The following is a 43313-nucleotide window of genomic DNA, read 5'->3' as shown; positions in this document are numbered from 1 at the left end:
AAAATGTTTTACGTTTCATAATACCCTCCAATGAAATGGTTTGGATAAAGGGTATTTTTTGTCACAATGTATAAACTTATTCATCTAATGAAAAGTTGTCTTCCCTTAGTCTTTGTCTTGTTCTTGTTTCGTTTGATTCATTAATTTTTCTACTTGTTCTTGTTCTTTTTTAGATAACTTCATAATAAATCGGAAAGCAAAGAAAGCTGCTATAGTAAAAATGATCATAGTAATGGCAGCAGGTATATATTCTGACTTATCCTCAGGAAAATATAAAAACAATCCAAAAATAGGAAGTAATTGATTCATGTGTTCACTACCTTTCTTTCTCCTAACTATAGCAAGTTTTAGACAAATTCACTAGGTATTAAAAGTATAGTCAAGAAACAGTCACAAATGCGATTTTAAAGCCTTCATGGTACTATAAAAGATATAAAATCAAATTTCTGAGGGTGAGATTAATGGAAGAAATGAAAATCGGAGATATTGTAGCAGGAATTTATAAAACAGGTAAATACATTGGTGTTATTACTGACATTAAGCCTATGCATTATTTAGTAAAAGTTAAAGCTGTCCTAAAGCACCCACAACAAGGTGATCTACATAATCCCAAACAAGTGGATGTCCAATTTTTTCACGAGAGAAGGGCATTGGCTTTCAATGAACAAACAAATGTTCCAAAACAGATGGTTAAACGATTCGAAGACGAAGTTCCAGAATATCAGCAGTCGCTAAGAAAGGCACTGGATGTTATGAAGAAAGAACTTGAAGAAATCAATACAGATTGGGCTAAAGAATCCCTTACAAGGGTTGAAGTTCTTGAGAAAGACTATTTCCCTTATTAATTGAAAGATGTTTACTCAATAACAATATTTAGCTTTTACTTTAAATATTGTTATTGAGCTTTTTTCATATACATTATTTCGGCTTTATGTTGCATATTTATTTAATACCTTTGACAGATCAATTCGATCACCTATTGTTGTTGGGGATGGCTTTTGTAAGTACCTTTTATCCTCTTCAACTAACTTAAATAAATTGTAAGTAGTTAGGGCATCATCTAATGCACGATGATGTTTACCGGTAGCCTTTTTCCCATATTCCTCAACAGCCTTCCATAAGCCGGTTTGATTACGATCACCAAAAAACTTTTTGTATTCCATTGATAAATCTCTAAATTTCCCTGTGAATGGAAACTCTTCTCCACTCATTTGGCAATTATGACGGAGCACCTTCATATCCATATTGCCCCAAGTAATAACAGTTGTAAATGATCCATTATTATAATCATTTAGTACGGCTAAAAGCTCTGAAAAAGTCATTCCTTGATCAATTTTATTTTGCGAAATTTGTAGAAAAGTTTTACATCGCTCAGTTAATAAGGGGAATTTGTTCGGTTTAACATATGAGGAGAATTGCTCTTCAATTTGTTGGTTCTTAACAGAAACAATACCCACTTCAATAATTTCTGGATAAAAGCCCTTTGGATTCGCTTTTCCTTCCGGCATGGTAAATTCAAAATCAATAAATAATAATTGCTCTTGTCCCTCCAATCTGTTTCGCTCCTCCTTTAGGTTATATTATTTAAAACGTTAAGAAAAAATCGCAGCATCGAAAAGTTTTTGTACGTAGGTAATCAAGATAGTAAGGGCAACAACGCATCACGCTTCGCCTTTCAGGCTCGCCAATCAACGAGTTTTCTTTATTATATCACCGATGCATTCAAAAGAACTTTAATTTTTCCAAAAATAATGAATTGTCCCTTGACTATTTTTAATTGATTGGATGATTATCTATACTCTATCTTACAATATATTCAGCAATGGTCATTATTAGGTATAATTTTAAATTGACAGTTGAAATTTATTGAATTTTTCCGATATATAACATATATATATTGTTTATTAGTTTTGTCTCTGTTGTGTCTTTACAGAGCAGAATATGTAGAAAGAAAGTGAATCAGTATGCGACATTTATTTGGTTGGACTTGTATCTTCACTATGGTACCAATCTTCATCATATGTGTTTTCGTGGCAGGTAAAGAATCTCAAGCTATTAAAGGGCTTAGTACGATATTGGATGAAAAAATCCCCATTGAATCTGTTGATTTAGCACAAAACAGTTATGTATATGATCAAGAGGGGAATCTTATTTCAGAGATAACATCAAATCAACAAAATCGGATTTATGTAAAATACGAAAACATCCCTGAAATCGTAAAGAAAACCTATCTCGTTTCAGAAGATCAGCGTTTCTTTGACCATATAGGCTTTGATGCTGCTGGTATGTTTCGGGCAATATTAATTAATGCAAAATCAGAATCCGTGGAGCAAGGCGGAAGCACCATTACTCAACAGCTGGCTAGGAATGTTTATTTAAATCACGAACAATCTTATAATCGAAAGCTGAGCGAACTCCTATACTCCTATCAGCTCGAAAAAGCCTTTACAAAAGATCAAATATTTGAATATTACTTGAATGCCATTTATTTTGGTAATGGTCAATATGGAATTGGAACGGCAGCAGATTATTATTTTAATAAACAAATTCATGAACTACATCTAGCTGAACTTATCTTTATTAGTGCCATACCAAATAATCCTACACAATACGATCCAGTTAAAAATTATAAAGCAACAAAAGAAAGACAAGAAAGATTACTACAAACTCTATATGAATTCGGAGCTATTACAGCAGAAGAGCAAGAGACAGCAATAAAATTTCCTATAAAACTATCAATAAAGAATAAAGTAGATGTTCAACCAGATTATGTAACATATGTTCACCATGAGTTAAAGCAGTTGGTTGCTGAAAAAGAAGGATTAAAGGATCACAACCAAATAAATACACGTGTAAATGACATTTTAAGTCAAGGTGTAATCATTTATACGGCGTTAGAAAGTGAACGTCAAAATAAACTTGTTCAATCGATGAACACTTACATTCAATCCGATGGTATTCAAGGCGCGGCTGCAGTCATTAACCATCACTCACATCAAATTGTCGCCCTTTCTGGAGGCACAAACTATAAAAAATTTGAATTTAACCGAGCTTTTCAAGCTTATAGGCAACCCGGCTCTTCTATTAAACCATTATTGGATTATGCACCTTATATAGATGTAACCGGAGCAACTACGAAATCCAGAATCAATGCAGGCAGATTTTGCAGTGGTGGCTATTGTCCCAAAAATTATAGCGGAAGAAATTATGGCATGGTTTCATTGGAAACGGCTTTAAAATACTCCTATAACACAGCTGCAGTTCGAATGCTTCATGAAATTGGAATTGAAAAAGGTTTTTCTTACTTAGCGCCATTTGATTTTGCGAAAATCACAAAACAAGATTATCACCTTCCAGCAGCCATTGGTGGGATGATGTATGGCATTTCTCCCCTTGAATTAACAAATGCGTACACTACTTTCGCGAATAACGGTTTATATTATGAAAATCATGCTATCGTTAAAGTAACCGATCAAACAGGCAAAACACTTTACGAATGGGGTGAGAATCCTATTCGCGTATGGAAGGAAACGACAAACAAACAGATGCGATCATTACTTGCTGCTGTTGTGTCAAGCGGCACAGGTAAAAAGGCTGCAATGAATAAAAGCTATGTAGGTGGTAAAACTGGAACTTCCAACGATTATCATGACTTATGGTTTGCTGGTTTAACAGATCAGTACACTGGTGTCGTTTGGGTTGGGAAAGATCAGCCAGCTAACATTAGGGGTGTTTATGAAAGAGGCTCACATCTTCTTATTTGGAAAGAAATGATGAAATAAGAAAATTACTTCAATAAGGGGGGAATAAATATGAATGCAAATAATCAGCCTGTTCTTCTCTTTGACGGAGTGTGTCATTTTTGTGATCAAGCTGTTCAATTTATTATTCGATACGATAAAAAAGCTACGTTTCAATTCGCTGCTCTGCAGTCAAACACAGGTCAAGAACTCTTAAAAAAATTTCAACTTCCAACTACTGACTTTAATAGTTTAGTCGTCATTAAGGGTAGTAGCTATTATACAAAATCATCAGCTGTTCTTGAAATCTGTAAAATTCTAGGTGGAAATTGGCAACTTTTATATCTATTCAAAATAGTCCCCAGACCAATTCGAGACCAAATATACAACTTTATAGCAAGAAATCGATATAAATGGTTTGGCAAAAAAGACCAATGTACAATCCCAAAACCTGAGGATAGAAAAAGGTTTTTGCCTTAAAAACTTTTTTGTTAGAAATTGTTGTATTTGTACTTTTTAAAAAAATGATAGTGAAATGGAGCGGAAGAAACTTGACTACTGCGGGAGGTAGAGGAAAGGCCAAGACCCCGCAGGCGAAGCCGAGGAGGCTTTGCTTCCTCCCCGCGGAAAGCAAGTTACTGGAGCGCAATGAAACGAACAAGTTATACAGACTTTAAATAAGACTATTTTAATAAAAAAAAGCTGAGATTGATATCAACCATCAATCTCAGCTTTTTTATTGTTACACAGGCAAGCTCGCCATCACACTATTATAAAGCCTAAAACATAAATACAATGTTCCAAGTAAAAAGATGAACCAAAATAGAACATGAAATAGCACTAATCCTATTAAAGATAACGAGGTTAATGACTGACTAAATTTATAAACGATAAAAACAAAATAAATCAATGTTGCTAAAAGAAATATACCGATAATCGCATACGGATACTGAACAGCTGCAAGAGAAAGTGCCCCACCTATTAAATAAATGGAAGAACCACCTCTAATTTTAGTCAAATTTTCACCGGCTACATCTTTTGAAAAAAACAAAAGCGAAAGCTCTGTAACGGTGTTTGCAATTAACTTTAATGCTGAAAACAGCATAAAAAAAAGAAGAGAAAAAACGATAAATAACGCCAGCTTAATCCCACTATTAGAGAAGAACTCAAGCATTCCGTCATAAATACCAAAAACCTGCAAATAGTCTATTACCATCATGACTGTAACGATCGATAACGAAGCACTAAATAATAAGATTGTAATTAGAGGAAAATAACTAGTAAAGTATGTATTTTTCATAAAATCAGTTTCCTTGCTAAATAATTCAGTTTCCATCCTATTATGAATTAGCGCATTCTCTTTGACAAGGCTTTATGTAAATAAATAGAAATTCATATTTCTATTTACTAAAAAACAGGATGCCTACTAATTCACACCCTGTTAACGAAGTACAACGCGCACATATTCACGCGGTCGAAACTTTTCAAATACATTTGCTTCCTCTGTTAACGATTCAATGGGTGTTTCAGTATTTGTTAATTGAATGGCTGAGTCTTCAAATGAAATCGTTTCGACATATTCTCTTTTTACTCTTTCATTTATATACCAAGCACTGCTAAACAAGGATGAAAACAAACACCCTGCGACAAAAATCTTTGTTTTGTGCATGGAATCACCTCAAACCTTAGGATGTTCTTAAGGTCTTTATAATATACAAGTCAGCAGAAATTTGTTATCATTTTTATGTTCATATGAACTTGAAATGAGCAATATTTGATATAATTTCATAGTGCTCCACAATCTGGAACATAATAATTCAGTAATACTGAGCCAGATTTGCTCTTACTACTATAAGGAGGTTAAAAGATGACATTATTACATGTGGCAATTTTATCACCATTTTTACTTGCCATACTTATTCCATTCCTGTATAAGTACTTTCGTAACATTCATACAGGCTGGTTTGTACTAGGATTACCGATCCTACTCTTTGTTTATTTTATACAATTTCTAGATTCAACGATGCACGGTGATATAATCAGTTACACCGCAAATTGGATACCTTCACTTGGTATTAACTTTACTGCATACATAGATGGTCTTGGACTGTTATTTGCGTTATTAATTTCTGGAATTGGTGCATTAGTTGTACTATATTCGATCTATTACCTATCAAAAGAGAAAGAACAATTAAACACCTTCTATGTGTATTTACTCATGTTTATGGGTGCCATGCTCGGGGTTGTTTTATCTGACAACCTGATCGTCCTATATACCTTTTGGGAATTTACATCCCTTTCATCTTTCTTGTTAATCGGTTATTGGTACCACCGAGAAAAATCACGTTACGGTGCACAGAAGTCTATGCTTATCACGATCTTTGGCGGACTCCTAATGCTTGGTGGTTTTATCATGCTCTATATGATGACCGGTACCTTCAGCATTCGAGAAATTGTTGGTCAAGTTCCGGATATAGCACAGCATGAACTTTTTGTACCTGCTCTTATTTTAATTTTGTTTGGAGCTTTTACAAAATCAGCGCAGTTTCCATTTTATATTTGGTTACCAGACGCAATGGAAGCACCAACACCAGTTAGTGCTTATCTCCATTCAGCAACAATGGTTAAAGCAGGGATTTATCTAGTAGCACGCTTCAGCCCTGTATTTTCCGGGACACCTGAATGGTTTTGGATTGTTTCATCATTCGGTATTTTCACGATGTTCTGGGGATCATTTAATGCAGTAAAACAGACTGACCTAAAAGGGATACTAGCATTCTCAACAGTCAGTCAATTAGGAATGATCATGTCAATGCTCGGTGTTGGTTCAGCTGCACTGGCTCTTGACTCTATTGATGATAGTTACTATACAGTTGCAACGCTTGCTGCTATTTTCCACCTAATAAACCATGCTACTTTTAAAGGAAGCTTGTTTATGGTGGTTGGAATTATTGACCATGAAACAGGAACACGTGATATCAGAAAGCTTGGCGGTCTTATGAGTTTGATGCCAATTACGTTTACGATATCAATTATCGGTGCTTTTTCAATGGCAGGATTGCCTCCTTTTAATGGTTTTCTCAGTAAGGAAATGTTCTTTACTAGTATGATCCGTGTAATGGAAATGAACGTTTTCAATATTGAAACAATTGGTCTATTATTCCCGATTATCGCCTGGGTTGGTAGTATATTCACCTTCATTTACAGCATGGTATTAGTATTTAAAACCTTCACAGGGAACTATCAACCTGAAAAGCTTAAGAAGAAGCCACATGAAGCACCAATCGGAATGCTCATTTCACCGATTATCTTGGCTTCACTTGTCGTAATTTTCTTCTTCTTCCCGAACATATTAGCTTACACGATCATTGAGCCTGCGATGGCTTCGATCATTCCGGGACTACTAGGTGATGAAGGACATTTTCATGTTCATATCTATCCTTGGCATGGGTTTACGGTTGAATTATTCATGACAATAGGTGTGATTGCATTAGGTATTATCGGGTACTTATCTCTTACAAAATGGAGATCTGTTTATCGTTTAGTTCCTGAAAAGCTAACGTTAAATAAAGGATATGATGCAGCATTACATCAACTTGATCAATCTTCATTCCGTTTAACTAGATTTTATATGACTGGATTTATCCGTGATTATCTAGCGTATATTTTTACCTTCTTTATTCTTATTCTCGGCACTGCATTGGTTGCAACCGGAGGATTTACATTCTCCATGGCAGGAACTGCTCCAATTGGTGTTTATGAGGCGGTTTTAGCTTTTGTAATGGTAGTTGGTACAGTGACAGTTTTATTTTCTAAATCCCGTTTGACTGCAATTATTGCTCTAGGATCAGTTGGATACTCATTATCACTCTTTTTCGTCCTATTCCGGGCGCCTGACCTAGCTTTAACGCAATTATGTGTGGAAACAGTATCAGTAGCTTTATTCCTACTTTGTTTCTACCATTTACCGGAATTTAAAAAGAAAGAAAAAAAGCTTCACTTTAAATTAACCAATCTGCTTATTTCTCTAGGTGTTGGTACAATCGTTACACTTATTGCTCTATCTGCTAATAGCCAACGTGTATCAGAAACAATTTCTACTTATTTCATTGAAAACAGCTATAAGCTAGCAGGTGGAAAAAATATGGTTAACGTCATTCTTGTAGACTTTAGAGGCTTTGATACATTATTTGAAATAGCTGTTTTAGGGATTGCGGCACTAGGAATTTTTAGTATGATTCGCTTAAAAGTCAGAAGGGAGGAAAAAGGGTGAAAAAAAATATAAAAACTAATGATATTATCTTTCAAACCGTTACTAAGATTGTTGTGTTTATTATCATTATCTATTCATTACACCTTTTCTTTTCTGGACACTATACACCAGGTGGAGGTTTTATTGGCGGACTGATGACTGCTGCGGCACTCGTCTTACTGTTATTAGCATTTGATATAAAAACAGTTGTCAATACACTACAGGTTGATTATCTGAAATTAACGGCAACTGGATTACTAATTGCTGTATTAACAGGAATAGGTTCATTTTTCTTCAATGTTCCGTTTCTAACACATACATTTAGCTATGTACAGCTACCTCTGCTAGGAAAAACCTCTTTAGCTACAGCGGTATTATTTGATTTAGGGGTTTATCTCGTTGTTATCGGTGTAACGATGACCATTATTCAAACGATTGGAGAGACGGAATAATGGAAATTTTAATGTCTATTGTTGTTGGTATCATTATTACGGCTGCGGTTTATTTAATGTTATCAAAAAGTTTATTACGAATTATTATTGGTACTGGTTTGCTTAGTCATGGTGCACATTTACTCATCTTAACGATGGGGGGCCTAAAAAAAGGTGCTGCTCCGTTGCTTGGTGAGCATGCAGAAGTCTACGTTGATCCACTTCCACAAGCTTTAATTTTAACTGCGATTGTTATTAGCTTTGGAGTCACATCCTTTTTCCTTGTTCTTGCCTACCGTTCATACCAAGAGCTCGGGACTGATGATATGGATCAACTAAGGGGAAATGATCAATATGAATAACTTAATTATCTTGCCAATTGTTATCCCATTTTTAATGGGAATATTCTTAATCTTTTTCAACAAACATATTACGGTTCAAAAATGGCTAAGTGCTGTTGCTTCATTCTTAAGTGTCATTGCTTCCATTGTGATCGTTCAGACCGTTCATACAAACGGAATTCAGACACTAGAGATCGGAAATTGGGCACCACCTTATGGAATTGTACTTGTTGCCGATATGTATGCCAGCTTATTAGTGTTAACAACAAGTATTATCGGCTTTACATCGCTATTGTTTGCTTTCTCATCTGTAACGTCAGATCGAGAAAAATTTTACTTTTATCCAGGCGTTCAATTTTTACTTTTAGGTGTAACAGGTGCTTTTCTAACAGGGGATATTTTTAATCTCTTTGTATTTTTTGAAGTCATGCTTATGTCTTCTTATTTGTTAATTGTATTAGGAAGCTCCAAAAATCAGCTTCGCGAGTCAATTAAATACATCTTAGTGAATGTTATTTCTTCGGCACTTTTTGTTATTGCGGTAGCGTATTTATATGCAGTAACAGGAACATTAAATATGGCAGACTTAAGTGTAAGAATAGCAGATATGGGGCAATCCGGGTTATTAACAGTCATCGCCATTCTCTTTCTAGTCATCTTTGGCTTAAAGGGTGCGATTTTCCCGTTGTACTTCTGGCTTCCTGCCTCCTACCAGGCACCACCTGCTGTTGTTACAGCATTATTCGGAGCATTATTAACAAAAGTTGGGGTTTATTCCATTACACGTGTGTATACCGTTATTTTCTATCACGAGCCATCTTTTACACACGAAATTCTCGCTTGGCTTTCAGCACTAACAATTGTTTTTGGTGTCATTGGAGCAATTGCCTATTGGGATATTAAAAAGATTGTCATCTATAACATCATTACTGCAGTTGGTGTTATATTATTTGGAATCGCAGCAAATACTCCAAATTCAGTTGAGGGCTCTATTTATTATTTAGTTCACGACATGATTGTTAAAGGAGCACTATTCTTCTTAGTTGGTACAATTATTGCGATAACAGGCACTAGTAATTTACGGAAATTCAGCGGATTGATTGCTAGCCACCCTTTTCTTGGATGGATGTTCTTAATTGCCACTTTGGCTTTAGCAGGAATTCCACCACTCAGTGGCTTTATTGGAAAGCTAAAAATTATTCAGGGCGGCTTTGAAGCAGGTGAATACACAATTGCTTTTGTTGTACTGCTTTCAAGTTTGTTAGTGCTTTACTCTGTAATGAAGATATTCATCCATGGTTTTTGGGGAGAGCCAAATAAAACGCCTGTTAATAAAGAGGCTACAAAGGGTTTAATACTCCCAATAGTCATTTTGCTTGTATTGTCAATTGCTTATGGTTTTGGGGTTGAATCACTTTCACCTTATATTTCACAGGCTGCCAATACTCTGCTTGATCCATCAATCTATATTCAAGCCGTATTGAAGGAGTAGATCATATGGCATTTCAAATTTTACTTAACTTTATTTTAGGATTCATTTGGATGTTTCTTTCGAATGATTATTCTTCCTTAGCTTTTGCTAAAGGATACTTTTTCGGGATATTAATTCTTTTTGTTCTAAGACGCTTTTTTCAACACAGATTTTATTTTTATAACGTGATTGCGATTATTAGGCTTCTCTATATTTTCTTAGTAGAGCTTGTTAAATCCAATCTCTCTGTATTAAAAGTCATTCTATCTCCCAAGCTTAATTTAAGACCGGGAATTTTTGCTCTTGAGACAGAGCTCGAAAAAGAATGGGAAATTACGATACTATCCAACCTCATTACATTAACACCGGGAACTCTCGTGCTTGAGGTTTCTGAGGATAATAAAACATTATATATTCATGCAATGGATATTGATGACGTCGAACAAGCAAAACTTGATATAAAAAATACATTTGAAAAAGCGATCAAGGAGGTGAGCCGTTAATGTTTAAGTTAGTCATGACCATTTCACTCATTATAGTGGCAATCTCGACTCTTTTATATGTCTATCGACTTGTAAAGGGACCATCAACACCTGATCGTGTTATTGCACTAGATGCAATCGGTATAAACTTAATTGCAATAACGGCGATTATCTCCGTTGTGCTAAATACAAGTGCATTTGTTGAGGTTATTCTTTTATTAGGAATATTAGCTTTTATTGGTACTGTTGCCTTTTCTAAATACCTGGAGAAAGGAGAGATCATTGAAAATGATCGAGATCAGTAAATTTATTGTTGGCTTTCTTATTCTCCAAGGTTCGTTACTAAGCCTAATTGCGGCAATCGGTGTAGTTCGTTTGCCAGATCCATATACTCGTAACCATGCAGCATCAAAGAGTGCCACTTTAGGAATCATTAGTATACTGCTGGGGCTATTTATGTATTATTTACTCATTGATCATCATGCAAATTCCAGAGTGCTTTTAGGGATTATCTTTGTCTTTATCACAGCGCCTGTTGCAGGACATCTAATAAGTAGGGCGGCATATAATATTGGTGTTCCATTGTGGGAGAAAAGTGTTCAAGATGATTTAGCCAAAGTAAGAAAACATGAAAAAAGTAGATGAGCGTTGCTCATCTACTTTTTTATACTCTACATCACTGATAACCTCTTGCTCCTGCGCATGCATGATAATTTCAAAGCATATCATCGTTTAATAAAAGATTTGCTCATTTTTGTTTCTTCAAAATTGCCATTGTGCATCTGGACAAGCATATCAGCTCTTCAGCTTCATCTACGATCTTTATTTCCCATACCATTGTTGTTTTCCCACGATGTGCAGGTTTAGCATGTGCTGTGACTACACCTGATTTTTTCCCACGAATATGATTTGCGTTTATTTCTAGACCTACACATATTTCTGTTTCATGATCAACTAGATTATAAGCGCCAATACTTGCTACAGTTTCTGCAAGGGCAACTGATGCTCCACCATGAAGTAACCCAAATGGTTGGTGTGTACGATGATCTACTGGCATTGTGGCAATCACACACTCAGGTGTAACAGAGGTTACTTCTATTCCTAAAGTCTCCATTAATGTATTTTTCACATTAAAATCCATTATGACCCGACCCTTCATATAGTCTATTACTCTTAATAATACACCTTGTTTAATATAAACAATTGTAATTATAGTCTATCATAAGGAGATTCTTTAAGTGAAAAATAAAAGATCAAAACATCACTTAATGGCTTTAAAGAATACAAGTGGAATGATTACAGAAGTCTAAGATGAAATAAACTTCAATCACAGGTGACAGCCAAAATCCTGCAAAAAAATGCTTACTATTTTCTTAGAACAAACACAACAAAAATAAAATAAACAAATAATAAGAGTAATGTTGGAAGTACAGCCATAATATCCATTATAACCTCCTCATTTAGGAAACGCTTTCCTGATTCCTAAAAGGATATAATTAACATCTTAATGGATAAATATCATGGCTATATTGAGGATTTGTTTAGATTTTGTAAAATTAAAGAAAACACGAAAAATGTACTTGAAATAGAATAGACTTGGTATTCACCAAGTCTATATTTCAATATCTATTTTCAATCCATTTTCCCTTGATGTTTCAATTAAGAAAGATCCTTTTAAAGCTTTAACACGTTCACTAATACCAGAAAGGCCTGTTCTTTCCTTTTGGTCAGCTATTTCTTCATAGTTAAAACCAATACCATTGTCCTCGTAATGGAGAACGATCTTATCTTTTATACAAACAAGAATAATCATAACATTTGTTGCTTCTGAATGTTTATGAGCATTTATAAGCAATTCCTGTATAATTCGATAAAGGTTTAATTGGGTATCAATATCCAAAGCGACATTTATATTCCCAGTGTTAAGTCGGATATCAAAATCCACAATGTCCTGATATTGCATAATGAGCTTGTTTAATGCCTTAACTAAGCCTAAATCATAAAGCAACTGTGGTCGCAGTTCCTGGCATGTTTCTCTTGTTTCTTTAATGACCTTCGTCATACTGCTGTTTATGCTTTGTAGCTGTTTTTTAAGAACTTCAGCATCCTCTTCTAACATTGCCAATTCACATTGCCGTTTCAAAGAAACTAAGTCCTGAAGAACAGAGTCATGTATTTCCTTAGCTAAATGAGATCGTTGCTTTTCTTCTATAGAAAACAAAATCTTATTCAGCCAATCTGGTTTTCCTTCCTCTGTCTCAACTTTTTGTAAGTGTTGCATTAGTTCATCAATTTTCAAAAAGTTTTCTAATGAAACATTTGTGTAAAACGAGAGAGTTTTTAACCATGACACCTCATCACGAGTTAATTTAGGTGTGTTCAGTATAGACAAGCATACTAATACATAACTCTTGTTATCAGTTACACCTATATTAATAACAAAACCTTTATCTACTTCAACAATCTTACCAACTTCATTTGAAGCTTCTTTAATTTCCTTTAAATAAGCTCTATAATTTGATTCCTTTGCTAAGGGATCAACAGAAGCAATATTCTTTACCTTATCAAGCTCGATAAAATATGCCTTGCTAACATGGAGTACATCTACAATTACTTGCTTTAATTGTGCAATAACCTGTTCCAAATTACTTGCTTTTCGTATGCTTTGAGTATACTTAAAAATACTGTCCTGATAATTATACTTTTCAGATATCCTCTTTAACCTAAAGCGATCATCTAAAACTTCCTTCACATAAAAAATGAACACCATGGCTAAGTAAATATAAACAAAAAGTTGGACAGAATTAAAAGTTGAATTGCTATCTTTTAAAGTGAACATAATCATAACCATAATCAGAGTTGGAATTATGGCTAGTATTGAATAATATTTAAGTCTTCCTAACAAGAATTCAATATCGTATATCTTAGTTACCAAAAATTGATAAACTAATGAAAAGGGAATTAAAAGTAAAAAAGCAGATAAAAATATTGGCGAGAATACATACTTTTGAAAAATTACATACGGAATGACATAGAATATAAGAAATGGTGTAAAAGCCAAAACATTTGTAACAATTAATATTTTGACTAAGTAAGCTTGTTCTGAATATCTAATCTTTCTTAAACCCGAAAATTTTAAACTAAAAGTTAAAATAAGTAAAATAAGAAAAGACAATAGAGTAAGGAATTTATTGCTTATTAGGGTCATTCCCCATACATTATTGACTAATTCAGCCAAAATATTGATCAATACGAGCATATAACCAAATATAATATAGGAAAATTTAAAAAGTTCTTTTCCTGATTCTTTAAAATATTGATAAATAAAGTGCAGATAGCTTACTGGAACTAATGTAAATAATGCTATATTCACGTATCTACTTAGTAAATCTCCCCTTGAAGAACCACTTGCACTAATATAAGCCATGGCTATTATTAATAAAAATAGTATTAATAAATGAGCAGACCGTTGATTTGTTTCTTTGTTCGATTTATTAATAAAATAAATACTAAACAAGCATAAAGCAAGAACTGTTAAAGGTATGATTATAATGAACAAAACCTGATTACTAAATAAAGTTGAGTGAACAATATATTCATTAGTTATTCCATTTGTTTTAAGTACCTTAACTGAGTTTATCTGTTCAAGGAGACCATAGCTAACAGCTGGATTATGTAGCTGTGGATCTTTGTTATTTATTTCAATGATCGTATCCCCAACATGAATACCCACTTTTTCTGCCCAGGTTTTTGGCTCAATTTCAGAAATAAGCATTTGCTCATTATTTGTTTCAATTATTCTAGCTCCAACATAGGGGTATTTATAATTTAAAATTATAATATAAAGGACAAAGATAATACTTAATATGACTAATAGTTGGAGCATCCTATTAAAGGTAAGACGCATCTAAATTATAAACACCTTTCAACATAAATTATTATAAGAATCGTTTAAAATTGTTCTTAACTAGTTATGAGAACAGCTTTTAAACGCTCAATTTGGTCCTGTTTAATTTGTAATTCATTTATTAATTTTGTTGCTTTATTCACAGCTATTTGCTTCATGATATTTAAATAATGCACTGTTCCGGAATTTAAGAGTTTATTATTAAATTTTGAATAACTTCCAAAGTAAGATTCGACTGTTTTTTCACTTTTAAAGCCTTCAATAATATCCAAAGCATGTTCGTTACACTTTTTTTGAAGGTAAAGAAAGCCTAATGATTTTTTTTGTGCTGAAATGTCGTTTTTATTTGGATTAAATAAATCTCTAAAGTCATTTTCAATTTGTGCAGCTATTCCAATTTGATACGAATATGTCTCAACTTTTTCCTCATTTGCACCAGCTAAAAGCATGCCACTTACAGATGCTAATGCAATTAAAGACCCTGACTTATTCTTCATCATTTTGATACATTCCTCTTCAGTAAATATAGAGTTTTCCAAATCAATATGCTGCCCTTCCATTGCTTGGAGAGAAAACCGAGTAAATGCATCAAGTATTTGAATTCTATATGGAGAAGATAATGATAATATCAATTTTTGACTTAACGTATAAATCATCGTTGCTGCATTTAAAGCAATGGAAGGGTTAATTTTCATCCATGGCTCTTTCATATTATCTAAGTCTTCAAGATCATCCAACATATCAAAAGATAAGATTAGTAATTGAATAGCAGCAGCAAGCCTCACTATTTCTGCACTTTTTCCCTCGAATGCATCATGATGTAATATGGCCAAATGAGCAAAATGAAAGTTGTCTTTCTCCTTAATAAAAGAAACAACAAGATTCTGTAATTGGTTCTCTTTTACTTGTGAAGCAATACATTGAATCATTTGTTGTTTAATACGTTCATTATCAACCATCTTTTGGACAACCACCTGTCTAGGGTTATATGACTACATGCTAAAAATCTCTTTCATTGAATAAATCAATCATCTTCCATTCTCAACTAACCGCCAAATTATGTCAATAAAAAACAAAAGAAACTTGGTTTTACCCAAGTTTCTTAAGATACGTTTAAAAATGCAAATTTGTCATATTTATCGATACTTTTATTTATAAGCTGTAGCGATTCTTTTGATTCTTTTAACTCTTGTTCTATCTTTAATAAAAGCTGTGTCATTTCATCAATCTTTTGTTGATTCACAGTTTCACACTCCCTATTTGTTGGTAAGCGAATGTAAAGGCCAACCTAGTTTGCTTTCTATAAGTTAAATTCTAATCTAAATAAGGTATTTTTTCACCGAAAATAATTCTTATGACTCAATGCGTGATGCCGCAAGTCAAACGCAATAGTTCAAATTATATATTTCTTCGTCTTACCGACCTTTTTTTATTTAAGTTTCTGCCTTTAGTCCTAACAAATAAACATTTCGTCTGTAATTTTGTTTTTATGGGTATATGGTAGCCCTAATTTAATATTTTGAGCTAAATCGTCCATTTCATTGCGCTCACGATCGTTTTCATAAAAACCAAATGAAAAGCTTTTCAAAACAGCCAAAAAAAGAGACCTATTTCCAAATAGATCTCTACCTATCTTAAACAGACAATATAGTCTTTGTATAAATGTTTTCTGCCTCTGAAACAGCTAATTCGATTAACTGAGATTTCATTTCTTGAGGACCATGATACTCTATCGCGTAATCCTCAATTCCTGTTTTTGAATATAAACACTCCATTGTCACCTTGCAATTGTCCTTTAATACCGAAAAAACCGCAACCATTTTGTCATCTAACACATAAAATGTTGGCTGCACCATCATCGATCTACAAGCCTCCTTAGAATAAAGAGAATTTTGAGGACTTGTCATAGGATGTGTACACTCATATCTTTAACATTCTCTGTTTGATGACAGTTTCCTTTAAATATTTGCAATTATTATTGAATATAGAAAAAAAAATAAAGTGCGGGGTTAGATACCCGCACTCGTTCTCGTAATCTACCCTTCTTCTAATTCCATAAGGTTTGTTGCCCATTCAAGAGAAGATAAATAAATGCGGTTAATCTCTTCTTTTGGTATTTTTAAACCTTCTATATCCCAAATTGATTTTTCAATACTTACGGCCCAAAGTAACACTTGATATAAATCGTTTTCTTTCCCGAGCAAAGCATCTTGAATATCATCGGATAATGGTAAGTCCTCTAACACATCCTGGATACTTCGATGCATCAATGTATCAATTAATGAAAACATCCCTGTTAACATGAAAGGGGCAGACTGACCTATCCCAAGATAAATGGCAATCTGTTCACATAACTTCCCACGAACTAAGGATAACTTAATTACTTCTCGCATATTAATATCTTTTGGATAATTTATATTTTTTAATGAAATAACATAAATCCATTTTTTTAGTTCATTTAATCCAAGTAGGACAATTGCCTGTTTGATTGATTCAATTTTATTAACAGGTCTAAAAGCCGGTGAATTGATTAATTTTAACAGCTTATAAGACATAGATATATCATGCTCAATTTCAGAAGCAATTTTATCAATATTAGGTTCTGTCTTCGCTATTTCTGAAAGTATATGATAATACGTTTTTAAATAAGAAGGAACATCATAACTTGAAACTATATGTGGCTTGCTAAAAAAATACCCTTGAAAATACGTATATCCCGTTTTCTTTGCAAATAAAAAATCTTCTCTCGTTTCCACTTTTTCTGCTAACAGTTCTATATTATAAGGACGATAACGTTCAACCATGGCTTTCTGTTCTGTTTTAGATGTATTTATAAAATCAACCTTAATCATGTCAATATAAGGTAATAATCTCGGTAATAAGGATGATTGCTCTTGGACATAAAAATCATCGAGCGCAATTGTATAGCCTAATTCTTTTAACTCTTTACATGAAAGAATTAGCTCTTCACTTATTTCAACGTTCTCTAATATCTCTATAACAATAGAGGAGGGATTAAAAAATGTTGGTACTCGGGATTTCAGCAGACTATCTGTAAAATTGACAAAACAACGTTTGCCTTCTGATAAATCATGAATACCAATATTTAAAAAACTATTAATAATGACTTCCGTTGTAGCAAGGTCTCCATCAATATCTGGAAATATATTTTCCTTACTCCCTCTATATAAAAGTTCATATGCAAAAACTTCTTCTTTTATATTGAATATAGGCTGCCGTGCAACAAAAACCTCCATGCTTTGACCCCCGATACAAAAAATAACCAATAATTTCAATTTATTCTATTTTACTACATTTATCTTAATAATAAATCATATTTTGGTTATTTACTAACAATTGCGGGTCTATAGTATGACTAAAACCATTATAAATGGCTCAAAAATCTTAACGTTATTTTCATCCATCCGAAAAATGACAACCATAATGGTACACTCAGCAATGTGGCCCAAGCCATTCCTTTAAAAAAATTGTCTTCATGCATAGTGTTCACACCCTTTATAAAGATCTGTAGTCATTATTTTTTCCATGGTATTATTTATTAAACCTTAAGTAAGCGCTTACAGTCAGATTTTTCTTATTACTACTTACATTATTCATTCATAGACAGCATCATTCCTCTCTAAATCATTCTTCATTTTCCAACATCGTTTTCATCCAATGGATCTGCTCACCTCACTACCCAACCTTTCATATAGTAATGACATATAGGTAGGGAGTGAAAAAAATGCCTGCAATTAATGGTAAACAATATTTGGAGCGCATGGATCAGCTACATCCTGATGTATGGATGAAGGGGGAAAGAATTTCAGGGAAGCTCTCTCAGCACCCAGTCTATAAAGGTGCCATGCAATCAAAGGCATCTCTGTATGACACTCAAGTTCACCCTGATTTTTATAAAAAAATGACCTTTACATCTCCTACATCAAATGAACGTGTTGGACTATCTTTCTTGCAACCCAGAACGAAAGAAGACCTACAAGCAAGAAGATATATGATTAAAACATGGGCAAAAAAAACAGCAGGAATGATGGGACGTACACCTGATTACTTAAATACAGCATTAATGACATTCGCAGCTTCAGCAACTATTCTACGTGAACAAGGTGATGAGTTTTGTCAAAATCTACTTAATATATATGAAGATGCCAGAGAAAAAGATCTTTCCTTCACACACAGCTTTATCAATCCACAAGTGAATCGTTCAACAAATTTTCAGGAACTATCTTCACAACCAATCGCTGCAAAAATAACAGAAAAAACAGCAGATGGACTTATCGTAAACGGTGCAAGGATGTTAGCTACACAAGGTGGAATGACCGACGAGGTATTCATCTTACCTACGGGTAAAACCGATGATTATGCCTTTTGTTTTAGTATTCCCACAGATGCAGAAGGAATTAAATTTATTTGCCGTGAATCCTTTTATCAAGACGACTCCCAATTTAACTATCCACTTTCCTCTCGTTTCGATGAAATGGACACGATGATTGTCTTTCATAATGTAGTTGTGCCTTGGGAAAGAGTTATTTTTTATCACCGCAATGATCTTGCACATCAGCTTTTTGCAAGAAGTAGCTTTACACCACAAGCATTGCACCAGGTTATTATTAGACAAATTACAAAAACAGAGTTCTTAATTGGTCTTGCACAAAAAATGGTCACTGTTTTAAACGTAACAGAGTATCATCATATTCAAGAAAAAATTAGTGAAATGATTATTGGGTTAGAAACAATGAAGGCTCTTTTAGATCGCTCAGAGCTTGAAGCGAAGGAAGACGAATGGGGGACAATGGTTCCATATGTTCACTCTCTATTTGTTGCATCAAATATTTTCCCAAAGCTCTACCCTCGAATGATTGAAATCATTCAATTGATAGGTGCAGGAGGAATGGTAGCTATACCTTCAGAAGAGGATTTTGCTTCTAGCTTAGTTAGCGAAATTGATCATTTTTGTCAGGGGTATGCATGTGATGCTGAAACAAAAGCGAAACTCTTTCGCCTGGCATGGGATCTTACGATGAGCAGCTTTGGAACAAGACAAACACAATACGAACGGTATTTTTTTGGTGATCCTGAAAGACTAACATCAACCCTTTACCAGGGGTACCCACGTGAGGAATACATTAGTGATGTTGAAACGTTTTTAGAGCAAAACAGAGAAGAGGCTTAAAGACAAAGCCTCTTTACATTTCCCCTACCCAATGTCCAATTTTACCTGCAAGCTCACCTGCAGTATCAGATTCCACTTTTTCCGATAAAGATGATTGAAGCCGAGCACTAAGTTCTTCTCTTCCCTCTTCATAGGTAACAGTCGTAGACCACTCAATTTCAGGGATGGCAATCATGCTGAATTCTTGTTTTTTATTTTCATAAATATAAACATTTGTTATTAATTCTTCTCCATTTTTCACATTTGCTTTTCTAATTTTCACTATTCTTCATCCTTTCAGGAGTCTCTGACATTATTATAATTCATGTTTGTTTCAATTTCAGCATTCACTATCCAACAAACAAAAGAACTGATTTAGTAGGCACCTAAATCAGTTCTAGTAGATGATAATTTAACACATCTTAAAAATTAAAAGTGTTTGGTTGATCCACAATATCACTATCTTCAAAATTTGTGATAGCAAACACATTTTCAACTTCGATAAAATCGCCTGTATTTAATGCCCCTGCACCAACAGATGACTCATCTTGACTTTTAGGTGACAAACTGAATGTATCACCTACTTTAAAAACAGCTGCATCTCCTATCCTATTAAGCTTGATAGGTCCAACTAATGCCGGCATACCCTTCCTCCTTATAACATAAATGTAAAATTAATTGTTCAACATTATATGAAAAAGAGAGAAAAGGGTTCTCTCCTAACCTATACCTCAGCATTCTTGAGTTCTTCTTTATATTTAGATCTTAATTTGATTAATCGAATAACATTTAAAACAACAGCTTTTAACACGGCATACGTTGGAACAGCAAGAATCATTCCAATGATTCCCCCAAAACTCCCAGCTCCTATTAAAAGTAAAATAATTGTTAAAGGATGTGTGTTCAAGCGTTTCCCGATAATTAACGGAGAAAGGAAATTCCCATCAAGCTGTTGAACAATCGTTACAACTAAAGCAGCAAGCAATGCTTTTCCCGGTGAATCTAATAAAGCGATAATAACAGCCGGAGCGGCACCAATAAAAGGCCCTAAGTAAGGGATAATATTTGCTACTGCTACGACAATTCCAAGAACAAGTGCATAATCAAGTCCTATAATTAAATAACCAATGAAGCATCCAATCCCGACAGCAATGGACACTATTAGCTGTCCTTGAATATAAGCTGCTAACGTTTCATATAAATCTTGTAAAATTTTCAATCCTTCATGACGATATGTTGAAGGTAAAACCTTTACAGCTGTTGACGGAAGCTTATGACCATCTTTTAACATGTAAAAAAGAATAAATGGAACCGTAATAATTGTTAAGGTAATGTTCGTTACAACTCCGAGCACAGCTGTGAAGCTTGTTGTAATATTTTCCGGTAAGCTCTTCGCATAACCAGTCAATGTATCTTCAATCTGCTTTAAAGACACATACTCCTGCTCCATAACCCAAGTAAACCAATGTGTTTGAGACATATTAGTAATAAACTGTGTAAACTGTTTAACGTATGTAGGGAAATTATTCACTAAGTCTGTTACCTGTGCTGTAACAATTGGTCCAACAAAAGAACCAATTCCAGAAACAACTCCAACAAATACAATGTAAGGAATCAAGATAGCCAGCGTACGAGGAACCCTTCCTTTTTCAAGTAACTTCACTAATGGATTAAAAATGAAGAATAAAATTCCCGCAATAAGAATTGGGAAAAATAAAGTTGATGCAAAAACGATAATGGGTTCAAACAAAAAGGAAACCCTTGTTCCTACAAAAACAATTAATAACATTAATAAAATTTGCAATGTCCAAAAATGAACTTTTGATCTAAACACTCTACTTCCTCCAGTTTCTATAGACCTCATCTATATTTCATTATAGTCATCTATAACCTTCCTTAAGCAAATTAAACATTTGTATCTAACAGTATATACGACTATTCCTCGAAATTGTTTCAAAATAATTCAAATTTTCATATACTACAAATGTACATGATTTACTAGATCTTTACCAATCTTTTCTTTTAACCTAAATAAAGCCAGCCCTGGTGAAGGACTGACTTTAGTATTAGAATTTATTCTTCAGCTTCCAATAATTGAAGCGTTTTTTCTTCTACTCCTTGTTGGGAGGCCATTTGGATTTCTACAGAACGAATCAGGTGACCTTCCATATCTAGAATATGAAATTCAAATCCTTCATACAGTATTTTATCTCCCTGCTTACTTTCCATGTTCTGAGTCAGAATCCATCCTCCAAGAGTATCAATATCTTCATCATCGATACTTAAGCCTAACATATTATTAATTTCGTAGATTAGCACCTTTCCATCGACAACAAAATGTTTTTCTCCACGCTTTTGAATGTCAGGAACCTCATCCTGATCAAACTCATCACGTATATCTCCAACAATTTCTTCAATAATATCTTCAACCGTCACAAGGCCAGCTGTTCCGCCATATTCATCCATTAAAATTGCCATATGAACTCGTTCCTTTTGCATTTTGATCAAAAGATCGTGAATTGGGATCGATTCAATCACTTGAATGACTGGACGAATATATTTTTGAATGAGCGTATTTTTTCGGCCTTCAGGTGTTAAATAGTATAAATCAGTAAAGATTTCTTTAATATTTACCATTCCAAGAATATGATCTTTATCTCCGTTTACTACTGGGTATCGAGTAAACTTCTCGTTTCTCATAATATCAAGATTTTCCTGAAAAGACTTCTCTACTGATGTTGTTACGATTTCAGTTCTAGGAACCATAATTTCCTTTGCAATTCGATCGTCAAACTCAAATATTCGATTCACATATTTAAACTCAGATTGATTGATTTCACCACTCTTATAGCTTTCAGAAAGAATAATTCTTAGCTCTTCTTCTGTATGAGCAATTTCATGTTCTGATGCTGGCTTAAGTCCAAACATTCGAACAAGTAAATTTGCAGAACCGTTTAATATCCAAATAAACGGAAACATGACTCGGTAGAAAAAAATCAAAGGTCTCGCAAAGAGCAATGTAATAAATTCAGCCTTTTGAATGGCCACCGTTTTTGGAGCCAATTCACCTATCACAACATGCAAGTAGGTAATCACTAAAAAGGCAATAACGAATGTTAATACACTTATAATTGATTCATTCAGATGAAAACTGACTAGAAGAGGGTGTAGGATACTTTCCATCGTTGGTTCACCAAGCCACCCAAGACCCAGCGCAGTTATCGTAATACCTAATTGACAAGCAGACAAATACTCATCTAGGTTAGATGTTACCTTCTTTGCTGCAAGTGCTGAATTATTTCCTTCTGCTATAAGCTGGTCAATTCGTGAGCTTCTTAGTTTCACGATCGCAAACTCTGACGCCACGAAAAATGCGGTAATTGCAATTAAAATCGCAACAATAATCAGGTTAACTATATCCAAAATAAGGAACTGTCCAATCGTGAGTATCTATCAAACTATTACACTTTTTAAAATAGACAGTTCCTTTCACCTCCTAGAGATTTAAATTTAGACGATATTAATCTTCATCACCTTGTACAAAGATCATAACGAACTTTAGTAATTCAAATAATGCCATTAATGCTCCCGCTACATACGTTAATGCAGCAGCACCTAATACCTTATTAACGCCATGTTCTTCATTGTTTGTAATAATTCCTTCCGAAACCATTAATTTCTTTGCTCGCGAGCTTGCGTTAAACTCTACAGGTAAAGTGATAAGTTGGAAGGCTACCGCAAATGAAAACAAAATGATTCCTAAACCAATTAAGTTTAGTTGCCCTAACAAGAATCCACCTATTAATAAAAATGGGGCAATACCAGATGTTAGGTTTACAACCGGAAACATTTTATGACGCAGCACCAAAGCACCGTATGATTGCTGATGCTGAATGGCATGCCCAACCTCATGAGCGGCAACTGAAACTGAAGCAATTGAATGTCCATAATATACCGGTTCCGATAACCGAACAACTCGAGAAAGTGGATCATAGTGATCAGTTAATGTTCCTCTAACTGCCTCTACCTTAACTTGATATAGGCCATTTTGATCTAAAATATGTCTCGCTACCTCGGCACCCGTTTTATGTGATGAAACAGCAACATCTGACCACTTCTTAAAATTACCCTTCACTTTAAATTGAGCCCATATTGATAAGCCTAATGCTGCAAAAATTAAAAAATCCATTGGGTGGAAAAACATTCGTTTCCGCTCCTCCTTTTTCATAACTCAACTTTTGTGTTCTTTAAACTATTGTAATAGTAAATGTAATGTCTTCAGTAAAGCTTTGCTTTGTGAAGAGATTTGATTAGAAATCTTCATTTGAGAATCTTCATTTAGTTTATCAAAAATTGGTTTGAGCTCTTTGATTTCTTGCTCAAGTTGCTTCATATGAGAGGCCAAAATCTCAGCATGCTTTAAGCACTGCTTTTGCTTTTCATCGGATTGTTTATCCAGCCGCTTAAGCTCCAAACGTTCCTTAATATCCCGTAAACTCATGTGAAGTTCTTTACACGCTTCGATAAACCGGATATCCTCAATAGCCTTTTCTGAATATAAACGATAATTAGATTCTGAAATGGTTTCAACATTCAAAAGACCAATTTGAGTATAATAATCAATCGTTCTTTTTGAGACGTTAGCTTCCTTTGCTAGTTCACCAATTTTATACAGCAAAACCCCATCTTATCACCTCGTACAATTGATACAAATATCTTATCTTCTCCTAACCGTACAGTCAAACGTTATACTTGTTATTTTAATCTTTATTTTTAAAGTGTATTAGTTATGTCACCTTTTTAGTTAGCATTATGTAAATGAGTGTTTCATCATAAAAAAACAGACCCGTATAGGTCTGCTTTTCAATCATTAGTCAGGCATAACTGAAACGATTTGTTGACAGCGTACAAAGAATGTTGAATCTCCCACTCTTACGACAACGTGATCCGGTTTGACATCCATTACTTTTCCTCTTAAACTGTCACGAGTTGTTTGAATAACGGCATTTTTCCCTACAAGAGTTTGCAATGTTTGATAAACATAAGGCTCAACAAGAGTAACCATTTCTGGGCCACCATGACTATGCATTTGGTTATTAGGATAATTCATTATGAAAGCTCCCTCCCTTATTTTCATTTACACTATATGAGGGGAGCTAGACCTATGCCACAGACACCTAAACTGTTTTACGATACTCTGTCATAAATTGCTCAATATCTTGATCAAGTCGTTCTATTTGTTTTATGGCATCTTCATAGCTAATTTTTCTGTAGTGGTGTTTACCAAAAGGTTCCTCATCCATTTCATCCGCTTTTCGGACAATGCGTTGTAATGTGTTTTTATTCATTGAGTTTTCCGGTAAATAAGAATCTGTATGAAGTAAAATAGCAAGAGCAACTTCTTTAGCGTATTTGCGGTCTTCGCCGAGTCTAATTAAAAGCTTATGTGCCCGTTCTGCTCCTTTAATGGCATGAATGTCATTTTTTCGATATGCTTCATAATCCCATTCTCCATTTGTGTACCATTCATAGTGTCCGATGTCATGAAGCAATCCTGCCTTAGCTGCTATGTCAGGATTTACATCATGCTTAATGGCGAGCCGCACAGCATATTGGGCAACAGTAATCGCGTGTGAAACTCCGGAACGATTCAAATATTTTTGTGCAATAGGATGTGTAAAAACATCGGTGATACTTACTCGTCGCATGGTAATCCTCCTTCATTAATATTCAGAATAATCTAACATATATATGTTATCCCTTCAAGTAAAAGGGTAGTTTTTCTTACAAGTTTCTTATTATACTTTAGTGATGTTCTTATATTTATATGATAAAAAGATGGAATTGGAACATTTATTTCCATGCTCTTCCCTTTCTTTTCTGTTAGAAAACAGAAAAGGAAACTATTAAAATAGTTTCCTAAGATTTGATTGGGATATTAATTTCAAATGTAGTGGAATGCTTATTCGATTTAACATTAATCGAACCTCCATATTGGTCAACCACCTTTTTAATGATTCCTAATCCATCTCCCCTTGCAACTCCTCGTTTCTCAGGTTTTGTGGAAAAGCCTGCTTGGAAGATTTTACTGAGGTGGTTTTGAGGAATTTCAGGACCTATGTTCTCCACTTTAAATATGTATGTCGTAGATGTTTCTCTTGCTTCAATATTGATAAACCTTTCTGATTCTGTACCCTCCAGCGTTGCGTCAAATGCATTATCTATTAAGTTGGAAAGAATTTTTATCAAATCAATAGAATTCATCTTTTTGAAGCTATTATGAGGATCTATATGTATATGCATATCAACCTTATCGTTTTGAGCTCTTACCCACTTTGATTGTAACAAAATGAAAAGGGCAGGATGATTGACTTTAACAGGCAATTCAAGCATTTCCACTTCTGCAGTTAAAGAATTCACATATTCAAATGCCCGATCCTCTCTACCAATTTTTAATAACCCCTGAATTACTTGGATATGGTTTATAAAGTCATGCCGAATAGAACGCATTGTATGTAACATTGACTGAAATTCAACCTGATACGTTACTTCTGCATCTCCAACTTGTGATCTTTCTTCTTTTCTATAAAAATATTGAAAAGTTATGAATATAGTAAAGGTAATTAAAACAAACAGACCACAAAAAATAAGATAAGGGATGCTATTTTGTAAAACCTCTTTTTTCATTTTTTCTACGATCTCAATGTTGGAATCAAGTACTAATGAACCTATTAAATCAACAGTTTGTTGTATGTATGAATAGGCAGCATATAAATTTATAACAGTAAGAAGCAAAAGGATAATAACGGTTAAAGAGATGATGGTACTAAACCTTTTTTGTTTTATTTTTTTTATGTCCATCACCTCTGCTTGTTTGTATTCATACTTTCTGTTCACAAAATTATCACGTAAGAATTATGTTAAAACGACTTTTTTCACTATAGATATTATTACATCATCTGCCAATTTTTGCGAATCTTTTTTACAAATCTTGTTCTTTTTAAGTTTATATAAATTCTTTTATATCATATACTCTTCCATTATCCAGGGGACCCTTCAATAAGTTATATAATGTTTTAGCAACAAATGTTGTTGATCTAAGCATCCCTTTTTCATGAAAATCCTTGAATTGTTCGAGCGAAGAAAATTGTTCTTCTTCTGCTTGTCTAATTGTTGTTTGCATTTCTGTATCCATAATTCCTGGTGAAAATGCAATAGTTATCACATTTGCTTTTGTTTCTATAAGCTCAGCACCAACTGTTTGCGTGTACATATTTAACCCTGCTTTTGTACTACAATAGAAACTCCAACCTGGAATTGGCCGATTTGCAGCTCCAGATGTAATATTGACGATAATTGTATGTACTGAGTTTTTCTCCGCTTCTTTTAATAGTGCCTCACTCATTAACATAGGAGCAAGCAAATTTACATTCACGTGTGAAATAATATCCTGTTCATTTGCATGCCCACCCTTTTTAATCGGATTAATTGTACCTGCATTATTCACTAATGTAATTTGTTCGGCTGCTTTAAAGTTAATTGTCGACAACACCCTGTCAATCGCGCTTAAAATCTGAGAAGTGTCAGATAAGTCACATGCTTCAAAACGTATTGTAGATTCTCGTTGTTCAGCTACCTGCTTTAGAGATGAATTTATTGATCGAGATAAACAGATAACTGTATGATTTTTTTGTAAAATTTCTTCTACAAATGCTTCACCTAAACCTCTAGATGCTCCCGTAACGATGTAATAGTGCACAAGTTTCACTCCTTTTTCATACGTTCATTACAATTATATCCATCCCTGTATCTCATAGCTATTCTTATTCATCAGAATATCTCGACCCCCACCCACAAATGACCTTTGACAAACATGTACCATAATACTACTCTTAAATCAGAATATACATATATAAATTGTTTATAAAGTAGGGATAAAATGACGGGAAGTTCTTACGATCCATTTAAATACCATTTTGAAAGATTAGAGGATGTGGCGGAAAAAATAAGTGAAGTGCTTCAATGTCCGATTACCATTGAAGATGTTAATCATAGATTATTAGCTTACAGTACACACGATGACCGAACAGATCAAGCCCGAATTTCCACCATTATCGGCAGACGTGTTCCTGAAAAAGTGATTAACAGTCTTTGGAAAGATGGGACAATCCCTAAGCTATTAAAAACAGATGAACCAATTAGAGTGAAAACCATTGATGAGGTGGGTCTTGGAAATCGAATTGCCATCTCTATTTGGAAAAATGATGAAGTACTAGGATTTATATGGGCTTTGGAAATCGAAAGACATCTTCAAGAATCTGATTTACTTCTATTAAAAAAGGCTGCACAAGCTGTAAAAAACAAGATGTTAAATCTTCAGGTTCGAAAAAACAAAAAGATAGAAAGAAATCAGGAGTTCTTTTGGAAGCTCTTAACTGGTCATATATCTACTGAAGACGAAATTACAGATGGCCTATATGAATTAAACTTACAGTTACCATCTCCCTTTTCGGTTGTTATCTTTAAGTTCCCACAGGAGTTAAATGATGAAGCTGAAAAAAAACTAACATACTTATTACAAACAACTCAGCAAGTGAACATTTTGCTTTTTACAATTGATTTTGATGAGCTAATTATCTTATTATCAGGAAAAAGTGACACAGCTTTAACAGATATTAAGCAATTTACTACATCTACACTTAGCCAATTACATGAGAGATATTCTTATAAAGACGTTACAGCGAGTATTGGAGGAATCTTTACAGATTCAACTTTTATTGAAAAAAGCTACAAAGAGGCACTTGCGGTTCTCTCATTAAAAAAGCGATTTCCAAGTGAAACAAGCAATTTAAATAGTTTTTCAGAACTAGGCTTTTATCAATATTTAGACATTTTATTTGAACAACGAAAACAAACCGGTTATATCCATTACCCTCTCTATAAATTAAAGGAATACGACAAACAGCATGGCACAGACCTTGTTCGAACACTCGAAGTGTTTCTTGACCACGACAGCAATGTTCATGAAGCTTCCAAGGCATTAAATATTCATATCAACACATTGAACTATCGATTAAAAAGGATTTCTGAAATAGCAGAATTAAACTTAAAAAACATGAATCAAAAAATCACAATTTACTTAAACTTAAAGCTTGATCGAATGTCTTTGTGATTTTTCACAAAAAGGCGCAAAACCTTTCTCATTTTTAAACAAAGATATTTATCTGAATTTTATTTATACTTGCGTTAATAAATAGAAACTTTTAAATATTGGCTTTTAAAGGAGGAAGGTTTTTTATGATTATTGGTGTACCGAAAGAAATTAAAAACAATGAAAACCGAGTAGCTTTAACTCCAGGTGGTGTAACACAACTAGTTGCTTCTGGCCACCGCGTGTTAATTGAAAATAATGCAGGTGTAGGTAGCGGTTTTGAAGATGAAGATTATGTCTTCGCTGGAGCAGAAGTCATAGAAGAAGCTGCAAAAGTATGGGCAGAAGCTGAAATGGTGATGAAAGTAAAAGAACCTCTCCCTTCTGAATATGCTTACTTTAGAAAAGGTTTAGTTTTATTCACTTATTTACATTTGGCTGCTGAGCCTGAATTAGCTCAAGCATTAAAGAAAAGCGAAGTAACGGCTATTGCTTATGAAACAGTAACAGTTAACCGCACACTTCCTTTGCTAACTCCAATGAGTGAAGTAGCCGGACGTATGGCTGCACAAATCGGTGCCCAATTTCTTGAAAAACCTAAAGGTGGTAAGGGAATCCTACTAGCTGGTGTTCCTGGAGTAAACCGCGGAAAGGTAACAATCATTGGTGGTGGAGTTGTCGGAACAAACGCTGCGAAAATGGCAATTGGCCTAGGAGCAGATGTGACAATTATTGATTTAAGTGCTGAACGCTTACGTCAATTAGATGATATTTTTGGAACACAAATTAAAACATTGATGTCAAACCCAATGAACATCGCAACTGCTGTGGCAGAAGCTGATCTGTTAATCTGTGCTGTTTTAATTCCAGGGGCTAAAGCACCAACACTTGTAACAGAAGAAATGGTTCAAGCAATGAAGCCAGGTTCTGTAATCGTTGATGTTGCGATTGATCAAGGTGGTATTGTTGAAACTGTTGACCATATTACAACTCATGACAATCCAACGTACGAAAAACACGGAGTTTTACATTATGCAGTTGCTAATATGCCAGGGGCTGTTCCGCGTACATCAACCATCGCATTAACAAATGTAACTGTTCCTTATGCGCTACAAATTGCAAATAAAGGTGCATATCGAGCTATTAATGAAAACCCTGCTCTTCAAGAGGGTGTGAATGTTATTGCAGGAGAAATCACTTATAAAGCAGTAGCCCAAGACCTAGGTTACACTTACAAAACAGTTGAGGAAGTATTACAAAAAGAGCATTTAATGAACTAAGCGGTTAAGAGAGGCAGAATATTCTGTCTCTTTTTTATGTATAGAAATATCTCACATATTATTTTGTGTTTTTTCACAAACTAAGATGAATTGGAAAGGGAGGTATTTTCATGCAAAAAAATGCTAGAGGTTATGTTCAGGATTCTTGTTCAGCATTAGAAACAGCAAAATCCTCATTACAAAATGCTCTTAACACAGTTGAGCAAGGTTCTAATCGAGAAAGAATTCAAAGTTCATTACAATCAGTAGAAGCTGCTCTTCAACAATGCGGTCAAACAGCAGATATTTTAGAGCAAGTGTAACAACATACATTCTACTTCTAAGAGCTAGCTTATGCATAGCTCTTTTTTTATACTATATCATCACTTTAACTTTTGTTATCCTAACCGATACAAAACTTAAGGGGGGTGAACGTATTGGATATTGCAGCATTATCAATTGGATTGAGCCAAGCATCCTTAGGTCAAAATGTTAGTATTGCCTTAGCAAAAAAAGTAATGGAAACTTCACAGCAAAGTAATGAGCAGTTATTAAAAGTTATGCAGGCTCCACACCCAACTCACGGCAATGTGATTGATGTAAAAGGATAAAACATCGTCTTAGAAACGCTAGAAGTAAGCCCAGGAATGATAAAATTTCCTGGACTTATTTCTAAATAATAGTATTGTGACCTAATATTTATTCTGTATTTGCATAAAACCCCAATTATTTTTCCGTCCTTTTTCATTTAACGACGAATTGCTACAAATTCCTTTAGAACTGTCGAAATAACACTAAAACTATTAGGAAGAATTAGTTATATTCACCTAGCAGTTTGGTCATTATGAGTGTATCGGGCAAGACTAGACCAAACTATCATCCTAACTCACTTTTACTACAAGACACCCACGTCTTGCCCGTATTTATTTTATCAGGATAGCTTCTCATATAATAACTCCTTAATCAAAGCTAAACCTTTCTTCTTTCCAAGGATCTCCTTGCATATGATATCCATTCCTTTCCCAAAAACCAGGATGATTTTTCTCAGTAAATTGAATCCCTCTCACCCACTTAGCACTTTTCCAGAAGTAAAGATGAGGAATAACTGCCCGCAATGGAAATCCATGCTCAGGTGTTAAAGGTTCATCATTATAGGCATAGGCAAGTAAGCTTGTTTCTTTCATAAAATCCTCTAATGGAAGATTTGTTGTCCAGCCTTCTTCAGCATGTATAATCACAAAGTTTGCCTTTGGCTTAAGCTTAATGTCCTTCAAAAGGTCCTGGGTTTTTATACCTTGCCAGCTAGCATCAAGTTTGGACCAACCTGTTACACAGTGAATATCGTTAGTTAAGTTTGATTGAGGAAAAAGCGTTTTTAGATCGTGTAGTGAATATAGCTTCGGGTTTTCTACAAGTCCATAAATTTGCAAATTCCACTTCTCTATATCCTCATAGTACGGAACATTACCCGTATGTAAAACTGGAAAGGTTGTTGTTACGTTTTGATTTGGTGGTACACGGTCCGATGTAAATGTTTTTCTTTTTTTACCAAAGTACATTTATTTGAATCCCTCTCTTTATTTTTAATGTTAACCTATTCTAAAAACCGGTTGACAATGTTTCGTCGGTCTATTATTCTTTTTTTAAGGATTATATCAAAAAGGGGGATAAACAATGAAAAAGAAATTAACTACATATGATATTGCATTGGTTGGAATGTTTGCTGCTTTAATGGCAATTGGAGCAAACATAACATCTTGGGCACCATTTCTTGAAATAGCGGGTGTGCCTTTATCTATGCAGCCTTTCTTTTGTATTTTAGCAGGTTTATTATTGGGGAGCAGACTTGGTGCTTTATCAATGATCGTATATGCACTAGTAGGAATTGCAGGAGCACCTGTTTTTGCACAATTTAGCGGTGGAATTGGTGTGATATTTGGAAGCACTGGTGGATTTATTATATCTTATATTGTAGCAGCTTATGCAGCGGGTAAAGTGATTGAATTCAGTAAAGAAAAGAAGCTTCCTACATTTATGACAGCCTCATTTGTTGGAATCTCACTTATTTATCTTGTCGGCACAACCTATATGTGGCTTGCATTAAATGTTTGGATTAATGCTCCTATGTCCTATGGAGCTGCTTGGGCTATTATGGCTTGGTTTATTGTAAAAGATGTAGCTTTTACCATTGTAGGTGCATTTATTGCTCCACGTATTTATTTTGCAGTAACAAAAGCAACATCAAAAAGAATAGCGGCTTAAATGAATACACCAAGGCATTTGATAAAGCCTTGGTGTTTTTTAACATGTTTTTGTTAACCTTATTCAATTGAACCTTTATTTTCCTCAAGGTAAAGCTGTTCTTGCTCAGCCGTCATTACGCCTGTCGCCTCTCCGATTGTACCTCCTTGAATTCTCCAAATTTTATTATGATCTTTGTCAGCTTCTGAGAAATCATCAACCGACCACCTATGTAAAATATCTAAAAATACTTCTTCATTTTCATATTGACCATTTTCAACAACTGCAATAAGATAGTTTATTCGTTCAGTTGTCATTTCATAATGAAGCCACTTTTCTTCGGCAATTACTTTTTGATGAGACATACCATGCATATAATTAAGTATATCTTCCTCTGTTAACTCAGTAGCCTCTTTGCCTCCGAATGGATTTTCAGCTAGATTACCTTCCTCTGAAGCCTTATCAACCTTCTCCTTTGATGTTTTTTCTTCACTATCAGCTTGGGTAGTAGATACAGCTTTTGAATTTACCATATCTAGCATAATGACACTAAAACATCCTAAACATATTGCTCCTACTATCACACTAGCAACAAGTATTTTGTTTTCCTTCATCCATGACATGGAAATAACCCCCTAAAAAAGGATAGTTCTATGATACAATGGATAATTTAATAGAGACAAGAGAAGACTTTGTCGAAAGAAATCACATCTAAACATTTTTACTAATTTGTTAGTATGAATGTATAATAAATACTAGTTTTGGTTATAAAGATAGTAGAGTAAACAAAGAGGGTGTGAAAAAATGAAGGCTTTAGTCATCAAAAGATATTTTTTAGATATAAATGAAAGAGAACAACTTGAAAGAGAGTTCATCAAACAAAATCCCGATGTAATTGAGAATATACTAGAATGGGATGATGAGGAGTTACTGGAGAGATTAAAAATAGACAGAAAAAACTTGGTTTAATAGACCAAGTTTTTTTCTGCTCATGAGCTTAAAGTAAAATGGCTGCGATCCATCCAAAAAGAATTAACGGGATATTATAGTGAACAAAGGTTGGAACACAAGTATCCCAAATATGATGATGATTTCCGTCAGCAGCCAGTCCTGATGTTGGACCTAATGTACTATCAGAAGCAGGAGATCCTGCATCTCCTAGTGCTGCAGCTGTCCCAACAATAGCAATTGTTGCCATTGGACTAAAACCTAACTCCATGCATAATGGAACGAATATCGTTGTAATGATTGGAATCGTTGAAAATGAAGAGCCTATCCCCATCGTAATGAGCAAGCCTACAATCAGCATTAGGATGGCCCCAATTGTTTGATTTCCCCCGATTAGATTTGCTGCGTCTTCTACTAACTTTTCAACATGACCAGTTTCTTTAAGAACACTAGCAAACCCTGAAGCTGTAATCATCACAAACCCAATAAAAGCCATCATCTTCATACCTGAAGTCATGATCGAATCTGCTTCGTTTCGTTTTAAGACACCACCAAGAAATAAAACACTTAAACCGGCTAATGCACCGAAGATCATTCCTTCTACTCCAAGTTTCTGAGAAAGATAGAGTTGTACAGAAAGTGAAACTAGAATCGCCACTACTGCTACAGTGATACTTTTCTTTGTATAAGTTTGACCTGACTGCTGCCCAGCCAATTCACGAGTTTCATATTGTCTTTTCTTACGATATGTAAAGAAAACAGCTATTAACAAACCGCATACCATCCCAATTGCAGGTATTGCCATAGCAGAGGGAATATCTGATAACGAAACCGTTAAGCCGCTTTCCTGCATATTCGTTTGCATAATTTCATGGAAAATCGCCCCAAACCCTACAGGTAAGAACATATATGGAGTAATTAACCCAAATGTTAATACAGTTGCAATTAAACGGCGATCAACTTGAAGCTCATTCAGTACTTTTAATAGTGGTGGAATAAGCACTGGAATAAAAGCAATGTGAACAGGAATGACATTTTGTGAGAAAATAGCCATGATTAAGATCATAAAAACAATTAGTGCTTTTGATAAAGCTTTTCTTCTTGTATCACCGTCACGACCTACTAGTTTTATAACTGAGGATACCATAGCATCTGGTAGTCCTGAAGTTGTTAGAGCAACTGCAAATGCTCCTAACAATGCGTAACTTAGCGCAACTGTTGCATTGCCTCCCAAACCTGTTGTAAAGGTATCTACTGTTGTGGCTAAATCCAAACCACCTGTTAGTCCTCCAATTATTGCGCCTATCACAAGTGCAAAAACAACATTTATTCTTAATAAGCTTAAAATAAGCATAGCAAAAACAGCAATAATGACTGCATTCAAAAATAAAACCCCCAAAATCCTTTAGTTTACTAATATGGTAGAGAATTAAACAACGAAAATTAATTTACCATACTTTTTTCGAGCCTGTCAATTGCTAAAGGAGAATTTATTTGACGATTTTGATCATTTATTTGCTAGTTTTGAAGTTTTATTTGACGATTCTTAGTATTTATTTGCTAATGATGAACTTTTATTTGCCGCTTTGCTCTATATATTTGATTTTCGACAAAATCACGAAAAAAGGACCAACATACACATATGTCGGTCCTCTTTCTTTATTTCACTTCAAAATTCTCTACTAAAGTAGCTAATGTTCTAGCCATTACGCCAGTTGCACCTGTTGGGCCAAGTTCGGATTTTTTGGATGTTGTAGCTGTTCCTGCTATATCTAGGTGTACCCATGGAGTGCCTTCAGCAAATTCCCCAATAAACGTTCCTGCCATAATGGCATGCCCTTCACGACCAGGAGAATTGTTTAAGTCGGCCATCTGACTATTTCGAACACGTTTTTTATCGCCTTCAAATATCGGTAAACGCCAGACTGGTTCATCACATTCGTGTGATGCTTGAAGAACTTGTTCAAAAAACTCCTCATTATTAGTCATAGCACCAGTTGTTTCTGTTCCTAACGCAATAATTACGCCACCTGTTAATGTAGCAACGTCAACTAAATAACTAGCTCCATGAAATTTTGCGTATGTAATCCCATCAGCAAGCGCCAATCGACCTTCTGCATCAGTATTCAAAACCTCAATCGTTTTTCCACTTAATGACACAATCACATCATCAGGTTTAAATGCACCACCACTAATCATATTATCTGTAGAAGGGATTACTGCTACAACATTTTGTTCAGGCTTCATTTCACCGATGATCTGCATAGCTCCAAGCACAGATGCTGCTCCCCCCATGTCCGTTTTCATCCCGACAATTCCATCCTTTGGCTTAATGGAGTAGCCACCTGTATCATAGGTAATTCCTTTTCCTACAAGTCCAATTACATCTGTCCACTCTTCTTTTCCCTGATATTTTAAGACAATCATTTTAGGTGGCTCTTCTGATCCTTTATTGACCGCTAGGAGAGCTCCCATACCAAGTCGTTCCATATCCTCTTTTTCCAAAACCTCGTATTCAAATTGATATCTGTTTGCTAATTCAATTGAATAAGAAGCAAGCTCTGTAGCTGTTAGAAGATTTGGTGGCATATTAGTTAGCGTTCTTGCACTATTTGTTCCTTCACCAAAAGCATAACCAACTTCAAGTGCAGATTTCATTTCAAGGCTATCTTCCTTTTCAGTCAATACAGAAATATTTTCAATATTTTTTTCAGGTTCATTTGATTTTTGTTTATAATCTAAAATCTTATAAGTTGATAAGGAGAAAGCTTCGGCAAGAGCATGTGCTGCTTCAACGTCGTTGATTCTTTCATTTATGAACGTGTCTATCGCTACACTTATATGTTGGAGCTTTGCTTGTTGAATCGTCTGAAATAATTCTCCAAAAGCTTTTTTTACTCGAAAAAATGTAATGTCTGATTCTTTCCCTAAGCCAACAAAGAAGATACGTTTTACAGCAAGTTTTCCAAGGGTATGTAGTTTAGTAACGGATTTATATTTTGTTGAGAGATCTCCGTCCTTCATTAACTCTGTTATTTGACCATTTAATTTCTCGTCAAGTTCTTTTGCATATCCAGTGAGTTTGCTCGTTTTTTGATATAGCCCTATAACTAATGTATCGTTATCGTTAAGTTCACTTGCATTTGCTGCTTGTATAACTTTAAACAATCATAGCACCTCCATTATGTATGTATCTCTATTGTATAGCACATATTTAAAAAAGTGTAATATGACAAATCCAACTACCAAACTTCACCTTATTCTGACAATGTATATGCTATAATGAAGAAAATCTTTTTAGCAATTCTCTTTCTATTAAGAGTTTTTATACTACATAACTGACCTAAAAACGAAAGGAGCTTAATCTTGGAATTATTGTACAACTTTCCTTTACTTGCTGCACTGGCAGCCATTTTCTTTGCACAGTTTATTAAGGTACCGATCTATTTCTTTGTTTCAAAGAGGCTGGACTGGTCACTAATTACAAGCACTGGGGGAATGCCAAGCTCTCATTCAGCAGCTGTAACTGCACTTTCAACAGGAGTTGCTCTTGATCACGGACTTGGTTCATCCATTTTTGCTATTTCTGCTATTTTTGCGATCATTACGATGTTTGATGCAACAGGAGTAAGACGTCACGCTGGTGAACAAGCAACCGTTCTTAATCAGCTTGTTCTTGACTTTAACCGATTTGTTGAGGAAGCCAAGGTATGGCCTAAAAAGGCTGAACAAGATAAACAAAAAAAGTTGAAGGAGCTACTTGGACATCAGCCGATTGAAGTATTTTTTGGAGGATTAACTGGTATTCTTCTAGCCCTATTGTTACACTACCTTTTTGTTCTGTAAGGAGGCTTTACATGAGGATTATATCCATCTGTCCCAGCAATACGGAGCTTGCAGTTTATCTTGGTTTAAAGGAGCAATTAGTCGCCCTGGATGATTTCTCTGATTGGCCTCTGGATTTATCACATCTTCCACGTTTAGGCCCAGACCTTTCCATTAATATGGATAGGTTGGAATCATACCACCCTGATTTAGTGTTAGCTTCTCTTAGTGTTCCTGGAATGGAAAAAAACATTGAAGAATTGGAAAAGAGGAAAATTCCGCATATTGTTTTTAACCCTCAATCATTTCAAGATATCTCCAATGATCTTCACACGTTAAGTAGATTAACCGGAAAGCAAAAGGAAGCAGAAGATGTTATAAAAAATTTTCAAGCTACTCTTCAAACATATAAGGAAATTTCTGATGAGATACCAAACCCACCTTCCATTTTCTTTGAATGGTGGCCGAACCCAATATTTTCCCCCGGACAAATCAACTGGTTAACTGAGCTAAGCAGATTAGCAGGAGCAAGAAACATTTTTGAAGATGTTGAATTAGCTAGCGTACAGACAACATGGGACGATGTCCTGAATCGAGACCCAGAATATTTTTGTTTATGCTGGGTTGGAGTTAAGCAATCTAGAATGAAATTGTCACATGTACTAAAAAGGGAAAGGGCACAAACCCTTCAAGCCGTTCAAAAGAACCAACTCCATTTATTAGAGGAATCATTGTTTTGCCGTCCCTCTCCACGGCTTATCCTTGGTTTACAAAAACTTGCCTATTTGTTGCATCCTGATATTTATCCCCGTCCTAATTAAAAGACAAAAAGCTAATGCTTTTTCATTAGCTTTTTGTCTTATTTTTTATATATTTTTGCCTAAACACTTGCATTGATTCATCTTCGTTTAAATTTTTTAATTGTTGTTCCGTTAATGTTCCATCACCCATTTGAACAACGTATACTTCTATTTGCTTTTTACCCCAATTATTATAAACCTCTTTAACGGTTTCATAATATAAATCTAATTTGTTTCCTTTAATGGCTCCACCCTTGTCTGCCACAACTCCATATCCGTAGCCTGGAATAAAAAGTATAGTACCAATAGGAAACACATCTAAATCTGCAGCAACTGTTGAATATAGATCTCTTTTTACTTTTACTCCGGAATAGGTAATTCCATAGCTAGGATGATCGGGCTGCTTTCCAGTAGACTCAACACCTGCCGTATAACCAGTTGCCACAACCTTTCTAGTCGGATACTGTGACCAATCAATTGCTTCTTCCAGTGAAACCTCTTGATTAACTGCTTCAACACTTGAAGACACCTGTGTTCTAATCGATGGTTCACTGTTCATAGCTTTAAAGGTAAGTCCTAGAAAACGGAAAGTTTCATTTTCTTCAGCTTCAGTGTGTGTATGAACTAGTTTTTCATTAAAATCCTCATTATGATTATAATACCAACTGGAGAGATCTTTAGCCTCAACACCTGAAATTGCGCTATATGTTGTTGTTAATGCTCCTAGAAATAATAATGTCATGATTAATCTTCTACTAACTCTCTTTATACTGATCATATGTTTCCTAAACACTCCTCTCACAAATCTATTCGTTCCCAGATTGTGAAAAAAGTATTCAAAATAGAGAAAAGTATATTTTACCAGCTCTGTTTTTTTGAATTCAAAAGGAACAAAGCGAAAGTGCCTCGTCAGCTGGATATCCTAGCGTTATACTAATTTCTGCAGTTTTTAATGTCCTAAAAGACAGAAAAAGCCTGACAATTCATTGTCAGACTTTTGTTGATAAGTATATTAAAACATCTGGTAGCCTCTTTTACGAAGCATTTTAATAATAATTCCTGAGAGAATCGCACCGATTAGTCCGCAGGATAAAATTAATAAATCAGCTAAAGCTAATGACATTATTTTATCCCCTAATTGTGAGAATGAATCACTAGGGCTTCTAAAATACTCTATAAATTTGACGTTATCTACTATGAAAATGCATACAATTGGATACACAATAGCCATAATCCAAGACATGCGTAAAAGCATATTCAATAAAAATCCAATACCAAAAAATAAGACTAAAAATAATAACATGGAAATTAATAAAACCGGTAAGCTCAACATGCCTATCACCTCCATTACACCACTATTAAGTGTACTGAACTAACGATAGACAGTCAATGCTTTGTCAGTGAACGTTTTATGACTTCTTCCCTGTACCATCACAGTTATTACATGTTTCAGAGCCACCTAGTATTAGTTGAAAATATCCTTTTCCAGAGCAATATGGGCATTCCTTTGTATCAACCTTTATTGTGTTCATTTCTGTCTCCCCTTTAGGATCGTAGTGGTTTTTAATAATATACCAATTATTCTGACAATTATAAAGGGAGGAAATCTGACAAAAAAGTTTGTGTAAGCGAATACATTTAAGATTTTCTTTAAAATCCTCTCTTTATCATAGTTTTGCGAATATTATAAAAACATAGTATATGTTGTATATCCAAAATGATCCCCAGGATTAAATTGATCATATTTATTTAACTTTGCTTCAATGACGTCAGATGCTAGTTTCGTGATTAAGAGAGATGAGTTTTTGTCCTCTACTAACTTTTTAGGATGTATAAAAGCTACTTCCTCTAATTCCTCTTCTTGTACCTGTATTTCATTTGATTCTGCCGATAATGAAAAAATGACCATGTTATCACTAATCACTTCTTTTATTACCCCTGAACGAATTCCGACAACTCCAACTATACTAGCCGAGATGCCTGTTTCTTCTTTAATCTCCCGTAAAACAGCATCATCAATGGTTTCCCCTTCATTAACAAATCCAGCCGGAAAAGACCATTTGCCCTTGAGTCCACCATATTTCTTTTTAACAACAAGCCATTCTCCTTCATGATTAGTAACTATTCCCGATACAGCCAACCATACATTTCCCCTTTTGGATTCAGTCATTATAGAGCCCCCCTTTTTTATTATTTTAACACATAGAGAAATAAGAAAAGCGCAAGCGCCTTGGTCAGCCCCGACAAGCATAAGACGATTTGGAATAGAAGGCGCTCTCTTTGCCTTCTATCCAAATTGGCTTATGACCTCGAGGCAGTCAAAAACGCGACGTCCTGTCGCATTGACTGCACTTGCACGTCCTGTGCTTCGGGGCTAGGCATCTGACTTTTTGCCAAAAAGTCAGACTGCTGGAGCTAGACACTAAAACTACGTACAAAATTTTATACTTTCTTACCTTTTAAAAAAGAGACAAAGGCAAATGCCTTCGTCTCTTTTTCACCACTATTATAAAATGTTGAATTTTCCTTTTTTCAATACTAATGAAGGACCACCAACCATGTATAAAGCACGGTTATCAATCATTTTCTTCATAAATGAAGCTTTAGTACCTACTAATTTTTTACCAAATACAACACCAACTGCATCGTCTTCACCTAATGATGCAACAGATCCTTTAATATCTGGAGTGAAAGATGCCATTTCTCCACGACCACGAATGGCTGATGCAAGGTTTTTCGCACATGTTTCACCTTGTTGCATAGCAATTTGTGCTGTTGGTGGATATGGACGGTTAATTTCTTCATTGATGATTAAAGAACAATCTCCAATAATGAATACATCTTCATGTCCCGGCGCACGTAATTGTGGGTCAACTTTTACACGACCACGCATGTTTTCAAATCCAGCTTCTTCCACAACGCTGTTACCACGAACACCAGCTGCCCAAACAACAGTACCTGCTTTAATTGTTTCTAATTCTTCACCTTTTGCAACGATAATTCCTTCTTCGATACATTCTTTAATAGCTGTACCGATCATGAATTCTACGCCTTTTTTCTGTAAGTGATTCGTAGCATACTCAACTAGCTCAGGGTCAAATCCTGGTAATGCTGTTGGCGCTGCTTCCACACAGATAATACGTACTTTTTTAAAGTCAACATCATATTCTTTACAAAGCTCTGGAATTCTGTTTCCAAGCTCTCCTAAGAATTCAATACCAGTGAAGCCAGCTCCACCAACAACAATTGTTAAACGCTCATCTTTCTTTTCTGCTTCCATGTTATATGTAGCAAATTGATATTCAATATGCTCACGTAATTGTCTAGCAGAGTCAATGCTTGTGATTCCGAATGCATACTCTTTTAAACCTTGAATGCCAAATGTTTCAGGGTGAGCACCTAGTGAAATAACTAAATAGTCATATTCAACCTCACCATTTTCTAAAACAACTTTCTTCGCTTCTTTATCGATTGATACAACTGTATCTTGAACAAACTTCACACGATTTGTATCGATAATGTCTTTGATTTGGTAACGAGCACGGTCATGATGTAACGTACCAGCTGAAGCCTCATGTAACCATGTTGTTTCATAGTGATAGTCATTTTTGTTCACTAATGTGATATCTGCTTCATCAACACTAATTAATTTTTGTAAACGTGTAACTGTAATTAACCCACCATAACCTGCACCTAATATAACGACTCTTGGTTTTTTCACCGAAATACATCCACCTTTTCTTTTTAAAATTGTTGAATTGAATCGAATAATGTCTATTACTATATTCGACTTAAAACCACAATTTTATTTTTATTTAAGAGATAAAACTTTGTGAAAACATTCACTTACCAATGCATACCTTGGTATCTGCTACGTATAATATATATAAATACACCTATAGATCATATTAGCCATTCAACAATATTTTTTCAAGTTATTTTTTCTAACAAAAGACTATGTTTTTTTCTTCGTATAATTTATAATACATGGATTTTTGATACTACTTTTATTCAATGCGTTTTTAAACTGCGAAAAAGGAAGAATTTTGTCTTATGGATTGTCATTCATTTCAAGTGAAAGTTTATGGATTTTCACAATAAAATTTAAAGGAGGATGAGATATGAAAGAAGATCCTAAAGTCTATGATATTACCGTTGTTGGTGGTGGACCTGTTGGATTATTTACTGCCTTCTACGGTGGAATGAGACAGGCAAGTGTAAAAATCATTGAGAGCCTTCCACAATTAGGTGGTCAGCTTTCTACATTATATCCTGAAAAATACATCTATGATGTTGCAGGCTTCCCAAAAATAAGAGCTCAAGAGCTTGTAGACAATTTGAAGGAGCAAATGGGTCAGTTTGAGCAAACAGTTGTTTTAGATCAAGCTGTTGAACAAGTTGAGAAACAAGCTGATGGAGTATTTAAATTAACCACTAATAATGAAGTTCATTATACAAAAACAATCATCATTACAGCAGGCAATGGTGCTTTTAAGCCTCGCAAACTCGAGCTTGAGGAAAGTGAAAAATATGAGAATCAAAATTTACATTACTTTGTTGATGATTTAAATAAATTTGCTGAAAGAAATGTTGCTATTCTTGGCGGTGGAGACTCTGCCGTTGACTGGGCATTAATGCTCGAACCTGTTGCAAAAAGTGTAAGTTTAATACATAGACGAGATAAATTTAGAGCACATGAACATAGTGTTGAATTATTGATGAAATCGAAGGTACAGGTTTTAACTCCATTTGTTCCTGTTGAGCTAATTGGAGAGCAGGAAATTTCTCAAGTAGTATTAGAGGAAGTGAAAGGAGATCGAAAAGAAGTCTTACAAATTGATGATCTAATCGTTAATTTTGGATTTATTTCCTCACTTGGGCCCATTAAAGATTGGGGTTTAACAATTGAGAAAAACTCGATTGTTGTTACCTCCAAAATGGAAACGAACATTGAAGGAATTTATGCAGCTGGAGATATTTGTACTTATGATGGCAAGGTTAAACTAATTGCAAGTGGATTTGGTGAGGCTCCAACAGCAGTTAACAATGCTAAGGCATATATGGATCCAAAAGCACGTGTCCAGCCATTACACAGTACGAGTTTATTTAGTTAATAGAAAAAGCTGTTTACCACAAAAGTAAACAGCTTTTTTCTATCATTCATGAATGTCTAGCAATTTTCAGGCGTTCCAGTGTTTGTAGCTGTTCTAAACGATGATCCGCATCCACAGCTTGCTATGGCATTTGGATTATCAATTGTAAAGCCGCCGCCCATCATTGATTGCTTATAATCAA

The 43313-nt window shown here is 34.8% G+C and carries 50 protein-coding genes; 20 read left to right on the top strand and 30 right to left on the bottom strand.

Features of this window, described 5'->3' with window-relative positions; translation table 11 throughout:
* Window positions 1–105: 105 nt before the first annotated feature.
* On the bottom strand, window positions 106–309 hold the full coding sequence (locus ACEWK1_RS18155) for a hypothetical protein (RefSeq protein WP_212137691.1): 204 nt from the start codon (window positions 307–309) through the stop codon (window positions 106–108).
* Window positions 310–461: 152 nt separating this feature from the next.
* Between ACEWK1_RS18155 and ACEWK1_RS18150 the strand changes: the two genes are divergently transcribed.
* Complete coding sequence (locus tag ACEWK1_RS18150; RefSeq protein ID WP_251400042.1) at window positions 462–845, top strand: kinase-associated lipoprotein B; 384 nt, start codon at window positions 462–464, stop codon at window positions 843–845.
* Between the two features lie 84 nt (window positions 846–929).
* On the opposite strand, the gene kapD is transcribed toward ACEWK1_RS18150, so the two are convergent.
* Window positions 930–1508, bottom strand: coding sequence for a 3'-5' exonuclease KapD (gene kapD, locus ACEWK1_RS18145; RefSeq protein WP_232273894.1), 579 nt, complete (start codon window positions 1506–1508; stop codon window positions 930–932).
* 456 nt (window positions 1509–1964) lie between these two features.
* Here kapD and ACEWK1_RS18140 point away from each other — a divergent pair, with 456 nt between their 5' ends.
* Window positions 1965–3782 carry a transglycosylase domain-containing protein gene (locus tag ACEWK1_RS18140; RefSeq protein ID WP_416636547.1) on the top strand — a complete coding sequence of 606 codons (1818 nt, stop codon included), beginning with the start codon at window positions 1965–1967 and terminating at the stop codon, window positions 3780–3782.
* Window positions 3783–3812: 30 nt separating this feature from the next.
* Complete coding sequence (locus ACEWK1_RS18135) at window positions 3813–4220, top strand: thiol-disulfide oxidoreductase DCC family protein (RefSeq protein ID WP_416636546.1); 408 nt, start codon at window positions 3813–3815, stop codon at window positions 4218–4220.
* A gap of 262 nt (window positions 4221–4482) precedes the next feature.
* Here ACEWK1_RS18135 and ACEWK1_RS18130 read toward each other — a convergent pair whose 3' ends face one another.
* Together ACEWK1_RS18130 and ACEWK1_RS18125 are read right to left on the bottom strand one after the other, a co-directional pair.
* Complete coding sequence (locus ACEWK1_RS18130; protein WP_121665084.1) at window positions 4483–5040, bottom strand: DUF5366 family protein; 558 nt, start codon at window positions 5038–5040, stop codon at window positions 4483–4485.
* A gap of 141 nt (window positions 5041–5181) precedes the next feature.
* A complete protein-coding gene (locus ACEWK1_RS18125) occupies window positions 5182–5409 on the bottom strand; it encodes a hypothetical protein (RefSeq protein WP_121663275.1) in 228 nt (75 codons plus the stop codon).
* Window positions 5410–5607: 198 nt separating this feature from the next.
* On the opposite strand from ACEWK1_RS18125, the gene ACEWK1_RS18120 reads away from it, so the two are divergent.
* From ACEWK1_RS18120 to mnhG, 7 genes are read left to right on the top strand one after another with little or no spacing between them, the layout of a single operon-like run.
* Window positions 5608–8013, top strand: a complete 2406-nt coding sequence (locus ACEWK1_RS18120; protein WP_121663276.1) for a Na+/H+ antiporter subunit A — start codon at window positions 5608–5610, stop codon at window positions 8011–8013.
* 8 nt (window positions 8014–8021) lie between these two features.
* Entirely contained in the window at window positions 8022–8444 is a 423-nt protein-coding gene (locus ACEWK1_RS18115; RefSeq protein WP_098795599.1) for a Na(+)/H(+) antiporter subunit B, read from the top strand.
* On the top strand, window positions 8444–8785 hold the full coding sequence (locus ACEWK1_RS18110) for a Na(+)/H(+) antiporter subunit C (protein ID WP_098795579.1): 342 nt from the start codon (window positions 8444–8446) through the stop codon (window positions 8783–8785). The genes ACEWK1_RS18115 and ACEWK1_RS18110 overlap by 1 nt, the downstream gene beginning before the upstream one ends.
* Entirely contained in the window at window positions 8778–10256 is a 1479-nt protein-coding gene (locus ACEWK1_RS18105; RefSeq protein ID WP_416636545.1) for a Na+/H+ antiporter subunit D, read from the top strand. Before ACEWK1_RS18110 ends, ACEWK1_RS18105 begins: the two co-directional genes overlap by 8 nt.
* 5 nt (window positions 10257–10261) lie before the next feature.
* Window positions 10262–10738 carry a Na+/H+ antiporter subunit E gene (locus tag ACEWK1_RS18100; RefSeq protein WP_121663278.1) on the top strand — a complete coding sequence of 159 codons (477 nt, stop codon included), beginning with the start codon at window positions 10262–10264 and terminating at the stop codon, window positions 10736–10738.
* On the top strand, window positions 10738–11022 hold the full coding sequence (locus ACEWK1_RS18095; protein ID WP_121663279.1) for a Na(+)/H(+) antiporter subunit F1: 285 nt from the start codon (window positions 10738–10740) through the stop codon (window positions 11020–11022). Before ACEWK1_RS18100 ends, ACEWK1_RS18095 begins: the two co-directional genes overlap by 1 nt.
* On the top strand, window positions 11006–11362 hold the full coding sequence (gene mnhG / locus ACEWK1_RS18090) for a monovalent cation/H(+) antiporter subunit G (RefSeq protein WP_212137682.1): 357 nt from the start codon (window positions 11006–11008) through the stop codon (window positions 11360–11362). The genes ACEWK1_RS18095 and mnhG overlap by 17 nt, the downstream gene beginning before the upstream one ends.
* A 103-nt stretch (window positions 11363–11465) precedes the next feature.
* Here mnhG and ACEWK1_RS18085 read toward each other — a convergent pair whose 3' ends face one another.
* From ACEWK1_RS18085 to ACEWK1_RS18060, 6 genes are all read right to left on the bottom strand, one after another.
* Complete coding sequence (locus tag ACEWK1_RS18085; RefSeq protein WP_180320394.1) at window positions 11466–11858, bottom strand: hotdog fold thioesterase; 393 nt, start codon at window positions 11856–11858, stop codon at window positions 11466–11468.
* 471 nt (window positions 11859–12329) lie between these two features.
* The gene (locus ACEWK1_RS18080; RefSeq protein WP_212137680.1) at window positions 12330–14624 is read right to left on the bottom strand and encodes a histidine kinase; all 2295 of its coding nucleotides are present in this window, start codon (window positions 14622–14624) and stop codon (window positions 12330–12332) included.
* Window positions 14625–14680: 56 nt separating this feature from the next.
* Window positions 14681–15583 carry a polyprenyl synthetase family protein gene (locus ACEWK1_RS18075; RefSeq protein ID WP_212137678.1) on the bottom strand — a complete coding sequence of 301 codons (903 nt, stop codon included), beginning with the start codon at window positions 15581–15583 and terminating at the stop codon, window positions 14681–14683.
* Window positions 15584–15726: 143 nt separating this feature from the next.
* A complete protein-coding gene (locus tag ACEWK1_RS18070) occupies window positions 15727–15867 on the bottom strand; it encodes a DegQ family regulator (RefSeq protein WP_098795571.1) in 141 nt (46 codons plus the stop codon).
* A gap of 391 nt (window positions 15868–16258) precedes the next feature.
* The gene (locus ACEWK1_RS18065; protein ID WP_251397634.1) at window positions 16259–16483 is read right to left on the bottom strand and encodes a hypothetical protein; all 225 of its coding nucleotides are present in this window, start codon (window positions 16481–16483) and stop codon (window positions 16259–16261) included.
* 177 nt (window positions 16484–16660) lie between these two features.
* Complete coding sequence (locus tag ACEWK1_RS18060; RefSeq protein WP_251397643.1) at window positions 16661–17881, bottom strand: EAL and HDOD domain-containing protein; 1221 nt, start codon at window positions 17879–17881, stop codon at window positions 16661–16663.
* A 488-nt stretch (window positions 17882–18369) separates the two neighbouring features.
* On the opposite strand from ACEWK1_RS18060, the gene hpaB reads away from it, so the two are divergent.
* On the top strand, window positions 18370–19815 hold the full coding sequence (hpaB, locus tag ACEWK1_RS18055) for a 4-hydroxyphenylacetate 3-monooxygenase, oxygenase component (RefSeq protein ID WP_251397645.1): 1446 nt from the start codon (window positions 18370–18372) through the stop codon (window positions 19813–19815).
* A gap of 13 nt (window positions 19816–19828) precedes the next feature.
* Here the strand turns inward: hpaB and ACEWK1_RS18050 are convergent, their stop codons facing one another.
* The 10 genes from ACEWK1_RS18050 to ACEWK1_RS18005 form a co-directional block, all read right to left on the bottom strand.
* Window positions 19829–20077, bottom strand: coding sequence for a YueH family protein (locus tag ACEWK1_RS18050; protein WP_251397647.1), 249 nt, complete (start codon window positions 20075–20077; stop codon window positions 19829–19831).
* A gap of 139 nt (window positions 20078–20216) precedes the next feature.
* On the bottom strand, window positions 20217–20438 hold the full coding sequence (locus ACEWK1_RS18045) for a spore germination protein (RefSeq protein ID WP_121663287.1): 222 nt from the start codon (window positions 20436–20438) through the stop codon (window positions 20217–20219).
* Window positions 20439–20518: 80 nt separating this feature from the next.
* Window positions 20519–21628 carry an AI-2E family transporter gene (locus ACEWK1_RS18040; protein WP_121663288.1) on the bottom strand — a complete coding sequence of 370 codons (1110 nt, stop codon included), beginning with the start codon at window positions 21626–21628 and terminating at the stop codon, window positions 20519–20521.
* Between the two features lie 239 nt (window positions 21629–21867).
* Window positions 21868–23217, bottom strand: coding sequence for a hemolysin family protein (locus tag ACEWK1_RS18035; RefSeq protein ID WP_121663289.1), 1350 nt, complete (start codon window positions 23215–23217; stop codon window positions 21868–21870).
* A gap of 97 nt (window positions 23218–23314) precedes the next feature.
* Entirely contained in the window at window positions 23315–23998 is a 684-nt protein-coding gene (locus ACEWK1_RS18030) for a zinc metallopeptidase (RefSeq protein ID WP_121663290.1), read from the bottom strand.
* Between the two features lie 48 nt (window positions 23999–24046).
* Entirely contained in the window at window positions 24047–24472 is a 426-nt protein-coding gene (locus tag ACEWK1_RS18025) for a MerR family transcriptional regulator (protein WP_232273821.1), read from the bottom strand.
* A gap of 192 nt (window positions 24473–24664) precedes the next feature.
* The gene (locus ACEWK1_RS18020) at window positions 24665–24904 is read right to left on the bottom strand and encodes a YuzF family protein (RefSeq protein ID WP_373995076.1); all 240 of its coding nucleotides are present in this window, start codon (window positions 24902–24904) and stop codon (window positions 24665–24667) included.
* Between the two features lie 67 nt (window positions 24905–24971).
* On the bottom strand, window positions 24972–25502 hold the full coding sequence (locus ACEWK1_RS18015; protein ID WP_121663291.1) for an HD domain-containing protein: 531 nt from the start codon (window positions 25500–25502) through the stop codon (window positions 24972–24974).
* Between the two features lie 211 nt (window positions 25503–25713).
* Entirely contained in the window at window positions 25714–26691 is a 978-nt protein-coding gene (locus ACEWK1_RS18010; RefSeq protein ID WP_212137670.1) for a sensor histidine kinase, read from the bottom strand.
* Window positions 26692–26800: 109 nt separating this feature from the next.
* Complete coding sequence (locus ACEWK1_RS18005) at window positions 26801–27553, bottom strand: (S)-benzoin forming benzil reductase (protein ID WP_162987449.1); 753 nt, start codon at window positions 27551–27553, stop codon at window positions 26801–26803.
* Between the two features lie 180 nt (window positions 27554–27733).
* Here ACEWK1_RS18005 and ACEWK1_RS18000 point away from each other — a divergent pair, with 180 nt between their 5' ends.
* The 4 genes from ACEWK1_RS18000 (at window position 27734) to ACEWK1_RS17985 (ending at window position 30815) form a co-directional block, all read left to right on the top strand.
* The gene (locus ACEWK1_RS18000; RefSeq protein WP_251402791.1) at window positions 27734–28966 is read left to right on the top strand and encodes a PucR family transcriptional regulator; all 1233 of its coding nucleotides are present in this window, start codon (window positions 27734–27736) and stop codon (window positions 28964–28966) included.
* A 125-nt stretch (window positions 28967–29091) separates the two neighbouring features.
* Entirely contained in the window at window positions 29092–30225 is a 1134-nt protein-coding gene (gene ald / locus ACEWK1_RS17995) for an alanine dehydrogenase (RefSeq protein WP_251402794.1), read from the top strand.
* Window positions 30226–30335: 110 nt separating this feature from the next.
* Window positions 30336–30527 carry a hypothetical protein gene (locus ACEWK1_RS17990; protein ID WP_121663296.1) on the top strand — a complete coding sequence of 64 codons (192 nt, stop codon included), beginning with the start codon at window positions 30336–30338 and terminating at the stop codon, window positions 30525–30527.
* A gap of 114 nt (window positions 30528–30641) precedes the next feature.
* A complete protein-coding gene (locus ACEWK1_RS17985; RefSeq protein WP_121663297.1) occupies window positions 30642–30815 on the top strand; it encodes a YjfB family protein in 174 nt (57 codons plus the stop codon).
* 348 nt (window positions 30816–31163) lie between these two features.
* Here ACEWK1_RS17985 and ACEWK1_RS17980 read toward each other — a convergent pair whose 3' ends face one another.
* The gene (locus ACEWK1_RS17980) at window positions 31164–31763 is read right to left on the bottom strand and encodes a sulfite oxidase-like oxidoreductase (protein ID WP_121663298.1); all 600 of its coding nucleotides are present in this window, start codon (window positions 31761–31763) and stop codon (window positions 31164–31166) included.
* 115 nt (window positions 31764–31878) lie between these two features.
* Here ACEWK1_RS17980 and ACEWK1_RS17975 point away from each other — a divergent pair, with 115 nt between their 5' ends.
* Window positions 31879–32466 (top strand): biotin transporter BioY, encoded by a 588-nt coding sequence (locus ACEWK1_RS17975; protein ID WP_212137664.1) that lies wholly within the window; start codon window positions 31879–31881, stop codon window positions 32464–32466.
* Window positions 32467–32525: 59 nt separating this feature from the next.
* Here ACEWK1_RS17975 and ACEWK1_RS17970 read toward each other — a convergent pair whose 3' ends face one another.
* Entirely contained in the window at window positions 32526–33068 is a 543-nt protein-coding gene (locus ACEWK1_RS17970; RefSeq protein WP_251402798.1) for a DUF6241 domain-containing protein, read from the bottom strand.
* Between the two features lie 181 nt (window positions 33069–33249).
* Here ACEWK1_RS17970 and ACEWK1_RS17965 point away from each other — a divergent pair, with 181 nt between their 5' ends.
* Entirely contained in the window at window positions 33250–33414 is a 165-nt protein-coding gene (locus ACEWK1_RS17965) for a hypothetical protein (RefSeq protein WP_162987450.1), read from the top strand.
* 28 nt (window positions 33415–33442) lie between these two features.
* On the opposite strand, the gene ACEWK1_RS17960 is transcribed toward ACEWK1_RS17965, so the two are convergent.
* Together ACEWK1_RS17960 and ACEWK1_RS17955 are read right to left on the bottom strand one after the other, a co-directional pair.
* Window positions 33443–34777, bottom strand: coding sequence for a Na+/H+ antiporter family protein (locus ACEWK1_RS17960; protein WP_121663301.1), 1335 nt, complete (start codon window positions 34775–34777; stop codon window positions 33443–33445).
* A 275-nt stretch (window positions 34778–35052) separates the two neighbouring features.
* Complete coding sequence (locus ACEWK1_RS17955; protein WP_251402801.1) at window positions 35053–36561, bottom strand: leucyl aminopeptidase; 1509 nt, start codon at window positions 36559–36561, stop codon at window positions 35053–35055.
* 198 nt (window positions 36562–36759) lie between these two features.
* Here ACEWK1_RS17955 and ACEWK1_RS17950 point away from each other — a divergent pair, with 198 nt between their 5' ends.
* On the top strand, window positions 36760–37239 hold the full coding sequence (locus tag ACEWK1_RS17950; protein WP_098795547.1) for a divergent PAP2 family protein: 480 nt from the start codon (window positions 36760–36762) through the stop codon (window positions 37237–37239).
* Between the two features lie 11 nt (window positions 37240–37250).
* The gene (locus tag ACEWK1_RS17945) at window positions 37251–38039 is read left to right on the top strand and encodes a cobalamin-binding protein (RefSeq protein ID WP_121663303.1); all 789 of its coding nucleotides are present in this window, start codon (window positions 37251–37253) and stop codon (window positions 38037–38039) included.
* Window positions 38040–38064: 25 nt separating this feature from the next.
* Here the strand turns inward: ACEWK1_RS17945 and ACEWK1_RS17940 are convergent, their stop codons facing one another.
* The 5 genes from ACEWK1_RS17940 to ACEWK1_RS17920 form a co-directional block, all read right to left on the bottom strand.
* Entirely contained in the window at window positions 38065–38796 is a 732-nt protein-coding gene (locus tag ACEWK1_RS17940) for a 3D domain-containing protein (RefSeq protein WP_121663304.1), read from the bottom strand.
* 234 nt (window positions 38797–39030) lie between these two features.
* Entirely contained in the window at window positions 39031–39351 is a 321-nt protein-coding gene (locus ACEWK1_RS17935) for a YuiB family protein (RefSeq protein WP_121663305.1), read from the bottom strand.
* 76 nt (window positions 39352–39427) lie between these two features.
* Window positions 39428–39550 carry a YuiA family protein gene (locus tag ACEWK1_RS17930; RefSeq protein ID WP_251397659.1) on the bottom strand — a complete coding sequence of 41 codons (123 nt, stop codon included), beginning with the start codon at window positions 39548–39550 and terminating at the stop codon, window positions 39428–39430.
* Window positions 39551–39702: 152 nt separating this feature from the next.
* A complete protein-coding gene (locus tag ACEWK1_RS17925; RefSeq protein ID WP_416636544.1) occupies window positions 39703–40188 on the bottom strand; it encodes an NUDIX domain-containing protein in 486 nt (161 codons plus the stop codon).
* A gap of 336 nt (window positions 40189–40524) precedes the next feature.
* Entirely contained in the window at window positions 40525–41739 is a 1215-nt protein-coding gene (locus ACEWK1_RS17920) for an NAD(P)/FAD-dependent oxidoreductase (RefSeq protein ID WP_251397663.1), read from the bottom strand.
* A gap of 400 nt (window positions 41740–42139) precedes the next feature.
* On the opposite strand from ACEWK1_RS17920, the gene yumC reads away from it, so the two are divergent.
* Entirely contained in the window at window positions 42140–43132 is a 993-nt protein-coding gene (gene yumC, locus ACEWK1_RS17915; protein ID WP_121663308.1) for a ferredoxin--NADP reductase 2, read from the top strand.
* 56 nt (window positions 43133–43188) lie between these two features.
* On the opposite strand, the gene ACEWK1_RS17910 is transcribed toward yumC, so the two are convergent.
* Window positions 43189–43313: HesB/IscA family protein (locus tag ACEWK1_RS17910; protein WP_416636548.1), on the bottom strand; the 125-nt coding region annotated here is incomplete at its 5' end.

The organism is Metabacillus sp. YM-086, from assembly GCF_048059995.1.
Taxonomy (GTDB): domain Bacteria; phylum Bacillota; class Bacilli; order Bacillales; family Bacillaceae; genus Metabacillus; species Metabacillus litoralis_B.
The sequence above is the reverse complement of the archived record's forward strand: the minus strand, read 5'-3'. Positions and strand labels throughout refer to the sequence as shown.

Coding starts and splice junctions, on each gene's coding strand:
- ACEWK1_RS18155 (WP_212137691.1), bottom strand. CDS start 309: ATGAATCAATTACTTCCTATTTTTGGATTGTTTTTATATTTTCCTGAG.
- ACEWK1_RS18075 (WP_212137678.1), bottom strand. CDS start 15,583: ATGGTTGATAATGAACGTATTAAACAACAAATGATTCAATGTATTGCT.
- ACEWK1_RS18100 (WP_121663278.1), top strand. CDS start 10,262: ATGGCATTTCAAATTTTACTTAACTTTATTTTAGGATTCATTTGGATG.
- ACEWK1_RS18060 (WP_251397643.1), bottom strand. CDS start 17,881: ATGGAGGTTTTTGTTGCACGGCAGCCTATATTCAATATAAAAGAAGAA.
- ACEWK1_RS17945 (WP_121663303.1), top strand. CDS start 37,251: ATGAGGATTATATCCATCTGTCCCAGCAATACGGAGCTTGCAGTTTAT.
- ACEWK1_RS18045 (WP_121663287.1), bottom strand. CDS start 20,438: ATGCCGGCATTAGTTGGACCTATCAAGCTTAATAGGATAGGAGATGCA.
- ACEWK1_RS18000 (WP_251402791.1), top strand. CDS start 27,734: ATGACGGGAAGTTCTTACGATCCATTTAAATACCATTTTGAAAGATTA.
- mnhG (WP_212137682.1), top strand. CDS start 11,006: ATGATCGAGATCAGTAAATTTATTGTTGGCTTTCTTATTCTCCAAGGT.
- ACEWK1_RS17990 (WP_121663296.1), top strand. CDS start 30,336: ATGCAAAAAAATGCTAGAGGTTATGTTCAGGATTCTTGTTCAGCATTA.
- ACEWK1_RS18080 (WP_212137680.1), bottom strand. CDS start 14,624: ATGCGTCTTACCTTTAATAGGATGCTCCAACTATTAGTCATATTAAGT.
- ACEWK1_RS17940 (WP_121663304.1), bottom strand. CDS start 38,796: ATGATCAGTATAAAGAGAGTTAGTAGAAGATTAATCATGACATTATTA.
- hpaB (WP_251397645.1), top strand. CDS start 18,370: ATGCCTGCAATTAATGGTAAACAATATTTGGAGCGCATGGATCAGCTA.
- ACEWK1_RS18030 (WP_121663290.1), bottom strand. CDS start 23,998: ATGTTTTTCCACCCAATGGATTTTTTAATTTTTGCAGCATTAGGCTTA.
- ACEWK1_RS18095 (WP_121663279.1), top strand. CDS start 10,738: ATGTTTAAGTTAGTCATGACCATTTCACTCATTATAGTGGCAATCTCG.
- ACEWK1_RS18135 (WP_416636546.1), top strand. CDS start 3,813: ATGAATGCAAATAATCAGCCTGTTCTTCTCTTTGACGGAGTGTGTCAT.
- ACEWK1_RS18110 (WP_098795579.1), top strand. CDS start 8,444: ATGGAAATTTTAATGTCTATTGTTGTTGGTATCATTATTACGGCTGCG.
- kapD (WP_232273894.1), bottom strand. CDS start 1,508: ATGCCGGAAGGAAAAGCGAATCCAAAGGGCTTTTATCCAGAAATTATT.
- ACEWK1_RS17925 (WP_416636544.1), bottom strand. CDS start 40,188: ATGACTGAATCCAAAAGGGGAAATGTATGGTTGGCTGTATCGGGAATA.
- ACEWK1_RS18125 (WP_121663275.1), bottom strand. CDS start 5,409: ATGCACAAAACAAAGATTTTTGTCGCAGGGTGTTTGTTTTCATCCTTG.
- ACEWK1_RS17930 (WP_251397659.1), bottom strand. CDS start 39,550: ATGAACACAATAAAGGTTGATACAAAGGAATGCCCATATTGCTCTGGA.
- ACEWK1_RS17935 (WP_121663305.1), bottom strand. CDS start 39,351: ATGTTGAGCTTACCGGTTTTATTAATTTCCATGTTATTATTTTTAGTC.
- ACEWK1_RS17970 (WP_251402798.1), bottom strand. CDS start 33,068: ATGTCATGGATGAAGGAAAACAAAATACTTGTTGCTAGTGTGATAGTA.
- ACEWK1_RS18150 (WP_251400042.1), top strand. CDS start 462: ATGGAAGAAATGAAAATCGGAGATATTGTAGCAGGAATTTATAAAACA.
- yumC (WP_121663308.1), top strand. CDS start 42,140: ATGAAAGAAGATCCTAAAGTCTATGATATTACCGTTGTTGGTGGTGGA.
- ACEWK1_RS17980 (WP_121663298.1), bottom strand. CDS start 31,763: ATGTACTTTGGTAAAAAAAGAAAAACATTTACATCGGACCGTGTACCA.
- ACEWK1_RS18020 (WP_373995076.1), bottom strand. CDS start 24,904: ATGAATTATCCTAATAACCAAATGCATAGTCATGGTGGCCCAGAAATG.
- ald (WP_251402794.1), top strand. CDS start 29,092: ATGATTATTGGTGTACCGAAAGAAATTAAAAACAATGAAAACCGAGTA.
- ACEWK1_RS17965 (WP_162987450.1), top strand. CDS start 33,250: ATGAAGGCTTTAGTCATCAAAAGATATTTTTTAGATATAAATGAAAGA.
- ACEWK1_RS18140 (WP_416636547.1), top strand. CDS start 1,965: ATGCGACATTTATTTGGTTGGACTTGTATCTTCACTATGGTACCAATC.
- ACEWK1_RS18085 (WP_180320394.1), bottom strand. CDS start 11,858: ATGGATTTTAATGTGAAAAATACATTAATGGAGACTTTAGGAATAGAA.
- ACEWK1_RS18015 (WP_121663291.1), bottom strand. CDS start 25,502: ATGCGACGAGTAAGTATCACCGATGTTTTTACACATCCTATTGCACAA.
- ACEWK1_RS18105 (WP_416636545.1), top strand. CDS start 8,778: ATGAATAACTTAATTATCTTGCCAATTGTTATCCCATTTTTAATGGGA.
- ACEWK1_RS18065 (WP_251397634.1), bottom strand. CDS start 16,483: ATGATGGTGCAGCCAACATTTTATGTGTTAGATGACAAAATGGTTGCG.
- ACEWK1_RS17975 (WP_212137664.1), top strand. CDS start 31,879: ATGAAAAAGAAATTAACTACATATGATATTGCATTGGTTGGAATGTTT.
- ACEWK1_RS18130 (WP_121665084.1), bottom strand. CDS start 5,040: ATGAAAAATACATACTTTACTAGTTATTTTCCTCTAATTACAATCTTA.
- ACEWK1_RS18120 (WP_121663276.1), top strand. CDS start 5,608: ATGACATTATTACATGTGGCAATTTTATCACCATTTTTACTTGCCATA.